55 protein-coding genes and 4 tRNA genes (1 of these 59 cut by a window edge) are annotated in these 55,598 nt (G+C 66.8%); 19 read left to right on the forward strand and 40 right to left on the reverse strand.

Annotated features, from left to right (window positions below):
- Positions 1–215, forward strand: the 3' end of a protein-coding gene (tadA, locus tag CKO31_RS04510) for a tRNA adenosine(34) deaminase TadA (protein ID WP_242475141.1). The gene continues 268 nt to the left of window position 1, outside the view; the window shows 215 of its 483 coding nt (coding positions 269–483); its start codon lies off the left edge, out of view; its stop codon occupies positions 213–215.
- Positions 216–473: 258 nt separating this feature from the next.
- On the opposite strand, the gene CKO31_RS04515 is transcribed toward tadA, so the two are convergent.
- From CKO31_RS04515 to CKO31_RS04535, 6 genes are all read right to left on the reverse strand, one after another.
- The gene (locus CKO31_RS04515; RefSeq protein ID WP_200234410.1) at positions 474–797 is read right to left on the reverse strand and encodes an STAS-like domain-containing protein; all 324 of its coding nucleotides are present in this window, start codon (positions 795–797) and stop codon (positions 474–476) included.
- Positions 798–1,032: 235 nt separating this feature from the next.
- Positions 1,033–1,155, reverse strand: coding sequence for a hypothetical protein (locus CKO31_RS27160; RefSeq protein ID WP_274607692.1), 123 nt, complete (start codon positions 1,153–1,155; stop codon positions 1,033–1,035).
- A 410-nt stretch (positions 1,156–1,565) separates the two neighbouring features.
- A tRNA-Lys gene (locus tag CKO31_RS04520) sits at positions 1,566–1,641 on the reverse strand.
- Positions 1,642–1,676: 35 nt separating this feature from the next.
- Positions 1,677–1,752 (reverse strand) — tRNA-His (locus tag CKO31_RS04525).
- Positions 1,753–1,824: 72 nt separating this feature from the next.
- Positions 1,825–1,901, reverse strand: a tRNA-Arg gene (locus CKO31_RS04530).
- A gap of 87 nt (positions 1,902–1,988) precedes the next feature.
- A tRNA-Pro gene (locus CKO31_RS04535) sits at positions 1,989–2,065 on the reverse strand.
- A 244-nt stretch (positions 2,066–2,309) separates the two neighbouring features.
- Here CKO31_RS04535 and folD point away from each other — a divergent pair.
- A complete protein-coding gene (folD, locus tag CKO31_RS04540; RefSeq protein WP_200234412.1) occupies positions 2,310–3,161 on the forward strand; it encodes a bifunctional methylenetetrahydrofolate dehydrogenase/methenyltetrahydrofolate cyclohydrolase FolD in 852 nt (283 codons plus the stop codon).
- Positions 3,162–3,495: 334 nt separating this feature from the next.
- On the opposite strand, the gene cysS is transcribed toward folD, so the two are convergent.
- Positions 3,496–4,881 carry a cysteine--tRNA ligase gene (gene cysS / locus CKO31_RS04545; RefSeq protein WP_200234415.1) on the reverse strand — a complete coding sequence of 462 codons (1,386 nt, stop codon included), beginning with the start codon at positions 4,879–4,881 and terminating at the stop codon, positions 3,496–3,498.
- A gap of 261 nt (positions 4,882–5,142) precedes the next feature.
- On the opposite strand from cysS, the gene CKO31_RS04550 reads away from it, so the two are divergent.
- Entirely contained in the window at positions 5,143–5,634 is a 492-nt protein-coding gene (locus CKO31_RS04550) for a peptidylprolyl isomerase (RefSeq protein ID WP_200234417.1), read from the forward strand.
- Positions 5,635–5,682: 48 nt separating this feature from the next.
- Positions 5,683–6,543: a UDP-2,3-diacylglucosamine diphosphatase gene (locus tag CKO31_RS04555; RefSeq protein WP_200234419.1), complete on the forward strand. Its 861-nt coding sequence runs from the start codon at positions 5,683–5,685 to the stop codon at positions 6,541–6,543.
- 13 nt (positions 6,544–6,556) lie between these two features.
- On the opposite strand, the gene CKO31_RS04560 is transcribed toward CKO31_RS04555, so the two are convergent.
- Positions 6,557–7,375 (reverse strand): ferritin-like domain-containing protein, encoded by an 819-nt coding sequence (locus CKO31_RS04560; RefSeq protein ID WP_200234421.1) that lies wholly within the window; start codon positions 7,373–7,375, stop codon positions 6,557–6,559.
- A gap of 112 nt (positions 7,376–7,487) precedes the next feature.
- Between CKO31_RS04560 and CKO31_RS04565 the strand changes: the two genes are divergently transcribed.
- A complete protein-coding gene (locus tag CKO31_RS04565) occupies positions 7,488–7,736 on the forward strand; it encodes a hypothetical protein (protein WP_200234423.1) in 249 nt (82 codons plus the stop codon).
- Between the two features lie 62 nt (positions 7,737–7,798).
- On the opposite strand, the gene tsaB is transcribed toward CKO31_RS04565, so the two are convergent.
- From tsaB to CKO31_RS04600, 7 genes are all read right to left on the reverse strand, one after another.
- The gene (gene tsaB, locus CKO31_RS04570; protein ID WP_200234425.1) at positions 7,799–8,497 is read right to left on the reverse strand and encodes a tRNA (adenosine(37)-N6)-threonylcarbamoyltransferase complex dimerization subunit type 1 TsaB; all 699 of its coding nucleotides are present in this window, start codon (positions 8,495–8,497) and stop codon (positions 7,799–7,801) included.
- Positions 8,498–8,552: 55 nt separating this feature from the next.
- Positions 8,553–10,499, reverse strand: coding sequence for a DNA repair helicase YoaA (gene yoaA, locus CKO31_RS04575; protein WP_200234427.1), 1,947 nt, complete (start codon positions 10,497–10,499; stop codon positions 8,553–8,555).
- A gap of 85 nt (positions 10,500–10,584) precedes the next feature.
- Positions 10,585–11,616 (reverse strand): tetratricopeptide repeat protein, encoded by a 1,032-nt coding sequence (locus CKO31_RS04580; protein ID WP_200234429.1) that lies wholly within the window; start codon positions 11,614–11,616, stop codon positions 10,585–10,587.
- Positions 11,617–11,619: 3 nt separating this feature from the next.
- Complete coding sequence (gene mrcB, locus CKO31_RS04585; protein ID WP_200234431.1) at positions 11,620–14,043, reverse strand: penicillin-binding protein 1B; 2,424 nt, start codon at positions 14,041–14,043, stop codon at positions 11,620–11,622.
- A gap of 262 nt (positions 14,044–14,305) precedes the next feature.
- A complete protein-coding gene (locus CKO31_RS04590) occupies positions 14,306–15,106 on the reverse strand; it encodes an ABC transporter permease (protein WP_200234432.1) in 801 nt (266 codons plus the stop codon).
- Positions 15,103–16,041 carry an ABC transporter ATP-binding protein gene (locus CKO31_RS04595; protein ID WP_200234433.1) on the reverse strand — a complete coding sequence of 313 codons (939 nt, stop codon included), beginning with the start codon at positions 16,039–16,041 and terminating at the stop codon, positions 15,103–15,105. The genes CKO31_RS04590 and CKO31_RS04595 overlap by 4 nt, the downstream gene beginning before the upstream one ends.
- Before the next feature lie 213 nt (positions 16,042–16,254).
- The gene (locus CKO31_RS04600; RefSeq protein ID WP_200234434.1) at positions 16,255–16,575 is read right to left on the reverse strand and encodes a hypothetical protein; all 321 of its coding nucleotides are present in this window, start codon (positions 16,573–16,575) and stop codon (positions 16,255–16,257) included.
- Between the two features lie 391 nt (positions 16,576–16,966).
- On the opposite strand from CKO31_RS04600, the gene CKO31_RS04605 reads away from it, so the two are divergent.
- From CKO31_RS04605 to CKO31_RS04620, 4 genes are all read left to right on the forward strand, one after another.
- On the forward strand, positions 16,967–17,443 hold the full coding sequence (locus tag CKO31_RS04605; RefSeq protein ID WP_200234435.1) for a hypothetical protein: 477 nt from the start codon (positions 16,967–16,969) through the stop codon (positions 17,441–17,443).
- A gap of 152 nt (positions 17,444–17,595) precedes the next feature.
- Positions 17,596–18,222 carry an Hsp20/alpha crystallin family protein gene (locus CKO31_RS04610; protein ID WP_200234436.1) on the forward strand — a complete coding sequence of 209 codons (627 nt, stop codon included), beginning with the start codon at positions 17,596–17,598 and terminating at the stop codon, positions 18,220–18,222.
- Positions 18,219–18,623, forward strand: a complete 405-nt coding sequence (locus CKO31_RS04615; protein ID WP_200234438.1) for a YybH family protein — start codon at positions 18,219–18,221, stop codon at positions 18,621–18,623. Before CKO31_RS04610 ends, CKO31_RS04615 begins: the two co-directional genes overlap by 4 nt.
- Before the next feature lie 25 nt (positions 18,624–18,648).
- Positions 18,649–20,013, forward strand: a complete 1,365-nt coding sequence (locus CKO31_RS04620; protein WP_200234440.1) for a MiaB/RimO family radical SAM methylthiotransferase — start codon at positions 18,649–18,651, stop codon at positions 20,011–20,013.
- Here the strand turns inward: CKO31_RS04620 and CKO31_RS04625 are convergent.
- Positions 20,007–20,609 carry a hypothetical protein gene (locus CKO31_RS04625; protein WP_242475142.1) on the reverse strand — a complete coding sequence of 201 codons (603 nt, stop codon included), beginning with the start codon at positions 20,607–20,609 and terminating at the stop codon, positions 20,007–20,009. The genes CKO31_RS04620 and CKO31_RS04625 overlap by 7 nt on opposite strands.
- Positions 20,610–20,840: 231 nt before the next feature.
- Between CKO31_RS04625 and CKO31_RS04630 the strand changes: the two genes are divergently transcribed.
- Positions 20,841–21,266, forward strand: coding sequence for an OsmC family protein (locus CKO31_RS04630; RefSeq protein ID WP_200234442.1), 426 nt, complete (start codon positions 20,841–20,843; stop codon positions 21,264–21,266).
- A 296-nt stretch (positions 21,267–21,562) separates the two neighbouring features.
- On the opposite strand, the gene CKO31_RS04635 is transcribed toward CKO31_RS04630, so the two are convergent.
- Both CKO31_RS04635 and CKO31_RS04640 read right to left on the reverse strand, forming a co-directional pair.
- Positions 21,563–22,213: a CDGSH iron-sulfur domain-containing protein gene (locus CKO31_RS04635; protein ID WP_200234449.1), complete on the reverse strand. Its 651-nt coding sequence runs from the start codon at positions 22,211–22,213 to the stop codon at positions 21,563–21,565.
- Positions 22,214–22,435: 222 nt separating this feature from the next.
- Entirely contained in the window at positions 22,436–22,981 is a 546-nt protein-coding gene (locus CKO31_RS04640; RefSeq protein ID WP_200234450.1) for a hypothetical protein, read from the reverse strand.
- Positions 22,982–23,171: 190 nt separating this feature from the next.
- Between CKO31_RS04640 and murU the strand changes: the two genes are divergently transcribed.
- From murU to CKO31_RS04655, 3 genes are all read left to right on the forward strand, one after another.
- Positions 23,172–23,876: an N-acetylmuramate alpha-1-phosphate uridylyltransferase MurU gene (murU, locus tag CKO31_RS04645; RefSeq protein ID WP_200234451.1), complete on the forward strand. Its 705-nt coding sequence runs from the start codon at positions 23,172–23,174 to the stop codon at positions 23,874–23,876.
- 28 nt (positions 23,877–23,904) lie between these two features.
- Positions 23,905–25,341 (forward strand): glutamate-cysteine ligase family protein, encoded by a 1,437-nt coding sequence (locus CKO31_RS04650; protein WP_200234452.1) that lies wholly within the window; start codon positions 23,905–23,907, stop codon positions 25,339–25,341.
- A 150-nt stretch (positions 25,342–25,491) separates the two neighbouring features.
- Positions 25,492–26,559: a M14 family metallopeptidase gene (locus CKO31_RS04655; RefSeq protein ID WP_322789092.1), complete on the forward strand. Its 1,068-nt coding sequence runs from the start codon at positions 25,492–25,494 to the stop codon at positions 26,557–26,559.
- A gap of 106 nt (positions 26,560–26,665) precedes the next feature.
- Here CKO31_RS04655 and CKO31_RS04660 read toward each other — a convergent pair whose 3' ends face one another.
- The 15 genes from CKO31_RS04660 to CKO31_RS04730 all read right to left on the reverse strand — a co-directional run bounded on the left by CKO31_RS04660 (position 26,666) and on the right by CKO31_RS04730 (position 42,429).
- On the reverse strand, positions 26,666–27,046 hold the full coding sequence (locus CKO31_RS04660) for a hypothetical protein (protein ID WP_200234454.1): 381 nt from the start codon (positions 27,044–27,046) through the stop codon (positions 26,666–26,668).
- A complete protein-coding gene (locus tag CKO31_RS04665) occupies positions 27,043–27,489 on the reverse strand; it encodes a YqaA family protein (protein ID WP_200234455.1) in 447 nt (148 codons plus the stop codon). Before CKO31_RS04665 ends, CKO31_RS04660 begins: the two co-directional genes overlap by 4 nt.
- 179 nt (positions 27,490–27,668) lie before the next feature.
- Positions 27,669–28,367 carry a gamma-glutamyl-gamma-aminobutyrate hydrolase family protein gene (locus CKO31_RS04670; protein WP_200234456.1) on the reverse strand — a complete coding sequence of 233 codons (699 nt, stop codon included), beginning with the start codon at positions 28,365–28,367 and terminating at the stop codon, positions 27,669–27,671.
- Positions 28,340–29,338, reverse strand: a complete 999-nt coding sequence (locus CKO31_RS04675; RefSeq protein ID WP_200234457.1) for an amidoligase family protein — start codon at positions 29,336–29,338, stop codon at positions 28,340–28,342. The genes CKO31_RS04670 and CKO31_RS04675 overlap by 28 nt, the downstream gene beginning before the upstream one ends.
- Before the next feature lie 88 nt (positions 29,339–29,426).
- Entirely contained in the window at positions 29,427–29,798 is a 372-nt protein-coding gene (locus CKO31_RS04680) for a DUF2237 family protein (protein ID WP_200234458.1), read from the reverse strand.
- 136 nt (positions 29,799–29,934) lie between these two features.
- On the reverse strand, positions 29,935–30,324 hold the full coding sequence (locus tag CKO31_RS04685; RefSeq protein ID WP_200234459.1) for a DUF302 domain-containing protein: 390 nt from the start codon (positions 30,322–30,324) through the stop codon (positions 29,935–29,937).
- A gap of 235 nt (positions 30,325–30,559) precedes the next feature.
- Positions 30,560–30,904, reverse strand: coding sequence for a hypothetical protein (locus tag CKO31_RS04690; RefSeq protein ID WP_200234460.1), 345 nt, complete (start codon positions 30,902–30,904; stop codon positions 30,560–30,562).
- Positions 30,905–31,019: 115 nt separating this feature from the next.
- Positions 31,020–32,750, reverse strand: coding sequence for a nickel-dependent hydrogenase large subunit (locus tag CKO31_RS04695; RefSeq protein ID WP_200234461.1), 1,731 nt, complete (start codon positions 32,748–32,750; stop codon positions 31,020–31,022).
- Positions 32,747–34,147, reverse strand: a complete 1,401-nt coding sequence (locus CKO31_RS04700; RefSeq protein WP_200234463.1) for a (Fe-S)-binding protein — start codon at positions 34,145–34,147, stop codon at positions 32,747–32,749. The genes CKO31_RS04695 and CKO31_RS04700 overlap by 4 nt, the downstream gene beginning before the upstream one ends.
- Positions 34,144–34,794, reverse strand: a complete 651-nt coding sequence (locus tag CKO31_RS04705; RefSeq protein WP_200234465.1) for a nitrate reductase — start codon at positions 34,792–34,794, stop codon at positions 34,144–34,146. The genes CKO31_RS04700 and CKO31_RS04705 overlap by 4 nt, the downstream gene beginning before the upstream one ends.
- A 224-nt stretch (positions 34,795–35,018) precedes the next feature.
- Positions 35,019–36,083: a hydrogenase small subunit gene (locus tag CKO31_RS04710; RefSeq protein ID WP_200234467.1), complete on the reverse strand. Its 1,065-nt coding sequence runs from the start codon at positions 36,081–36,083 to the stop codon at positions 35,019–35,021.
- A gap of 1,194 nt (positions 36,084–37,277) precedes the next feature.
- A complete protein-coding gene (locus CKO31_RS04715) occupies positions 37,278–38,078 on the reverse strand; it encodes an ABC transporter ATP-binding protein (protein ID WP_200234469.1) in 801 nt (266 codons plus the stop codon).
- Positions 38,075–39,997: a dipeptide/oligopeptide/nickel ABC transporter permease/ATP-binding protein gene (locus CKO31_RS04720; RefSeq protein ID WP_200234471.1), complete on the reverse strand. Its 1,923-nt coding sequence runs from the start codon at positions 39,995–39,997 to the stop codon at positions 38,075–38,077. Before CKO31_RS04720 ends, CKO31_RS04715 begins: the two co-directional genes overlap by 4 nt.
- The gene (locus tag CKO31_RS04725) at positions 39,994–40,959 is read right to left on the reverse strand and encodes an ABC transporter permease (protein WP_200234473.1); all 966 of its coding nucleotides are present in this window, start codon (positions 40,957–40,959) and stop codon (positions 39,994–39,996) included. Before CKO31_RS04725 ends, CKO31_RS04720 begins: the two co-directional genes overlap by 4 nt.
- Before the next feature lie 27 nt (positions 40,960–40,986).
- Positions 40,987–42,429, reverse strand: a complete 1,443-nt coding sequence (locus tag CKO31_RS04730; RefSeq protein WP_369075123.1) for an MFS transporter — start codon at positions 42,427–42,429, stop codon at positions 40,987–40,989.
- A 238-nt stretch (positions 42,430–42,667) separates the two neighbouring features.
- Between CKO31_RS04730 and CKO31_RS04735 the strand changes: the two genes are divergently transcribed.
- From CKO31_RS04735 to CKO31_RS04760, 5 genes are all read left to right on the forward strand, one after another.
- On the forward strand, positions 42,668–43,129 hold the full coding sequence (locus CKO31_RS04735) for a hypothetical protein (RefSeq protein ID WP_322789091.1): 462 nt from the start codon (positions 42,668–42,670) through the stop codon (positions 43,127–43,129).
- Positions 43,122–44,444, forward strand: coding sequence for a hypothetical protein (locus CKO31_RS04740; RefSeq protein WP_200234476.1), 1,323 nt, complete (start codon positions 43,122–43,124; stop codon positions 44,442–44,444). The genes CKO31_RS04735 and CKO31_RS04740 overlap by 8 nt, the downstream gene beginning before the upstream one ends.
- Before the next feature lie 218 nt (positions 44,445–44,662).
- The gene (locus CKO31_RS04745; RefSeq protein ID WP_200234478.1) at positions 44,663–44,866 is read left to right on the forward strand and encodes a hypothetical protein; all 204 of its coding nucleotides are present in this window, start codon (positions 44,663–44,665) and stop codon (positions 44,864–44,866) included.
- A gap of 100 nt (positions 44,867–44,966) precedes the next feature.
- Positions 44,967–46,031, forward strand: a complete 1,065-nt coding sequence (locus tag CKO31_RS26690) for a Druantia anti-phage system protein DruA (RefSeq protein ID WP_242475144.1) — start codon at positions 44,967–44,969, stop codon at positions 46,029–46,031.
- A complete protein-coding gene (locus tag CKO31_RS04760; protein WP_274607694.1) occupies positions 45,995–46,753 on the forward strand; it encodes an ISAs1 family transposase in 759 nt (252 codons plus the stop codon). The genes CKO31_RS26690 and CKO31_RS04760 overlap by 37 nt, the downstream gene beginning before the upstream one ends.
- Positions 46,754–46,945: 192 nt before the next feature.
- Here CKO31_RS04760 and tnpC read toward each other — a convergent pair whose 3' ends face one another.
- From tnpC to tnpA, 3 genes are all read right to left on the reverse strand, one after another.
- Positions 46,946–48,511, reverse strand: a complete 1,566-nt coding sequence (tnpC, locus tag CKO31_RS04765) for an IS66 family transposase (protein ID WP_306341707.1) — start codon at positions 48,509–48,511, stop codon at positions 46,946–46,948.
- 122 nt (positions 48,512–48,633) lie between these two features.
- Positions 48,634–48,987 (reverse strand): IS66 family insertion sequence element accessory protein TnpB, encoded by a 354-nt coding sequence (gene tnpB, locus CKO31_RS04770; RefSeq protein WP_200234484.1) that lies wholly within the window; start codon positions 48,985–48,987, stop codon positions 48,634–48,636.
- Positions 48,984–49,352 (reverse strand): IS66 family insertion sequence element accessory protein TnpA, encoded by a 369-nt coding sequence (tnpA, locus tag CKO31_RS04775; RefSeq protein WP_200234486.1) that lies wholly within the window; start codon positions 49,350–49,352, stop codon positions 48,984–48,986. Before tnpA ends, tnpB begins: the two co-directional genes overlap by 4 nt.
- Before the next feature lie 634 nt (positions 49,353–49,986).
- Between tnpA and CKO31_RS04780 the strand changes: the two genes are divergently transcribed.
- The gene (locus CKO31_RS04780) at positions 49,987–50,772 is read left to right on the forward strand and encodes a DNA-methyltransferase (RefSeq protein ID WP_242475155.1); all 786 of its coding nucleotides are present in this window, start codon (positions 49,987–49,989) and stop codon (positions 50,770–50,772) included.
- Here CKO31_RS04780 and CKO31_RS04785 read toward each other — a convergent pair.
- The 4 genes from CKO31_RS04785 to CKO31_RS04800 all read right to left on the reverse strand — a co-directional run bounded on the left by CKO31_RS04785 (position 50,761) and on the right by CKO31_RS04800 (position 55,113).
- Positions 50,761–51,189, reverse strand: a complete 429-nt coding sequence (locus tag CKO31_RS04785) for a hypothetical protein (protein WP_200234490.1) — start codon at positions 51,187–51,189, stop codon at positions 50,761–50,763. The genes CKO31_RS04780 and CKO31_RS04785 overlap by 12 nt on opposite strands.
- A complete protein-coding gene (locus CKO31_RS04790; protein ID WP_200234492.1) occupies positions 51,170–51,934 on the reverse strand; it encodes a hypothetical protein in 765 nt (254 codons plus the stop codon). Before CKO31_RS04790 ends, CKO31_RS04785 begins: the two co-directional genes overlap by 20 nt.
- 1 nt (position 51,935) lies before the next feature.
- The gene (gene dcd, locus CKO31_RS04795) at positions 51,936–53,933 is read right to left on the reverse strand and encodes a dCTP deaminase (protein WP_200234494.1); all 1,998 of its coding nucleotides are present in this window, start codon (positions 53,931–53,933) and stop codon (positions 51,936–51,938) included.
- Between the two features lie 622 nt (positions 53,934–54,555).
- Positions 54,556–55,113 (reverse strand): hypothetical protein, encoded by a 558-nt coding sequence (locus tag CKO31_RS04800; protein WP_200234496.1) that lies wholly within the window; start codon positions 55,111–55,113, stop codon positions 54,556–54,558.
- Positions 55,114–55,598 lie beyond the last annotated feature (485 nt).

Raw genomic sequence — 55,598 nt, forward strand, 5'->3', positions numbered from 1 at the left:
TGTGCGCCGGCGCCATCGTCCATGCGCGCATCGCGCGGGTGAACTATGGTGCCGCCGACCCTAAGGGCGGCGCCTGCGGCAGCGTCTTCGACCTACTGCCGTCCGACGCGCGCTTCAACCACCGCACCACCTGCGAGGGCGGCGTCCTCGCCGCGGCCTGCGGTGATCTCCTGCGCGGGTTCTTCGCTGCGCGACGGCGCGGACAAACGGCCTAGGGAGCAAGCGTGGGAGCCGCCTCCGGGCGGGACGACTTGCAGTGGGCCGGCGCGCTGATCTCGCGGCAAGGATGCCGCTCCCACAACGGATACGGATTGATTGGGGAGATGCCGATTGATTTGGACATCCGGCCCAAAACCGCACGGAGCCGGGCATCGAGCCGATTCAGCCGGTCCAACGCAGCCGCCGGCGTGCTGCGCCGATCGGTGGCGCTGCAGGGCTCCAGGTGGAGCGGCATCTTGAGTCAGCGCCACCGCTCAGTGAGTGCTCGTCTTTAGGTACTGATCCAGGCGATCGGCGGCCACGAAGCGCAGAATCGCACGCGTGTCGTCGGTGCAGTTCTTGAAGATGGGGCGCTGGAGCACGTCCGGCCCCTGCTCCAGGATCAGGCGGCCGATTAACTCATCGACGAAGGACTGCGTGACCGCGGCGCCGGCGAAGTCGACAACCACCTCGAAACCCTGCGCCAGGAAGCCCTCGATGCGCTCGCGTTCCGGCACGGCCGCGTGGCGCATGCCGAAGAAGCGTCCTTCGGCCGCGTGCTGGAGTGGGACGAGCTGTCGTGCTGCAACGTTACGCATGGCGGGTAGTGTCTGCCGATGTCCGGCAAATAGTAACGACCGATTACTCGAACCGCAGTTCCGGTGCTACCGCCTCGCCCAGGGGCAGCAGCACCGGGTTCCACGATCCGGAGGACAGTCGTCAGCCCGATCCCTTTCTTGACGGTATCCTCCCGCACGCCCAGGTTTCGGTTGCAGCTAACCCGCGGCTGAAAGGCGCGCAGTTGCGCAGCCGGGAGACAAAGGACAACAAAGCCTAGTAGTCGTCGGTGTTGTAATAGAGCCTGGAGCTTGCCAGGAGGTTGGCCGGCAAGTACCGTTCCAGCTCCTCCCGCATGGGCGCTGCCTGCTGCGCTGGGTATGTGGCTGTATCGGCCATTCCGATGGTCCACCGGTCGAGCGCAATAGGCGATCTCCCGCTCCAAGGTCGCCGGCTCGCGGCAGACATGGAACAGCCAGCGCCCGAGCTTGCCGCATCCGCATGGCTGCCCGCGCATCAACGATAGACTTCTCTGCGATGGCCGATCTTGACCACGTTGATCACGGGTCGGCTGTCGTGAACCTCAGAGCTTGCGGTAGTCGCCGACCCGGATGCGACACTGGATGTCGCTGCCGGCCAGCTTCCGCGCACCCGGCGGCCCGAGCTCTTCGGCCGGGGCATCGCGCAGATCCGCGAGGTCCTCTCCAGCAGTGCCTTGTACTCCGCCACGGGCAGCAGGACCGACACCCGGCCCGACGTGTCCCACGGGCAAAGAAAAAGGGGCTACGGTCTCCCGTAACCCCTTGACTTGGTGGGCCGTCTAGGATTCGAACCTAGGACCAATGGATTAAGAGTCCACTGCTCTACCAGCTGAGCTAACGGCCCTTTGTGGGGATGGCGCTTAGCAGGGCGCCAATGTTTGGGGCGAACGATGGGGCTCGAACCCACGACCACCTAGGCCACAACCAGGTGCTCTACCAACTGAGCTACGTCCGCCATTGACTTATCGAGCTGTCGCTGCGACGCCGGTCACGCGCTTGGGAGATGCCCACCCGCGGTCTGCGCATTTGGCGCCCCGAGGAGGACTCGAACCCCCGACCAAGAGCTTAGAAGGCTCCTGCTCTATCCGCCTGAGCTATCGGGGCGTAATCTGCTGCGCTGCGCACCACTGCCAACCACTGCACCGAGCCGAGGATGTACCAGCCGGCGCCAGCATGCAGCCGCATCCTTAATGGTCGGGGTAGAGGGATTCGAACCCCCGACATCCTGCTCCCAAAGCAGGCGCGCTACCAGACTGCGCTATACCCCGGCGTCGGCAAGGCTCGAACTCGCAGCGACCTTAAACCGTGCAGCCTATACCCTCTTGCCGTCATCGTCAATATTTTGTGCGCTCGCGTGCGCTCGCCATCTTGGCATTGGCGTCAGACACCTGATGCAGCGGCGCGGTTTCGCGGGCAGCGCACCTTGGCCAAGCTACGACTGCACGGTGCCGTGCTTGCAGAGCGAGCGCAAGCGCTGGATCATGCCCGCCTCACCACCGACGGAGGTATCGCATGGGCGCAAGCATCCTGGATGGGAAGGCCATCGGGGCGGAGATCCGCGCGCAGGTGAAGGCGCAGGTGGATGCCCGCCTCGCCGCCGGTCGGCGAGCACCAGGCCTCGCGGTGGTGCTGGTCGGGGAGCATTCGGCCTCGCAGGTGTATGTGCGCAACAAGCGTAAGGCCTGCGCGGAGGTGGGCTTTCACTCGGCGTTGCACGAGCTGCCGGCTGACACCTCACAGGCGCAGCTGCTGGCGCTGGTGGACCGGCTCAATGCCGATGACGCCATCGACGGCATCCTGGTCCAACTGCCGCTGCCCGAGCAGATCGACGCCGAGGCGGTCATCGAGCGCATCCTGCCCGCCAAGGACGTGGATGGCTTCCATCCGTACAACGTCGGCCGCCTGGTGCTGCGCATGCCGCGGCTGCGCCCGTGCACGCCCAAGGGCATCATGACCCTGTTGGCGCGCACCGGCCAGCGGCTCGAAGGGCTGGACGCGGTGGTGATCGGGCAGTCGAACATCGTCGGCCGGCCCATGGCCCTGGAGCTGCTGGCGGCACGCTGCACCATCACCGTCTGCCACAGCCGGACCAAGGACCTCGCCGACAAGGCCCGCGCCGCGGATGTGCTGGTGGTCGCCATGGGCCGCGCGCGCTATGTGCCGGGCGATTGGATCAAGCCCGGTGCGCTGGTGATCGACGTCGGCATGAACCGCGACGAGCAGGGCAAGCTCTGCGGCGACGTGGACTTCGCGGCGGCCGCCGAGCGAGCGGGCTGGATCACGCCCGTGCCGGGGGGCGTCGGCCCCATGACCATTGCGAGCCTGTTGGAGAACACGCTCCAGGCGGCGGGGCTGCGGGCATAGCGGGCGCCGGCTTTGATGATAACTCCGACCACCTGGGCTGCTGACTGCTTAGTCTGGCCATCCCGGCCTGACAGAATCAGGGCTGGAAGCCCTGAGTGGGCGCTGATCGTCAGCCTAACCAGCAGCACGAACCTGGCTCCTACGCGCCGGAGGTTCGGCAAGTATTCGCCGTAGGTCGGGCTGAGGCACGAAGCCCGACGCCGCGCTTGCCGTCACCGCCTGATTGCCGGGCCTCCCGACGTCGGCCTACGGGCGGCATCTTCTACCCACCCTCATCCACCATCAGACTTGCGTCGAGCCCCCGCGGACGGTCGCATCCGCGTCGCGATCGATATCAACTGCGCCGCCAGGTCGTCCCGCCGGCACCGTCCTCCAGCACGACGCCTGCGCCCTGGAGCTCGTCGCGGATGCGGTCCGCCTCGGCGAAGTCCTTGGTCTTGCGGGCAGCGGCCCGGCGGGCGATGAGATCCTCGATGGCGGCGTCCGTGAGGCCGTCCTCGCCGCTACCGGCCTTGAGGTAGGCATCCGGGTCCTGGCCGAGCAGGCCCAGGTCATCGCCCAACAAGCGCAGCTCCGCCGCCAAGCCCGCGGCGGCGGCTGTGTCCTCGGCGCGCAGGCGATTCATCTCGCGCGCCAGGTCGAAGAGCACCGCCAGGGCCTCCGGCGTGTTGAAATCGTCGTTCATGGCCGCGTCGAAGCGCTCCCGATAGGCCGCGCCGCCGGCCGGCTCGGCGTCTGCGGGCAGCCCGCGCATGGCGGTGTAGAGCCGGGTGAGTGCCGCGCGGGCGCCGTCGAGCTGGCTGTCGTCGTAGTTGAGCGGGCTGCGGTAGTGGCTGGCGAGGATGAAGTAGCGGACTTCCTCCGGCTGATAGCGCTCCAGGATGTCGCGCACGGTGAAGAAATTGCCCAGGGACTTGGACATTTTCTCGTCGTTAACGCGCACGAAGCCGTTGTGCATCCAGCACTGGACGAAGGGCTCGCCGGTGGCGCCTTCGCTCTGGGCGATCTCGTTCTCGTGGTGCGGGAACATCAGATCCGCACCGCCGCCGTGGATGTCGAAGTGGTTACCGAGGCAGCCGGTGGACATGGCGGAGCATTCGATGTGCCAGCCCGGGCGGCCCGGCCCCCAGGGCGACTCCCAGGACGGCTCGCCGGGCTTGGCGGCCTTCCACAAGGCGAAATCCAGGGGGTCCTGCTTGGCCTCCCCCACCTCGACACGGGCGCCGGCGCGCAGGTCCTGCGGGTCCTTGCCGGAGAGCCGTCCGTAGCCGGGGAAGCTCGCCACCGCGTAGTAGACATCGCCATTGTCGGCGACATAGGCATGTCCCTTGTCGAGCAGGCGCCGAATCATCGCGTGCATCTCGGCCATGTGGGCCGTCGCCCGCGGCTCCTGGTCCGGGCGCAGCACGCCCAGGCGGTCGGCGTCCTCGTGCATGGCGGCGATGAAACGCTCGGTGAGCGCGGCCATGGGCTCGCCGTTCTCGTCCGCGCGGCGGATGATCTTGTCGTCAACGTCCGTGATGTTGCGCACATAGGTCACGGCATAGCCGAGGCGCTTGAGGTGGCGGTAGACCACGTCGAAGACCACCAGCACCCGCGCATGCCCCAGGTGGCAGAGGTCGTAGACCGTCATGCCGCAGACGTACATGCGCACCTGTTCCGGTGTCAGCGGCTGAAAGGGCTCCTTGCGGCGCGTGAGGCTGTTGTGGATCTCGAGCATGGGCAGCAGTCCCCGCCTTTTGTGACCTGATGTGGCAGGCGCTCGGCGCCTCGCCCGGGCTCGGGAACGACCCGGATCGCCGCGAAATCTTAGCAAAGCCCATACCAGTCGAGAACCGGTCCAACGGGGTCGGGGTTTTGCCGAAGCGGCGAAACCCGTAGCATAAGAGACACCAAGCGGCCGCCGGGCCGCATCCACGCTGGCCGGCGCCATCGCCGAGCAGCCGTGCCAACAGCATTCTCATTAGAGCAGGAGCAGCCCATGATCAAGCTGACCACAAACCACGGCGATATCCTCATCGATCTGGATTACGACCACGCACCCGTCACCGCCGCCAACTTCGAGCAGTATGTCCGCGACGGCCACTACGACGGTACGCTCTTTCATCGCGTCATCGACGGCTTCATGATCCAGGGTGGCGGCATGAGCACGGATTTCGTGCAGAAGCCGACGCGCGCGCCCATCGAGAACGAGGCCCGCAACGGCCTCAAGAACGTCACCGGCAGCTTGGCCATGGCACGCACGAACGACCCGCATTCCGCCTCGGCCCAATTCTTCATCAACGTCTCCGACAACGCCTTTCTGGACTACCCGGGTCAGGATGGCTGGGGTTACTGCGTCTTTGGCAAGGTGGTCGAGGGCATGGATGTGGTCAACTCCATCAAGGGCGTCAAGACGGGCGCCCGCAACGGCCACCAGGACGTGCCGGAGCAAGACGTCGTGCTCGAGAAGGCGGAAGTCGTCGAAGGCTGAGCACGCTGCGACCGACCTCGCCCGACGCCACCGCAACACTACCGATCCATGCCGTCCGAGCCCTTGCGCCCATCAGGGGCCGCGCATTCCGTTTCGCATCCCGATGAGCGGCTGTTCATCGCCGATCTGCACCTGTCCCCGGAGCGCGAGCGACTCACTGCACTGTTTCTGGAGTGGCTCCAGGCGCGCGCCGCCGGCAGCGCCGCGCTCTACATCCTGGGTGACCTCTTCGATGCCTGGGTCGGCGACGACGACGATACCTACCACCAGGTGGAGTCCGCCCTCGCCGCCGTCGCCGCGGCAGGCACGCGCTGTCTGTTCATGCACGGCAACCGCGATTTCCTCGTCGGCCGGCGCTTCGCCCGCCGGACCGGCTGCCAGCGGCTGCGTGACCCCACGCGCATCGATCTCGGCGGGGAGCCCGTCCTGCTGATGCACGGCGATCTACTCTGCACCGATGACGTCGCCTACCAGCGCTTTCGCCGACGGGTGCGCAATCCCTTGGTGCAATGGCTGTTCCGGCGCCAGCCGCTGGCCAAGCGCAGGCGCATCGCCGCGGAGTACCGCCAGCGCAGCGCGGCGGCCATGGCGGAGAAGACCGATGCCATCATGGACGTCAACGCAGATGCGGTGCAGCGGCTCATGCAGGCGCACGGCGTCAGTCGGCTGATCCACGGCCACACCCACCGACCCGCCGACCATGAGCTGCGACTCGACGGTGCAGTGGCTTACAGACACGTGCTCGCTGACTGGTCCGCCGACGGTGGGGAAGTGCTGGTGGCCGCGAACGCCAGCCTGCGGCGGGAGGCCGTGTGCCCGCTGCGCCCGTCGGCGGGCAGCGGCGCCCCCTCGCCCATGCCGGCCCCCGACCGAGCACCGACGCCGCCCGGTGCGCGAGCGGCGCGGTAACGATTCCGCCCTGTCATCGGCACAGGGCTTCCAACTGTGCCAGCTCCGCCTCGTCGAAGCCCGCCGCGAGCCGCGCCTGCCGATTCAGCGGGCAGCGGATGCGCCCTTGCATGTGCTTGGCGAGCAGCCGGAAATAGGTCTCTCGGGGCGCCAGGCCGCGCTGCTCGCACAGCCAACGGAGCCAGTGGCTGCCGATGGCCACATGCGCCACTTCCTCGCGCAGAATGACCTCCAGACGCTCGGCGGTCGCCGTATCACCGGCGCGCTGGAGGCGCTCGATCATGCCCGGGGTCACGTCGAGTCCGCGCGCCTCCAGTACCCTTGGCACCAAGGCCATCCGCGCCAGCACGTCATGCGCGGTGGCCTCCGCCATCTGCCACAGACCGTCATGTGCCGGGAAGTCGCCGTACTCGTAGCCGAGCGCCTGCAGACGCGCCTGCAGCATGGCGAAGTGGCGTGCCTCGTCGTCCGCGACCCGCGCCCAGTCCAGCGCGAACGCCGCGGGCATCGCAGGAAAACGCTGCACCGCGTCCCAGGCAAGGTTGATGGCGTTGAGCTCGATGTGGGCCACCGCATGCACCAAGGCCGCCCGGCCCTCGGGCTGGTCGAGCCCGCGTCGCGGCAAGTCCCGGGGTGACACCAGTACCGGGCGCTGCGGCCGGCCGGGCGCCGCTTGGGGCGTGTGCGCAGCGCGCAGGTCCCGGCGCAGATCCCGGCGCAGCTCACCGGCGCGGATGCGGGCCGTGGTCTCCTGTGTCAGACGCACCTTGGCCGCCGGGTCCGGCTCGGCCAGACAGCGCGCCGCGGCCGCCAGGAGCTCGCAGCCGCTCATGCGCCGCGCTTCCGGCCAGACGGCCATCGCGTCGGGCTGCCCAATGCGTTACGCTTCATAGGTAGTCCATCGATAACTAAAAGGTCGCCTGTCGCGGCCGGAGGACAGCCCCATGAAGCTCTGCCCCAAGTGCGCGACGTCGCCGTTGCCGTTCGTGATGATCGCCGTCATCGCGAGCGTCATCGGGTTTCTGACCTGGTTGACCCTGGGCCTCTCGGACTGGGGCGCCTGGCCGCGCCTTGGCATTGCGGCCGCCAGCGTCGGCGCCGTTGCCGCAACGCTGTGGCACTATGTGATCAGCTGTATGCGCCGCCACTGTCGCCATCGGGACGGCTTCGGGGGCATGACCGCCTCTTCGTAGCAGATGGCCGGCGGTGTCCGCCGGGACTCGCCGGATGAGCGCGGACCAGGATAGGCTCGATCTCATTTCGCGGCGCTGCTGGTGACCCGATCGCGCAAGTACACCGGCAGCGCATCGGCAGGGTCCAGCAGCGCACCGGCGGCATAATCCGCGGCGGCGAGTACGGCGACATCCTGAGCCTCGCATGGGCGCTCTGCCTCCACGCTCGCCGGACCCGTGCCGCAGGCCGCTCGCACCGCAGCGGCCAGTACCTCCGGATAGGTCTGCCAGCCGCTACCCGCGGCCGCCCAGGGCCTGGGTCCGCCCGGCACCGTCACGGCCTCGGGGGCGCAGACCCGATCGTCAAGCAACGCCTCCATGAGGCCCTGCGCATTGGCCGCGTAGGCACCGGCATAGACCTCCCCCATCCGAGCATCCAGCGCACAGAGCACGCGCTGCGCACCGGCGTCGCGCCGGCAGCCCTGTGCCAGCGCCGCGAGCGTCGATACCCCCACCACGGGCTTGTCCGCGGCCAGCGCAGCGCCCTGCACCACCGCAGCAGCGATGCGCAGCCCCGTAAAGGAGCCCGGCCCGCGGGCGAAGGCGAAGGCGTCGAGCGCCGCAGCACGCAGCCCCGCCGCCTGCAATAGCTCATCCATCATGCCGACAATGAGCTCGCCGTGGCGGCGCTGCGCCGGCGCGAGCCGCTGGGTCAGGGTGCCGGCGTCATAGAGTGCCGCCGAGCAATGGGCGGCCGAGGTGTCGATGGCGAGCAGTCGCATGGCGCAGTCTTAGCGGTGTCAGCGGAAGTGGACAGCGCAGCCTCGGCGCTTTGGGTCAGGCGGCAGCGGCGTCGAAGAAGGCCGTCACTGCCGCCAGATCTCTGGTGCGCGCCATGGCAGGCAGGCTGGCGAGAAAGACCCGGCCGTAGCTTCGCGAGCGCAGGCGCGGATCGCACAGCACCAGCACACCGCGATCGCCGCCGTCACGAATCAAGCGCCCGGCGCCCTGTTTCAGGGCGATCACCGCCTTCGGCAGCTGCAGCTCCCGGAAAGGATTGCCGCCACTGCCGCGCAGGGCGTCGATTCGCCCCCGCAATAGCGGATCACCGGGCGAGGCGAACGGCAGCCGATCAATGATCACACAAGACAGGGCCTCGCCGCGAACATCCACGCCTTCCCAGAAGCTGGAGGTGCCGAGCAGCACGGCGTCGCCATGGCGACGGAAGCGCTGGATCAGCTCCGCCCGCGGCGCCTCACCCTGCACCAGTAATGGATAGGAGAGCCGCCCCGCGAGCGCGGCGGCCGCCGCGCGCAGCGCACGATGGCTGGTGAACAGACAAAACGCCCGACCGCGGCTGGCCTCGATGACCGCCAGCGCGATCTCGGCCACCTTTGCGTCATAGTCAGCCGCACCGGGCTCCGGCATACTCGGCGGCATGTAGAGCAGGGCCTGGCGCTGATAGTCGAAGGGGCTGTCCCAGCGGGCTGTCGCGGCCGCCTCTGCGCCCACCTGTGCCGCGAAGTGCGCGAATGACTCACCGACGGCGAGCGTCGCCGACGTATAGACCCAGGCGGCTTGCTGGCGGGCCTGATAGCCCTGGAACACCCCGGCGACATCCAGCGGGGTCTGATGCAGGCGAAAGCCCTGACCGCGCAGCTCGAACCAGCGCACCGAGCCATCCTCCTCGCTGTCCTGCAGGCCTTCCAGGCGCTGCAGCAAGCCCACCGCCCGCGTGCGGCATTGCTCCAGCTCTTTGGAGCCGCGCGCCAATGCCGCGAGGGCGGAGTCCATCTCTGCGAGTAGATCCGCCAGCGTCCGCAGGCCCTCGCACACGGCCTCCTCCGCGGCGAGCTCCTGCCAGGCACCGCGGCGGTCATCACCCCCGAGCGCGCGTCGCACCTGTGGCACCGATTCCCCAAGGGCGGCGGCGAGCTCGCGTAGCTGCGGCGCGTCCTCGGCCTCCCCGCGCTGGGCGGTGGCTAGGTCCCGGGCCAACTCCAAGACCTGCCTGCTGCTGATGGAGCTGCCGAAGAACTGGGCCGCGACGTCCGGCAGCTGATGGGCCTCATCGACGATGACGGCGTCCGCACCCGGCAGCACCTCGCCGAAGCCCTCCTCGCGCAGCACCATGTCGGCACAGAGCAAATGGTGGTTGATGACCACCAGATCTGCCTCCTGCGCCCGCCGCCGGGCGGCTATCAGGTGGCAATCGTGCCATTGCGGGCAGTCCTGGCCGAGGCAGTTGTCGGTGGTGGAGGTGACCGCGGGCCAGACCGCGGAGTCCTCGGCGAGGGCCACCTCGGCGACGTCGCCATTGCGGGTCACCGCGGCCCAGTCGCGGACGGCGCCGAGATCGCGCCGGGCCTCCGGGCGCAGCGCGCCGGGGTCCGCCACGGCGCGCTCTAGGCGGTGGCGGCAGAGATAATTGGCCCGGCCCTTCAGCAATGCCGCCTGCACCGGCATCCCCAGGGCGCGGCGCAGCGCGGGGATGTCGCGGTGGAAGAGCTGGTCCTGGAGGTTGCGGGTGCCGGTGGCGACGATGACCTTACGGGCGCTCAACAGCGCCGGCACCAGATACGCATAGGTCTTGCCGGTGCCGGTGCCGGCCTCGCAGATCAGCTGCTCGCCGGCATCGAGGGCGGCGGCCACACGCGCCCCCATGGCCTGCTGCTGCTCGCGCCAGGCAAAGCCCTCGAGGGCCCGGGACAGCAGGCCGTCCGGGCCCAGCACCGCAATAGCTTGCTCCGCTGTCGGCCCGGCGATGGATGCTGCTGGGGCCATGGGTGCTGGGGCCGTGGGTGCTCTGGGGGCATGAGTGCTCTGGGGGCATCGCCGCCGGCGCCATGGGTGCCGGCGCTGCCTGAGGTCAGCCGCCGGCGGCCTTGCGCTCGGCCTCGACGGCGCCCTCGACGTCCCCGCTCTGGCGCCGAATGGTGGCGATGATGTCCCAGTTGTTCTGTTTGAGCTCCGGCTGACTGCCGGCGAGGGCGTTGGAGCGTGCAGCGAGATTGCTGGCCTGCGTCCCCTGCCCCTGCTCCAGGCGCACACGCGCGAGCCGATTCCACAGGTAAGCCTGCTGGGGCTCGATGCGGAGCGCCCGCTCCAAGGTGGCCGCGGCGCCGCCGTAGTCGCCGGTTTGACGCTGCTGCTCGGCCCGCGCGGCCAGCGCCTCCACCGCGGGCGCCATGGCGCTCGGCGCCAATGGCGAGCGCTGCGGCACGCTGGCAACGGTCTCCGGCGCGGGCGGCGCTGCGGGCGTGGACGGTGCGGCCTGCCCCGCACCGGATGCGGACTGCGCCGGTGCTGCCGGCTGTGCGGGCGCTGCCGGCGTTTGGCCGCCCGTGTCGGCTTGGGTCGGCTCGGGCGCTGGCGACGGGCTTGCGGGCGCCGTCTGCTGGGCGGTTTTCGCAGCCGCCTCCTCCGGCTCTGCACTGGCCGCCGTGCGCGGTGCGGCTGCCTCGGGCGGGTCCACAGTGGAGGTGCGCGGCTGCGGCGGGCTCGCCGGCGCGGACCTCGGCTCGGGCCGTGCCGCCGCCTGATTGGGCGCTGCCTGATTGGGCGCCGCCGTGGCAGGTGCGGCCGCCCCGGCCCGCGGGGCCGACTCCGGCTGAGTGCCGGCCTGGGCCTCGGGTTGAGGCTCAGGTTGGGGCTGGGAGTCCGGCACCGACTCCGGCGGCGTATAGGCATAGACCCTGGTTGGCGCCGGCTTCTTCGGGGCGGCTTCGGGGGCTTCAGGGGCTTCGGCCGGAGCGGCGTCTTCGGTATCGCCCGCCGCGGCCCCGCGCTGGCTGGAATCGTACACCGGCGCCGGCGGCTCGGTGCGCTCCTGCATGGCGCATCCCGACAGCAGTATCAGAGGCAGGAGTGCGACGGCGGCAAACCGCTGGACTCTGGACATGGCTCAGTTTCCATAGAAATCGCTGAGGAAAGGGCTGACTTCCCGCTTGCGCGGCTCGTCTTTCGGCTCTGGGCGCCGTTTCGTCTCGGGCGCCCGCGGGGCTGGCTCCTGCGCCACTACCGGCTCCGCCGAGCTGGACGCCTTGGGGGTGCTGCCGCGGGAGGCCGTCCGAGCGCCGCCGCCGCCACAGGCGCTGCCGGCGTAGCCGTCGATGTACGGCAGGGAGCTGCCGCAGGCACCTGCGGTCACGACGCCCTCGGGCGGTGCGTCATCCAAGGGCTGGGTGTCCACGCTGGCCATGATATCGCCCCAGACGCGCAGCGCACCGGTGGAGCCACTGAGACCCATGGGCTCGTTATCGTCCCGGCCCACCCAGGCGACCGCGACCTTGTCGCCACTGAAGCCGGCAAACCAGCTGTCACGCATATCGTTGGTGGTCCCGGTCTTGCCGGCGACGGCGAGGTCCGACGGCAGGCGCCGCTTGAGCCAGGTGGCCGTGCCCTGGGTGACGACCCGGCGCATGGCCCACTGGGTCAGGTAGGCCGCTTCCGCCGACACCACGGACTCCACGGCTAGCGGATAGCGGTTCAGCGGGCGGCCAGAGGCGTCGAGCACCTCGCGGATGGCACGCAGCGGCGCCCGAAAGCCCCCGGCGGCGATGGTCTGGTAGGCCTGGGCCACTTCCACCGGCGGCAGGGAGACCGAGCCCAGCAACATCGCTGGTACGGCGTCGATGTCGCGCACAGCGCCGAGGTCTCTGAGCAGACCAGCCACCTGGTCGACGCCCAAGTCCAGGCCGAGATTCACCGTCGCGAGATTGTAGGATTTCACCAGGCCGCGGTAGAGCGGCACGGTTCCATGCACGCTGTGGTCGTAATTCTTCGGCCGCCACATCACGCCGGCCACGCGCAGGTTGACCGGCTTGTCTTGGATGGGGGTCACCAGGGAGTAGCGCTGCGGCTGCGACAAGGCCTTCAGGTAGATGACCGGCTTGATCAGCGAGCCGATGGGGCGCACCGCGTCCAGCGCGCGATTGAAGCCGGCGTAGCCCGGGTCCCGGCCGCCGACCACAGCGAGGACCTCGCCTTGGGCGACGGAGGTCACGACGGCCGCGGTCTCGAGCGTGCCTTCCGGCAGCCGGCGCGAGCGGTCGAGCTTCGGCAGGCGCGCCTTGACGGCCGCCTCGACATGGGCCTGGGTCAGGGGGTCCAGGGTGGTAAAGATGCGCAGGCCCTCGGAGCGGAGGTCCTCCTCGCGGTAGTCCCGACGCAGCTGTCGGCGCACCAGCTGAATGAAGCCCGGATACTCGCCGCTCGGTCGGGCGCCCCCTTCCACGACCCCGAGCGGCGCCTGCTTGGCCTGCTCCGCGTCGGCCTTGGAGATGATCTGATGATGGGCCATCAGGTCGATCACCAGGTTGCGACGCTCGCGGACGCGCTCGGGATTGCGCTGTGGGTTGAAGTCGGAGGGACCCTTGAGGATGGCCACGAGCATCGCGGTCTGCGGGATGTCCAGCTCGTCGATGTCGCGGTCGAAATAGAACCGGCTCGCGAGGCCGAAGCCGTGAATGGCACGGCTGCCGTCCTGCCCCAGATAGACCTCGTTGGCGTAGGCGGTCAGGATCTCGTCCTTGTCGTAGCGCCAGTCCAGCAGGACCGCCATGTAGGCCTCGTTCAGCTTGCGCTCGAGCGTGCGCTCCTGGGTGAGGTAGAAGTTCTTCACCAGCTGCTGGGTGAGGGTGCTGGCGCCCTGCACGGTACGCCCGGCGCGCAGGTTCTCGTAGGCCGCGCGCAGGATGCCCTTGGGGTCGACGCCGTGGTGCTGGTAGAACTGGCGGTCCTCCACCGCGAGCAGGGTCTTCACCAGGCGCGACGGCAGCTGCTCGCGCCGCAGCAGGACGCGGTCTTCGTTGTGGGTGGGGTAGATGCTCGCGATGAGCGCCGGGTCCAAGCGCACCAGCGCCAGCGGCGTCGCATCATTGCCGTCGGCAACGGCTTTCACCACGCCGCCGGCGAGGTCCACGCTCAGGTAGCGCTCGGGCTCGTAACCGTCCCAATAGCGAAAGGGGCGGGTGCGGATCGCCGCCTGCTCGCCGTCGATGTGATAACTGCCCGGGCGCGCGAGCTGCGCGTCTTCGCGATAGCCGAGGCGCCCCAGCTCCCCTTCGAGCTCTGCCACGGACAGCGAGCGCCCCGTGTAGATCTCCAGCGGGCGGGCATAGACCCGCGCCGGCAGCGCCCAGCGCTTACCTTCGAACTTGGCGCGCACCACCTTGTCCAGATGGACGCCGTAGAGCCCGACCGCGAGCCCCACACCCAGCGCCAACAGCACCAGCGCACGCACCGCAAAGCCGAAGAAGCCCATGCCTTCCTTCGGCTGACGGCGTCGGCGCGATGACCTCGGGTGGGGGCGGCGTTGCTTTGGCATGGCTTTGGGTGGTCGGTATTAGGCGCGTATGCGCGCTCTGAGTCGGTGCCTTATGGACAGGGGCGCATGACCAACGGGCGCGTCAACGGCTCTCACTTCAGTGGCTTGAGCCACCATCTGCACCGAAATTCTAACACGTCCGCGACGGCGGCCAACGCTGTGCCCGACAGTCCGTGCCCCCCGCGCCTCGGGCAGCTCGCTTGGCAAACGCCGATTGATTGGCGTTTCCCTCGGTCTTGGCGCCAGCCCTACCAGATCAGCGCTATTGCTTGATGCCGACCCCGCGCTCCAGCAAGCGCAGGCTCACCGCACCGAGCGCCACGATGAAGGCAGCGATGATCACGAAGGCCATCACCAGCGGGATGTCCGTGGTCCCGAGCAGCCCGTAGCGGAAGGCGTTGACCATGTAGAGCACTGGATTCAGCAGCGACACCCATTGCCAAAACTCGGGCAACAGCTCGATGGAGTAGAACACCCCGCCAAGGTAGGTCAGAGGCGCCAGCACGAAGATAGGCACGATGGAGATGTCATCGAAGCTGTTCGCGAACACGGCGTTGATGAAGCCGCCCAGGGCGAACAGCACCGCCGTCAGCACGAACACCGACAGGGTGACGAGCCAGCTGTGCGGCGCCACGTCGGTGAAGAACATTGCCACCAGCATGACCACGAGACCGACAATGACGCCGCGGACCACGCCGCCGGCCACATAGCCCGCCAGGATCACCCAGGGCGGTGCCGGCGAGACCAGCAGCTCCTCCACGTAACGCGAGAACTTGCTGGAATAGAAGGACGAGACGACGTTGCTGTAGGCGTTGGTAATGACCGACATCAAGGCCAAACCCGGCACGATGAAATCCATGTACGCGAAGCCGCCCATGCTGCCGATGCGGTCACCGATCAGCCGCCCGAAGATCACGAAATAGAGCATCGTCGTGATGGCCGACGGCAAGATGGTCTGCACCCAGATACGCGAGAAGCGCAGCACCTCCTTTTGCAGTAGCGTCGAGAAGGTGACCCAATAGCGATACCCGCGCCGCAGGTCCGTGCCCGAGTGTGCGCTCATGCGGCCTGCGCCGGGGCGATACCACGGCCGCGGTCGATCATCTCCAAAAACAGCTGCTCCAAGCGGTTTTGCTTGTTGCGCATGCTCGCCACCTCGACGCCGGCGGCGCGCAGCGCTGCGAAGAGGTCGTTCAGGGTCTGCCCGCGGTGCAGCTGCGCCTCCAACGTGGTGGCGTCCAGCCGTTTCACGTCGAGCCCGGCGAGGGCCGGTGCCGCGGCCAGCGGCGCCGTAAGGGTCAGCACGAAGGCCTCCGCGTCCAGCTCCGCGAGCAATGCCTGGGTCTCTGCCACCGCCGCGATTCGCCCGTCATCGATCATGGCGATGTTGCGGCAGAGGCTCTCGGCCTCTTCCAGATAATGCGTCGTCAGGATGATGGTGGTGCCCTCGGCATTCAGCTCGCGCAGGTAGGCCCACATGGCGCGGCGGATCTCGATGTCCACGCCCGCCGTCGGCTCGTCCAGGATCAGGAGCTTTGGGCGATGCACCAAGGCCCGGGCGATCATCAGCCGCCGCTTCATCCCGCCGGACAACAGCCGCATCTCCGAGCGCCGCCGCTCCCAGAGGTCCAGTTTCTTCAGATAGAATTCCGCCCGCCGCCGTGCCTCCCGCCTAGGGATGCCGAAGTATCCGGCCTGGTTGATGACCACCTCGGCCACGGGCAGGAAGAGATTGAAATTGAACTCCTGGGGCACGACGCCGAGGGAGGCCTTGACCGCCTCGGGCTCGGTGTCGAGGTCATGCCCGAACACGCAAACCCGGCCGGACGTCTTATTGACCAGGGAGGTGACGATGCCGATGAGGGTGGACTTGCCGGCCCCATTGGGCCCGAGCAGCGCGAAGAAGTCGCCCTCCTCCACCGTCAGATCCACGCCTTTCAGCGCTTCGAAGCCGGAGCGGTAGACCTTACGGAGCTGTTGGACGACGAGGGCGTGCATGCGGCGGAGACGGACTGCGGGGTGCGGCGCGGGATTCAGAGGCAGCGCTGACGAGCCGCCAGAGCCACGGCAGGTCGCGCGAGGGGCCGGTACGCTAGCCGCTGCGGGCAGGCTTTGCAAGCACACCGGGACGGCGCCCGGCAACGGCTCGATTGCCGGAACGGCGCTGACGCCGGGGCGCCGTCGCCCCCCGGCGGTGCCTGTGGCGGTCGCTCAGGCGCTGCCCGGGCGTTTGCGCTTCACAGCCGCTGCGAGCAGCCGATCACGGCCCGCCGTCAAGTAGGTCAGGACCAGCCCGCCGTAGAACAGCGCCGAGCCGACGAGCAGGCCGGACAGCCCCCACAGCCAGACCAAGGCGCCGGCAGAGAGTCCGAGGCCGGCGCCGTAGCCCGCAAGCGATGCGGCTGTCGCCGGCGCGCGCAGCCGTAACAGAACCAGGGCAGTCGCAGCGGCGAAGACCAGCGCTTTGATCCCCACCATGGCGTGCAGCAGGTTGGCGAGCGCTGCATCCGCACCGGCCGGCGCTTGCAGCATGAGCGCGGCCACCGCGCCAAGACCTGCTCCCAGCGCGACGGAAGCCGTCACCACGGCTCCACCCGCAACGCCCGGGAGCGCGCCAAGTGCCGATGGCGTACGGCCCCGGGGCGCGGCATGCAGCGGGACGGCCGCCGTGCCGCCCGGCACCGCCGGGGTTGCTTGCTCATCGGTGCCCTGTCTGGCCATGATGACCTCCGCTGCTGTGGGGAACGCTCTTGGGTCGATTCTGCGCTCGTTGATCGGGCAGCTCAACCGCAGGCGACGCCTGTCGCCATCGCCATGCACCCCACCCGCGCCCGGCCCTCGCAACACCAAGGACGCTGGCAGAGACTCTGGAATCCTTCACTGTTACCAACACACCGCTGGGCGTGAAACACCGGGATTCCCTATGCATCTGGCCCTGCCAAGACCAGACCTGGCCCTGACGCTGGAGCGGCTCGGTATCGCGCTGACCGAGGTCGAGCGCTTGGCTCCGATTCCCGGCAGCTATTGGGGACCGCCCGAGGCGGGCCTCATCGGCCATCGACTCTATGTCCGCGGCGACACGCCGCTACACTCGGCGCTGCACGAGGCCTGCCACTATGTCTGCATGCCCGAGGCACGCCGGCGCAGTCTGCACACGGACGCCGGTGGCGACGACGCCGAGGAGAGCGCGGTCTGCTACCTGCAGATCCGTATCGCCGACCAACTGCCGGGCGTGGGCGCCGAGCGCCTGTGCCGGGATATGGATGCCTGGGGCTACAGCTTTCGCCTGGGCTCCGCCTGGGACTGGTACCAACAGGACGCCGACGATGCCCGAGCGCTGCTGTTGCACTGGGGCATACTGGCGAGCGACGGTACTCCCACATGGCGCTGCCGACGCTGAGCGCTCCGCCCTATACTGTCCGGGCGGCTGCGCTGCCCGGGTCCTGCGGTCTGCATCCCGCGATCCGGTCCGCTTCGCCTGTGCCGGGCTGGCGCACTCGCGCGCTGCGGCCATTGCGCCATAATGACCTCAATCCACAGGAGACCTTTTTGATGAATCTGCGTTGGAGTGTGCTTGCCTTAGTATGTCTGTTGCTGCCGGCACTCGCGCAGGCCGACGACCATGCCCCGGCTGCGGTCCAGTCGTTTCCGCCGAGCATGCCGCCTAGCGGCGCACCGATGCAGCCGCCGGCACCGGTTCCCGCGCCGCGGTTCCCGCCGCCGGCCCAAACGGCGGCGTCGGAACAGGGCACGGGCGAGGCGCCGATGCCCCCCGAGTACGACGCCGACACGGGCCGCATCGCCTTCGATTTTGCGGGACTCAGGCTGACCCAGAGCCGCAGCGACGACGCCTACCTGCTGGACATCGACCTGCGCGGGCTGCCGCCCGAGCAGGTACAGATCCGACCCGCCGGGGGCGGCCTGCTGCTGGCGGTGCGCCGCACAGCAGAGACCAGCCGCGAAGAGACCCTCGAGGGCGGCCGCGGCTACCGGCGCAGCTGGGGCTTTTCCACCGGTCAGCGCGTCAAGCGCCTGCCGGCCCCGCCGGATGCAGACGTGCGCAACCTGCAGCGCACGGACGCCGACGGGTCCATCCGGGTTCGCATTCCGCGGCGGGCCGACCTGCCCGGATACGGGCCGCCAGCGCCCGAGACGGCACCGCAGGAGCCGCAGCAATGAGCGACGGCTTCGACACGCCCCAGGCCGCCGAAGACGCCTACTACGACGCGCTCGAGTCCCGCGATGCGGACCTCATGGCCCGCGTCTGGGACGACTCGCCCGACGTCGCCTGCATGCTGCCCATGCAGCCCATCGTCCACGGCGTGCAGGTGCGCAACATGATGCGCGATCTCCTGCGCAGCGACGTGCCCATCGACATCCGGGTCACCCACATCCGCTGGGTGGGGCTCGGCGACGTGGCCATCCACTACGCCCAGGAGCACAACAACGCCGCGCAGGCGCCGCCGGATGCCCCGGGCATCTTCGCCACCAATGTGTTCCGCCGCCGCGGGGACGCCGGCTGGACCATGATCCTGCACCAGAACTCGCCGCCGCCGCCGGACGGGCCACCGCGTCGCTGAGCGCCGACGCCAGCCAGAGCAACGCATGCCCGCCGACAACGCGCCCCGTGTGCACCTGGAGACCCTCGGCTGCCGCCTGAACGAAGCGGAGCTGGAGGGGTGGGCGCGGGACTTCCGGCGCCGCGGCTGCCGCATCGCCGCCGGCGACGAGCCGGCGGACCTGCTGGTGGTCAACACCTGCGCCGTCACCGCCGAGGCGGTGCGCAAATCCCGCAAGCTGCTGCGGCGCCTCAAGCGCGCCCATCCCGGGGCGCGACTGGTGGTGAGCGGCTGCGCCGCCTCGCTGACGGACGCCGACCTCGGCGACGCCCGCATCGACCTCGTCGTCGACAACGCCGACAAGGACCGGCTGGTGGAGATCGCCGCCGACACCCTCGCCCTGCCGCTTGGGACAGGCCCGGACCCGGACGCCGCCGACGCGCTCTTCGCCCGCGGGCGCCAGCGCGCCTTCGTCAAGGTGCAGGACGGCTGCCGCTACCAATGCACCTTCTGCATCACCACCATCGCTCGCGGCGCCGAGCGCAGCCGCCCACTGGCGGAGATCGTTGCGGAGACCAACGCCGTCGCAGCCGCCGGCGTGCAGGAGATCGTGCTCACCGGCGTCCAGCTCGGCGGTTACGGCCGGGATGCCGGGAGCACAGCAGCACCGAATCTTGCCGGCCTCATCGCCGCCGTGCTGCGCGACACGGACATCCCCCGCATCCGCCTCGGCTCCGTCGAGCCCTGGGATCTGCCCGAGGACTTCTGGCAGCTGTTCTCGGACCCGCGCCTGATGCCGCACCTGCACCTGCCGCTGCAGAGCGGTGCCGATACGGTGCTCCAGCGCATGGCACGGCGCTGCCGCACCGACGCCTTCGCACGCTTGGTGGCGGACGCCCGCAGCGCCATCCCGGATTTCCAGGTGAGCACAGACGTCATTGTCGGCTTTCCCGGTGAAACCCGGGGCGAGTGGCGGCAGACCATGGACTTCGTGGCGGCCACGGGCTTCAGCCACTTGCACATCTTTCCGTACTCGCCGCGTGCGGGCACCCGCGCCGCGGCCATGGCGGAGCAGGTGCCCGAGGCCGTCAAGCGCGAGCGCGCCCGGGCCCTGCACGAGGTGGGCGCGGTGCTCAAAACCGCGGCCCTCAGCGCGCTCGCGGGGCACACGCTGCCCGTGCTCCTCGAAGGCGACAATCTGGATGCCGCCGGCCCCTATGCGGCGGGCTTTACCCCCGGCTATCTACCGGTGCGCCTGCGCGGTGCGCCCGCGGACGCCGTCGGCCGCATCGTGCCGGCACGCCTGCTGCGCTGCACCGATGATGCGGCAGCCCTGGAGGCCCGGCTCGACACCGCCGCAAGCGCCACCATGCCGCCGGACCCCGGCGCAGCCACCCGGCCCGCTCAATAACCGCTTTCCATGGCCGCCGCCTGCTGCTCGTCCAAGGCGTCGGCGATGTAGGCGAGCGCGAGGCCGGTCTCGCGCGTCCAGCTGAGCTCCACGTGCCAGCCGGCACCGCCGTCCCAGACATGCACCGCCCGGCCCTCGCCGCGGCGGATGGCGATCTGCTTGCGCCCCGGCGTGACCGCATCCGCCGGGAAGCTGCTGCGATCCTCGCCCTCGCCGTACTTGCTGCGCAGGATCTGATACAGATCCTCGTAGTGGAGCTTCGAGGCGATGCGGTGATCCCGCAGGACCTTATAGATGGCCCCCCGCCAGGCGAGCACGTAAACCCGGTCCCGGCCTTCGTAGTAGATGAGCGCGACGCGCTCGCCCTGGTCCTGCCGCAGGGCGGGGGGCTGCTGCTGCGCCAGGGCATTGACGTCGCCGCCGAGGCAGTAGCGGTTGAACACCAGCTTGAGACAGGGCTGCGGCGCATTGGCGGCCGCTGCGGGCCCCGACAGCACCAGCGACGATACCGCGCCCATCGCTGCGGCCAGCGCCGCGCATAGAACCGCGAGCGCAAGCGGCCATCGCCGCGTGACGGGGTCGTGCTGTGGGCTCATGAGCGTCCCTGGAACTGCCGAAAGGGTCGAGAGGATACCGCATCGGCGCTGGGTTTTTGCGCCTGGTCGCAGCCTGCACGACGCCGGCGCACCGTCGCTGGCGCGGTGGCCGCGCGCTTGGATTAACGGCATCTCCGAGCCTTCCCGTGGCCCTTGACGCGAGCGCGGAGAACGGGCGGAATCTCGGCTCCGTCAAGCTCGGCTCAGTCAACTACCAACGGAGACACCGCCATGCCTTCAGTCAAGTCCCAGCACGCCGGCGACATGGTCTTCGAGACCTACGCGGGAGACTACAAAATCATGAACGACGTGCCGCCGACACCCGAGTGGGGCGGCAAGGGCCGGCATCCGACGCCGCCGGACTATTTCGTCGCGTCGCTGTCATCGTGCATCGCCGCTTTCGTGCAGCAGTACTGCAGCCAGCACGACATCGACGCCACCGGGATGTATGTCGAGATCCACTACGAAAAGGCCGTCGACCCCGCCCACCTGAAAGAGCTCATGGTGGACGTGCACCTGCCCAACGCCGACGTCGGCAAGCGCGCCGAGGCCCTCAAGCGCGTCTCCGGCCACTGCACGGTGCACGAGACCATTTGTAAGATGGAGGGCCTGCCCATCAACATTCACGACAGCACCGGGCAGGTGGCGGAGGCGTAGGGACCAGTACCGAGGGCCGAGGGCCGAGGGCCGAGGGCCGAGGGCCGAGGATGCACATCGGGCTGTCCCTCGGGCCCGGCGGCTCGGCGTCCGCTCTAATCTCGGGCAGGTGCTGGCACACCGCAGATCGGGCAAGTCTTTGCTGGCGCCCCTGGAAATCGGGTGGGCGCTAGGTCGGGTTAGCGCTAGCGTAACTCGACACACAACGGCTTACGCGAGCCACTTGCCGGGTGACGCTGCGCTTACCCGACCTAACCGGGATTCTCGCTCAGTCTCGCCGACCCCGGTCAGTGGGCTCAGCCGTCGGCGAAGCCGGCGTCTTTGTGCGAGCCGTCGCAGAAGGGCTTGTTCTTCGACGCACCGCAGCGGCACAGGAAGGCCTTCTCTCCTTCCCAGGCCACGCGCCCGCTGGCGGCGCGAATGCTGAGATTGCCTTCCATCATCAGCGGGCCGTTGGGGGTACGCTTGACCTTGAGGGGGCCGCCGCGGGCGCTCAGCCCCGGCCCGGTCTCGCCGACGGCACCGAAGTCTTCGAAGCCGCTCCCGAGATGGCTGTTGTCGCAGAAGGGCTTGTTGCCCGATGCCCCGCAGCGGCACAGCGCCGCCCGGAAGCGGGTGCCGGCCATGTCCACCGCGGCGTCATCGATGTCCAGCTCGCCGGTGAGGTACAGCGGGCCGTTGTAGACCACGCCGACGGTATTCTCGGCGGGCGCATGCTCGGGCTCGCCGGACTTGTCGGTGTAGCTCAAGGCGCCGCTCGGGCAGCGCTCGCAGACGTCGCGGACCTCGGCGCGGCTCACCTCGTCCGGCACGCACCAGGGCTTGCGATCGCCGACGAAGAGGCTGTTGGCGGCGCTGCCGCACTCGCCGATGTGGATGCACAGGCGCTCGTCCCAGTGCACATCGATGTCGCTGCCCGGAAAGTCGTGGATCGGCTTCTCGCTCATGCTGCTCTCCCAAGGGGGCTCGGGTTGGCTGATGGAAAAGGGCTGGCGGGCACGGTACCCGACAAGCGGTTGATAGACCACCCGCCGCGCAGGCGTCGAGTGCAACGCCCGCGTGCATCGAGTCGTCGCCCGCCGCGCCGGGCAACGACGCGCCAAGCAGCCATAGGCCCAGAGCGCACATGACTACCCGGCCCGGCGAGACACAGGGGAAACCGGTCGGGTCTACAAGAGCTTGCCGGCGGCGATCACGAGCGCCCCCACGGTCGTGATGAAACCGATGAGCCACAGGAAATGGCGGTCGTGACGGCGGATCATCTCATCGAAACGGGCGTCGATGCTCTTGAAACGCTCGTCCTGACGGTCGAGGCGGCGTTCCACCTGCTCGAAGTGCTTCTGTACTTGCTCGAAGCGCGCCAACATGTCCGCTCGTAGCTCTTGATGGCGCTGATCTGCCTGCTCGAAGCGCTTGTCCACCTGCTCGAAGCGCTTGTCCACCTGCTCGAAGCGCTTGTCCATCTGCTCGAAGCGCGCCAGCATATCCTCGCGCAGCTCCTGATGGCGCTGCTCCGCCTGCGCAAAGCGGGCATCCATGTGGGCAAAGCCTTCCCGCATCAGCTCCCGCTGGTGCTTGAGCTCCTCCTCCACCCGCACCATCCGCTCGCGCAGCTCGATCTCGTACACCGCCGCGGGCCGACCGGTGCTCTGCTCGATGAGCCAGTCGGCCATATTGGCCTTAATGAAATCGATGTCTTCCTGCGTGAGCGTCATGGATCTGCGTCCGAATCGAAGCCCCGGCGGCCCGAGTATAGCAGCGCTCCGACGAGCACAAGCGTGTGCACGGGCTGAGCTCAACGGCGCCTTACGAGCGCGGCGCGGCACTCGCCCATCCGACGCGGAGGTCCGCTTCTGGTATGTTCGCGAATCGACGCCAGCGACCAAAGCACACCCACCTCGACAGATGAAGGCCATGATCCTCGCCGCGGGCCGCGGCAACCGCATGCGTCCGCTGACGGACCACACCCCGAAGCCGCTGCTGGCGGCGGGCGGGCGCACGCTCATCGAGCATCAGATCCTGCGGCTGCGGGCGGCGGGCTTCACGGAGCTGGTCGTCAATCATGCGCATCTGGGCGCGCAGATCGAGGCCCACCTGGGCGATGGGTCCGCGCACGGTGTGTCCATCCGCTACTCGCCGGAAGGCCAGGCCCTCGGTCACAACGGGGCGCTCGAGACCGGCGGCGGCATCTTCAAGGCGCTGGCGCTGCTGACGGACGGCAGCACGCCCTTCCTGGTGACCAACGGCGATGTCTGGTGCGACTTCGACTACGGCCGGCTCGCCGATGCTCCTGCCTTGGCCGACGGCGACCTCGCGCGTCTCGTGCTGGTCGACAACCCGGCGCACAACGCCGGCGGCGACTTCGCGCTGACCGACGGACGCGTGTCCCGCGACAGGTCTGCCACGCTCACCTTTGCGGGCATCGGCGTCTATCATCCAGACCTGTTCGCCGGCTGCGCACCGGAGGCCTTTCCGCTGGCGCCGCTGCTGCGTCGCGCCGTCGCCGATAATCGCGTCGGCGGGCTCCACCATGCCGGGTACTGGCTGGACGTGGGCACACCCGCCCGCCTCGCCGAGCTGGACCGGATGCTGAGCGTGCCGGTCGACTAACGGCCGGCCGACCACCGAGGGGCACGCCATGGGCCAGGATATCACCGACACCCGCTTCACCCGTGCGGACTTCGCGGAGTTCGAGGCTAGGCTCAAGGCCGAGACGGACCTGCTCGCCAGCTGGTTCGATGACGACCGCTTCGCCGACACCCCGCGCGAGGGCGGCTTCGAGATGGAGGCCTGGCTGGTGGACCGCCGGCACACGGCGCCGGCGCCCGTCATCGAGGCGCTGCTGGCGGCCCTCGACGACCACCTCGTCGTCCCCGAGCTGGCGCAGTTCAATCTGGAGCTGAACGGCACGCCGGTGCGGCTCACCGGCGACGCCTTGAGCCGCCTCGCCACCGAGCTGACCCATACCCTCGCCAGGGTGCGCGCGGCCGCGGCCGAGCTGGGCGCCAATGTGGTGACCTGCGGCATCCTGCCGACGCTGCGCGCCGAGCACTTGGTCATGGCCCGCATGACCCCGCGCGAGCGCTACCGGGCGCTCAACGAGCAGATCCTGCGCCTGCGTGAGGGCACGCCCATCTGGCTGGAGATCCACGGCGAGCAGCCGCTCACCTTCGAGCAGCAGGACGTGATGCTGGAGGCGGCCGCGACCTCCTTCCAGATCCATCTCAAGATGAACGCCCGGGAGTCCGGGCGCATCTTCAACGCCTCCAAGATCCTGTCCGCGCCCATGGTGGCGCTGGCGGCGAACTCGCCCTTCCTGTTCGGCCGCGAGCTCTGGTGCGAGACGCGCATCCCGCTGTTCGAGCAATCCGTCTCCGTCGGCGGCAGCCCGCTGCGCGAGCGTGTCGGCTTTGGCATCAACTATGCGCAGCACTCGGTGCTGGACGCCTTTCGCGCCAATGTGCGCCGCTACCCGGTGCTGCTGCCGCACTTGATGGACACACCCATTGAAGCGCTGGCGCATCTGCGCCTGCACAATGGCACCATCTGGCGCTGGAACCGCCCGCTGATCGGCTTTGACGAGTGCCCCGGCCATGACCCGGTGCCGCACCTGCGCATGGAGCACCGCGTCGCCGCGGCGGGCCCGAGCGTGGCAGACAATGTCGCCAACGCCGCCTTCTATTTCGGCGCCGTGCACGCCATGGCCGCCGCCGAGGAGCCGCCGGAGCGGCGCATCTCCTTCCCGCAGGCGCGCACCAATTTCTATCTGGCAGCGGAGTACGGGCTGGACGCCGAGCTCCCCTGGGTCGAGGCGCAGCGCGTCAAGCTGCCGGAGATTATCCTGGAGCGCTTGCTGCCCCTGGCCCACGCCGGCCTCGCGGATCTGGGCATCGACGCCGCCGAGCGCGAGCACTGGCTCGGGATCATCGAGCAACGGGTGCGCACCAAGCGAACCGGCACGCTCTGGCAGCGGGCCTGGGTGGCGCGGCACGGGCGCGACTGGGAAGGCCTCACCGAGGCCTATCTCGCCCACCAGGCGACGGCGAAACCGGTGCATGAATGGACGCTGGATTGACGAAGGGCTGAGGGCTAGGGCTGAGGGTGATCATTCTCAGGGCCAGCCTCGATGGACCTCGGCGGGTATCCCCCGAAGCTGCCACGACGGCGCGCGTTGTCCGCCGGCAAGACAACCCAACTCCAGAAGCATGAGAGCCTAACCTTGTCCGTGAAAGCCGCAACCCTCGCCAACGACCACGCCGATCCGCTCGTGGAGCTCGACCATCTGCCGTCGGGTCTGCTGGACTGCGACGCCGCCGGGCTGGGCCGCTTTCTGGACGGCCCGACGCTGATCCAGCTAGCCGGCCAGCGCGAGCCGGCGCTCTTCGTCTCCGTGTTGATGCACGGCAACGAGACCGTCGGCTGGGAGGCTATGCGCCGACTGCTGCTGGACTTCGACGTTGGCGGCGGCCAACGCAGCCTGCCGCGCTCACTCGCGCTTTTCATCGGCAACCCCCGCGCCGCCGCCGCCGGCATGCGCCACCTGCCCGAGCAGCCGGACTTCAACCGCGTCTGGCCCGGCTCGGAGCTACCGGCGACACCGGCGCACGGCGTCATGCAGCAGGTGACTGCCCGCATGGCCGAGCGCGGACTCTTCGCCAGCGTCGACCTGCACAACAACACCGGCACCAACCCGCACTACGCCTGCGTCAATGTCATCGGCAATCGCTACCTGCGCTTGGCGACGCTGTTCTCCCGCACGGTGGTCTACTTTACCCGTCCCCGGGGCGTGCAGTCCCAGGCCATGGCCGAGCTCTGCCCGGCCATCACGGTAGAATGCGGCAAGGTCCGGGATCGGCTGGGCGTCGAGCATGCGCTGGAGCTCGTCGACGCCTGCTTGCACCTTGCGGAGATTCCGGATACGCCCATGCCGATGCACGACATCGACCTCTTCCACACCGTGGCGCAGATGAAGGTGCCCGAGGACATCGACTTCGCCTTCCCGCCGGCCAAGGCACCGCTGGTGCTCTCGCCGACGCTGGAGCATCTGAATTTTCGCGAGCTGCCGGCGGGCACCGCCTTCGCGCGCTGCGGCCAGGGGCAGCCGCCGCTAGACGTGCGCGACGAGTGGGGCCGCGACGTCACCCGCCGATATTTCACCTGCGAAGACGGCGAGCTGCGCCTCAAGCTGCCGGTGATGCCCTCCATGCTCACCTGCGATGCCGAGGTCATTCGCCAAGACTGCCTCGGCTATCTCCTGGAGCGCTACGACAAGCACCTGCCGCCGCGGGGCTGAGCGCGCGGCGGCGACCCGCGGGAGCGAGCCGGGCCCCTGCCCCGCTTGGCGGATAACCAGCTCGCAGTCAACATTCGAGCGTCGGGCCTCCTGGCGTCGGCCCGACCTACGAAGCATCCCTGCCCGGTCTCGCTTGCGTGACCGCCAAGCGCAGCCCATGCCAGAGGCCGACGCCGAGGGCATCGGCGGCGAAGTCGAGCGCGGATGCCTGGCGGTATACCAGCAGCCCCTGCACCAGCTCGATGCCGAGACCATAGCCCAACAGCAGACCAAGCCGCCACGGGAGGCTCGCGCGCCCGGGCCAGCCCGCCTCCGCCAGTGCGGCGAGCACCAGGAAGGCGGCGACGTGATTCAGCTTGCCCCAGCCGAGCCCGGGTGGATCCGGCTGGGGTGTCAGCGCCAGCCAGGTGATGGCCAGCATCGCTACGGCAAGCCCGAGCCGCGCGGCGGTGCGCATCGGATGAAGGACTTCGCGCCGAGCACTCACGCCGCCTGCTCCACCTGCGCAACACCCAATGCATAAAGCAGCAGCACCACGGCATAGCGCCCACCCTTGCCGGCCGCCGTCAGCACGAAGAACAGCCAGAAGGGCGCGCGCATGAGCCCGGCGATGAAGGTGAGCGCATCACCCCCCACGGGCAGCCAGGCCATCAGCAGCGACCAGATGCCCCAGCGCGCATACCAGCGCCGGGCGGGCCGCAGCTGTCGCTCCTTGACCGGGAACCAGCGGCGGTCTTGATAGTGCATCAGCCAGCGGCCGATGACGTAGTTGACGGCGGCGCCCAGGGTGTTGCCGGCGGTGGCCCAGAGCCACAGCAGCCACGCATCGTAGCCGGCGGCGAGCAGCCCCACCAGCGCCAGCTCCGAGTAAAACGGCAGCAAGGTCGCGGCGACGAAGGCCGCGGTGAAGAGCCCGAGGTAGCCTTCCATCCGCTCCGCCCGGCGCTTGAGTCAGCGCACCACCGCGTTTCCGCGGCAAAGCAGCTGCACGCAGCAGATGCTCGGGCGCATGATCCCGCGAGCTGCCACTACTGGCCGGCACCGTTGCAATCTGCACATGGGATTCGATACAGCTCGGATGCTTCGCGCCGGCCTTGGGCCGGCGAGCCTCACTCGGCGAGCGCCAAGCGCCGCTCCCGCGCCGCCGCCACCAAGGCCCGGAACAGGCGCAGCTGCGAGGGCTTGTAGAGCAGGAACTCCGGATGCCACTGGACGCCGAGCAGGAAGGGGTGCGTCGGCACCTCCACGGCCTGGACGATATCGTCCAGGTCCCGGCCCACCACCTGCAGGCCCTCCCCGAGGCGGTCGATGCCCTGGTTGTGGAGGCTGTTGATGCGGGTCTGCCCGGTACCGAGCAATTCCTCTAGCCTGCTGCCGGCGGCGACACACAGGGTCTTGAGGGGAAGGACCGTCCAGCGGTTGGACGTGCGCACCCGACGCGAGCGCAGCTCCTGATACAGCGAGCCCCCCAGGCGGACATTGAGCAGCTGCGCCCCGCGACAGATGCCGAGCAGTGGAATGCCGAGCGCCAGCGCCTGGTCGATGACCACGCTCTCCAGCCGGTCCCGCTCGCGGTCGTAGCGGGGCTGCACCTCCGGCGCGGCGGCATAGAGCACCGGGTCCACATCGTGACCGCCGGTGATGACCACGGCATCCGGATGCAGGTCCGCGCGGGGCTGCTTGGGCGTGACGCTGACGGCACGGGCGCCGGCGAGCCAGAGCGCCAGCGCCACCAGGCGCCGCGGCGCGTGGCCGCTGCGATCGCCGCCGGTGACGGCGATCAGCGGAGCTGATGTCGGCTCAGCCATGCATCCGCCGTCTGCGGCCAATCCCCCACCAAACGCTCCAGGGGTTGCGAGAGAAAGTCCGCATAGGCGGCACAGAGGGCGTCCAGCTGCCTCGGCGCCGCGGCGAGCCGCTCCACCACCAGCCAGTCGTCCCAGGCGGCGCTCAGGTCCCAGCCGGGGGTCTCGATCTCGCTGTTCGGCAGCCGATAGTGCAGCGTGGGCCGGGGCTTGACCCGCGGGTCCTCCACCACCGCCCGCACCCGGGCCGCGTCCAGATGCAGAAACAGCGGCAGCAGGTCCAGAGCGCGGTTACGGGTCGGGTTCGCGGTGAGGTAATCGTCGATGAGACCGTCCAGATTGGGCGTATAGTCCGCGGCGATCACTTGGCGCGCATACGCCTTCGGGAAGGGGTCGGCGAAGGCGGTGAGCCGCCGGGTCAGGTCAACGGTGGCGCGCTCGCGCAGCCAGTCCTCCAGACACAGGAAGGCCTGGAGGTGCTGACGGATGGTGTCCGCATCCGTGCCCGGCACCTCCGGGTTCAGCTGCAAGCCGAAGGCGTAGGCCCACTCCTCGCCGGTGCCGCGGGCGCCCGCCGCACGCAGCTCGAAGATCAGGTCGTTGACCATCGCGAGCCGCGCCAGCGGCAGCGGCGGGCTCACCACCTCCATGGGCACGATGCGCTCGGCGAACATCCGCAGCACGTCCTCGGCGAGGTCGCCGGCGGCGTCCATCAGCTCGGCGCCGTCGCGCTGGCGACGGCCGAGCTCTTTCAGCAGGCCGAAATCCACCTCCGCCTGCCAGGCGCCGGCGGGGTCGCCGTCGATGCTGCGCTCATAGCGCCCGGGCGCGCTCACCGTGCCGGCGACGGCGCCAGCCACCAGGGCCGCGGTCTCGTCCAAGTCCAGACCGGTGAATTCCAGCTCCACACCCACGCGGCGCTCGCCGCCGTCGGCACGGCGGGTCAAGGGCGGCATTTGGATCGACTTTGACATCAGGGATCCGGCAACGGTGACTCAGCCGTCAGCCTAGCACGGGCTGCGACGCTGCTTCGCGACGGCCGGGTCGATCCCGGCGCCGCCATCACGACAAATCCACGGCGTGGCGCTTCAGGTCCACCATGGCACAGACCTCCAACGCCCGCTCGTGGGTGGCGCGCAGGGCCACCCGCGGCGCACAGCCGGCCTCCAGGGCCTCCTGCCAACGGGCGGCGCACAGGCACCAGCGGTCGCCGGGCTTGAGGCCGGGGAATTCAAACTCCGGCACCGGGCTCGTGAGGTCGTTGCCCTTGGATTTGGAATACTCCAGGAACTCTTGGGTCACCCGCGCGCAGACGGTGTGGGAGCCTAGGTCCTGGGGGCCGGTCTCGCAGCTGCCGCTGCGGGTGAAGCCGGTCTTGGGTGACTCGGAACAGAGCTCGAGCGGCTCGCCGAGGACGTTCTTGGGGGTGGACATGCCTGACCCTCCTGCTGCGGTGTGGCCGATGTGCTGTGCGCCGAAGCGCGCCCGCCGGGAGATGGGGGCGGCGGACGCCGGCTTCAGCAGGCCAGTGGCGGGTCGAGCGTAGCCAGTCTTCGGAGGGCGCGCGGTATCAGGCGCTCGCGGCCGCCATCACCCGGTCCAATTTCTCACGCACATACTCGGCCAGGCCCGGCACCTTTGGGTTCTCAACCAGGTCCAGCACCGCCAGCGGGTTCATGAAAAGCACATGCACGTCGCCGTCGTCGTCCTCGCGGACGACGAAGTTGCAGGGCAGAAGCACGCCGATATCGGGCTCGGCGCTGATGGCCTTGTGGGCGAAGTCGGGGTTGCAGGCCCCGAGGATGCGGTAGGGCCGCTGCTCGATGCCGAGCTTGCTCTTCAGCGTCGCCGAGACATCGATGTCGCTCAGCACGCCGAATCCCTCGGACTTCAGGGCCTCGGTCACGCGGTCGATGGTTTCATCGAAGCCCGTGCTCACTTTCGTCGAAACGCCATACATTGTGGGTGGTCCTCTGATTTGAGACGCTCGGGGCAGCGGCCCTGCCCCGAGCGGCGACGATGGCTGCCGGGAACGCCCCCGGGGCGGAGCCCGTGCACCCGTCATCGCGAAAGGTTGAGCCCGGCGGAGCCGCGTAACGCACGTGGTGCAGTGGCGTCACAGCCGCTCGGCCTGTTGGGTCGGTCCGGCTCGCACTGGCCGCCGCTGCGGCCGGCTTCTCGCGAGCCTCAGACCATCACGCGAACTTCAGGCCGTCATCGCTGTGCAGCTCCCCATCGAAGGAGCGATGCAGCCGCGGCCTGCCGTGCGGCTTGGGCTTGGCGTCGGGCAGCTCGCAGCGCGGCGCGTGCTCCAACAGCTCGACCCAGCTCTCTTCGGCCTGGCCGACCGCGTCGAGCAGACACAGCGGTCCGGCGCAATTGATCGCAGACTGGCGCCAGTCGGCGATGGGCTTGCGTCTGCGCTTTTCGGGCTTGTCCGTACCCTGCTTACGATCCTTGGCGTTGATCTCGTCCTGGCGCTTCAGCCGCGACACGAACTCGCGCACGTGCAGCTCGGCCAATACGGAAAGTGATGTCATGGCGTTCAGTCCTCCTCTGGGCGGTCGTATCCGACCGGGGGGCACGGGCGTCGTGATACTTCTTTGCCCCGCAACCGCCCCGGCCCCGACTGTCAAGGGCGCAGGCGCGCGCCCGTCACTGGACTTTCAGCTCGAGCACCTCCTCGCCGCTCGGGTCGGTCAGATGCACGGCACAGGCGATGCAGGGGTCGAAGCTGTGCACCGTGCGCAATATCTCCAGCGGCTGGGCCGGGTCCTGTAGGGCGTGGCCGGCGAGCGCTGCCTCATAGGCCCCCTGCTGCTCTTGGGCGTCCCGCGGGCCGGCATTCCAGGTGGTGGGCACCACCGCCTGGTAGTTGGCCACCTTGCCGTCCTCGATGACGATCCAATGCCCGAGCGCACCCCGCGGGGCTTCCATACGCCCGACGCCCTGGGCCTTCTGCGGCCAGGTCTCCGGGTCCCAGAGCGCCTCGTTGAAGGTCTTGACGTCCCCGCCCTTGATGTTGGCCAGCAGGCTGTCGTACCAGCCCTGCACGGCGTCCACCATGATGGTGGTCTCCAGCGTGCGGGCGGCGGTGCGGCCCATGGTGGAGTACAGGGCGTCCAGCGGCAGGTCCAGCTGCTTCAGGGTCCCGTCCACCAGCGCCTTGGTGCGCTGGTCGCCGTTGGCATAGAGCATCAGCACCCGGGCCAGCGGGCCGACCTCCATGGGCTTGCCCTTCCATCGCGGCGTTTTGAGCCAGGAGTACTGGTTGTCCACGTCCAGCTGCTTGTACGGCGGCTCCGGGCCCGTGTAGGCGAGCTTGGTCTCGCCCTGGTAGGGATGGAGGCCTTTGTCCTTGCCGTCGCGGTAGTCGTACCAGGCGTGGGCGACGAACTCCTGGATCTCGGACTCGGCGTCCAGGTCCACGGGCTCGATGTGCGAGAGATCTCGGTTCAGGATGACGCCGGCGGGGACCATGTAGGACTCCCGGTCGCCGTAGCCCTTGGCCGGGAAGTCGCCGTAGGTCATGAAGTTGCCCAAGCCCTCGCCCTGCTTGAACCAATCCTTGTAGTAACCGGCGATGGCCATGGTGTCCGGCAGGTACACCTGGTGCACGAACTCGTGCATCTTCTCGAGGGTGTTGCGCACCCGCTCCAGCCCCACCACGTCCAGGGACGTACCGGCCTGCTTGCCGGACTCCAGGCTGATGGCACAGGGCATGCCGCCGACGCAGAGGTTGGGATGCGGGTTCTTGCCGCCGAACACCGCGTGCAGCTCGGCAACGTCCCGCTGCCAGGCCAAGGCGTCCAGGTAATGGGCGGTGGCCATCAGGTTCGCCTCCGGCGGCAGCTGATAGGCCGGATGGCCCCAGTAGCCGTTGGCGAAGATACCGAGCTGGCCGGTCTCGATGAAGGCCTTGAGCTTCTTCTGCACATCGGCGAAGTAGCCCGGCGAGGACTTGGCATAGCTGCTGATGGACTGCGCCAGCTCGGAGGTCGCCTTGGGGTCCGCCTTCAGCGCCGAGACCACGTCCACCCAATCCAGCGCGTGCAGGTGATAGAAGTGCATCACGTGGTCGTGCACGTACTGGGTCGCGATCATCAGATTGCGGATCAGCTCGGCATTCGGCGGGATGTCATAGTCCAGGGCGTCCTCCACCGCCCGCACGCCGGCGATGCCGTGCACCAGGGTGCAGACGCCGCAGATGCGCTGCACGAAGGCCCAGACGTCCCGCGGATCGCGGTCCAGCACGATGGTCTCCAGGCCGCGGACGCTGGTGCCCGAGGAGTACGCCTGCTCGATATTGCCGCCGTTCATCTTCGCCTCGATGCGAAGATGCCCCTCGATGCGGGTGACGGGGTCGACGATGACTCGTGCACTCATTGGGCGGCTCCTTGGGCGCTGGTTGCGGCAGCGGACTCGTCGTCATCGATCAGGTGGGCGGCGGTCAGCTCCACCAGGCTCTCGACGCGCTTGTCCCAGTGGTTCTTCTGGCGGCCGGACTCGAAGTTGAGCCGGCAGCTGGCGCAGCTCACCACCACGGACTCGGCACCCGTCTCGTTCACCTCGCGGATCTTGATCTTGAAGGACTCGTCGCGCAGCTCGGTGGCATCCTGGAGCAGGAAGATCCCCGCACCGCCGCCGCAGCACCAGTTGTATTCCTTGTTGTTGGGCATCTCCACCAGATCCGCGTCCATGGCCTTCAGCACCGCCCGCGGCTCGTCGAAGGCGCCGCCGCGCCGGCCCGTCTTGCAGGGGTCGTGGAAGGTGACCCTCTGCTCCAGCGGCTTCAGGCGCAGCTTGCCGGACTTGGCCTGTTTGCCCAGGAACTCCGACATGTACATCATCTCGAAGGGCAGCTCGCCGCTTCTGAGCATCGGGTTCCAGCGCAGCGCCGGGTAGGCGTGGCCGCATTCGGCGATGACGACGGTCTTGGCCTTGACGCGCTGGGCGGCGGCGACGATCGGGTCCGCCTGCTGCTTCCACAGGGTCATATCCCCGGAGAGCAGGCCGAAGTTGGCGCTCTCGAAGCCGTCCGAGCAGATGGTCCAGTCCACGCCCAGGTGGTTCATGATCTTGGCCGTCGCCAGCAGGCCGTTGCCGTTCGCCACCAGGTCCACGGCGGAGCTCAGCACCATGACCTCGGCGGAGGCCTTATCCAGCGGAATCTCCACGCCCGCCTGCTCGCGGATGGTGTCGATCATCTCTTTGAGCTTGTCGGGCGAGGAGCCGAACACCGTGCCCTGGTGCTTCTGCTCCATGCGCAGGGCGGCCAGCTCCGGCGGCACCAGCTCGGCGGCCACCATGGCGCTTCGCATGTGGTGCACCAGCGAGGCGGTGTCGATGCCCATGGGACAGACCATGGTGCAGCGTCCGCACTCGGTGCAGGAGTCGTAGATGAGCTCCTTGGCCTCTTCGAAGTCCGAGAGCTTGACGGGCTTGGATACCAGCCGATGCCACCAGCGCATGGGGCTGATCTCGCGCTGATAGACCCGGCGGTACAGATCCATCTTGCGCATGGGCGCGTATTTGGCGTCCTGCATGGACTGGAAGTAATGGCAGGCGGTGGTGCACTGCCCGCAGTGGATGCAGCTCTCCAGCCACACCGCCTCGTCGGCGTTGGTGTCTTCGATCAGCGTGTCGACGGCGCCCTTGAGGCGCTGCTCGTCGGACTTGGTCGGCTGCGGCGCCATCTCGCGCAGCATGCCGATCTGCCCCGCCAGGCCCTGGTAGACCTGGGCGAAGCTCGGGAAAACCTGTGTCGTGGCGGTGGCGCTCATATCCGGACCCCCTTGTGGGCGTAGGCCAGCCCGCTCTGGGCGCGGGAGAAGATGAACCAGAAGGCGTGCATCAGCTTGCTGAACGGCAGGTAGGCGAACAGCAGCGCCGAGCTCAGGATGTGCAGCGCCAGCATGGTCTCGTAGCGGAAGCCGACGTGGGCGAAGGCCATGAGACCAGTCACCAGTGGCAGCGCGACGATGATCCAGGTGACATAGTCGCCGACGGTGGAGTTGTAGATCGCCGGATTGCTCAGGCGCCGCATGATCAACGCGATGAGCGACACCAGCGCGATGGTCCCCAGCGCCACGCCGATGAAGTTCGGCAGTCCGGGCCAGGACAGGCCCGTCAGGCTGGTGATGAACTCGATGTGCGGAACGATGCCGACTACCACGATCAGCGTCGCGATGTGGAAAATGTAGGCCATGGCCGTCTGGTAGACGGTGGCGGCATTGAACTCACTGGCCGGCCAGGCCCGGCTGAATACTGTCCGATAGCCCTTGAAGTTGCCGAAGGCATCCCGCGGCCGGGACAGGTCGGCGCCGCGGGTCAGCACCAGCACGCCCACCAAGCGCAGCAGGATGCCGGCGACCAGGATGATCAGCGAGGCGTGTATCGCTGGTCCGCGGGCGAAGTCGAGGAGTGTCATTAGTCAGTTTCCTCCGGTGGATGGCCCAAATGGCTTTTGTGGGTTTGATGCAAGGGCCCTTTAGGTGGCTTGTCGTGTCGATCGGGCTCTTCTGACCCCTTGTGGTGAGCGTGCGGATTGCGCCGCGGCGGCGACCGGCAGGTGCGCGTCCCCAAGTGCGACCCAGTGCTGGGTGCGGCTGCGGGCGGGGCTCGGCCCTGTCGGTGCCGCCGGGCGATGGCGCTTTAGCTCTCCGCCGCGTCCTCCTCGTGTAATTGCGTCTTCTTGCGCCGAGCCAGCACGGCGGCCCCAGCCCCGAGCGCAGCACCGGCCACCGCCGCCACGCCGAGCTTGGCGCCATCGCCGAACTTGCCCGTAGCCACGGATTCGTAGACGCCGCCCATGTCCCAGAACCCGGGCTCGGAGCAGCCGATGCAGCCGTGGCCGGACTGGATCGGGAAGCTGACCCCGTTGTTCCACTTGACGTGGGCGCAGGCGTTGTAGGCCACCGGCGCCTTGCAGCCGAGCTTGTACAGGCACCAGCCCTTGCGTGCGCCTTCGTCGTCGAAGGTCTCGGCGAACTGGCCGCGGTCGTAGAAGGGCCGGCGGTAGCAGCGGTCGTGGATGTTCTCGCCGAAGAAGGCCACCGGACGCCCGAGGTGGTCCACCTCCGGCAGCTTGCCCATGGTCAGGTACTGCGCGATGACGCCGGTAATGGCGAGCGGCATGGGCGGGCAGCCCGGCACGTTGATAATGGGCTTGTCCTTGATGATGTCGCCCGTCGCAACGGCCTTGGTGGGGTTCGGCTTGGCCACCGGGATGCCGCCGTAGGCGGAGCAGGTGCCGATATTGATCACCGCGGCCGCGTCGGCACAGACGTGCTCCAAGGTCTCTTTGTTGCTGTGGCCCGCCACGGTGGAGCAGTACTCCAACAGCGGAATGGAGCCGTCCACCAGCACCAGATACTTGCCCTTGTTCGCGTGCTGGGCCTCTTCGAGTGCACGCTCCGCGGCGTCGCCGGCGGCCGCCTGCAAGGTGTGGTGATAGTCCAAAGAAATGAAATTGAACAGCAGATTCTCGATGGTGGGCGCATGCGAGCGCGTCAATGCCTCGGTGCAGCCCGTGCATTCCTGGAATGACAGCCAGATCACCGACGGCCGGCGCGCCGCCGCCAAGGCTTCCGCCATGGCCGAGGTCGTTCCTGCCGGCAGCGCCATCAGGGACGCCGTCGCGGAGCAGAACTGCAGAAAGGCTCGGCGGCTCACACCTTGGCTTCGCAGGACATCGCCCAAGGTCGGTTCATAGCCCATCGGAGATCCTCCTTTTAGCATCGTGTACGCTCGTGCCGAATACGCGGACGGTAAACAGACCGTCTTGCGTGTCTCGGCTCCGGACGCGCGGCACTGCGAAACGAGAACGGGCCGCGCTTGTGTTTTTTCTTCAAAAACAGCGCCGAGCGACGGGTCGAAGCCGTGCCCGCCCTGCTGTGGAGATAACTGTAATTGCAAACACGCGATTGCGTTTCCAGCCGCGGCACAGATCTTGACACACATCAAATCAATAAAAAAAACAGGGCCTCTGCCGCTGGCTCTTTTCGCATGTTCCATCGGTGTTTTCAACAATGACAACTGCCGGAAGCTCGGGCAATTGACAATTATCAATCGGGGTTTTTCATTAGTCTATTCAAAGACAAAATAATTAAGCAGCTAATTGGCTAATTAAGTAAATGGTGGAATACCTGTCAGCGCCCATCAGCACGCTCCCCGGCGAATGGGCAGCCGTTTCGGCACCCTGAATGAAGGGCGGCGTGTATAGCCAGAGAGGGTCTCAGCTGCACGGGCGCGTGCGGCGGCGTGAGTCACCTATGAGGTCTTCGTACAGCGAGTGCCGTGCGCAAGCGGGGCAAGCCCTAACGCAGCGCGCCGCCACCGGTTCACCCGGCGGCGGCGCGCACTTTGGGGCAGGCGCCCCGAATGCTCTGGATACCGTCGGCGCGGTAGCGCCGGCGGTGAGGACGGCCTTAGGTCACGATGCCGTAGACGATGCCCGCGGCCACGGCAACGAGCACGGCAAGCGAGATCAGCTCGCCGGCGTTCAGCTCTTTCAGGGCGGTCAGGTACTTCATGGCAAGCCTCCTGGGTCGTGGTGCGCCACAAGGGCGCCGCTGCTTGTTTGCCACCGCGCCGCCGTCGACTGCACACACCCGGCCGCACGGAGGTCCCCGGCGGCGGCAAGGCTGCGCTGCGCTGCGCTGCGCAAGCGAGTCCGTCACTCACCAGGTTGGCCAGTATTTTAGAATATGCCCATTTACCGAGCCATGAGATTTGTCACGCGTCTCCGTGAATTCGTGAGACGAGCCTGGGGTTTTCCACAACTCCCGAGCCCGGACTTCGGAGCACTGCGTTGAGGCTGCTTCGTTGTCGTTGTCGTTGTAAAAATCGCATCACGCACGACAAGGAGGACGACAAAGAGCGCAGCACAAGCCTAGCCAGGGCGCTGACCGCTCAGGTCTGCATCCGCGGCACCGCGTCCAGCAGCCGCCTGGTATAGCCCTCCCGCGGCTCGCCGAGCACCACCTCGCGCGCCCCGGCCTCGACGATGCGCCCCTGGTGCATGACGCAGATGTGCTCGCACAGCCGCTCGACGACGGCGAGATCATGGGAGATGAACAGGTAGGCGAGACCATGGCGGGCGCGCAGCTCCCCGAGCAGCTCGAGGATCTGCGCCTGCAAGGAGACATCCAGCGCCGACACGGGCTCGTCCAGGATCACCAACCGCGGCTCGCCGAGCAGCGCCCGGGCGATGGCCACCCGCTGCGCCTGCCCGCCGGAGAGCTGATGCGCAAAGCGCCCGAGCAGGGCGGTGTCCACACCGGTCTGGGCCGCGACGCGCCGGATGCGCTCGCGCCGCTGTGCGGGGTCAAGACTGGTCAGACCCCGCAGCGTATCGTCCAGGATCGCCGCCAGCCGCCGGCGCGGATTCAACGCCGTCTGCGGATTCTGAAACACGTATTGCACACCGCGCCGGTAGGCCGCGCGATCCGCGGCGTCCAGACCCCGGACATCCCGGCCATACCACTGCACCGAGCCGTCGCTTGCGCTCAAGAGCCCGGCGGCGATGCGCGCGAGCGTTGTCTTGCCGCTGCCGGACTCGCCCACCAGCCCGACGGCGTCGCCGGGCCGGATGTCGAGGTCCACGGCGGCCAGCGCCGTCGTCGCGGCGGCGCGCTGCCCGAGCGGCCACCAGCACCGAGCGCCTCCGTAGCGCTTGGCGACCCCTGCCAGGCGCAGCACCGGCGCGCTCATGCGCCGTCCTCCAGCGGAAAGCGGCAGCGCACGCGCCGACCGTCCCCGGTGCGGACCAGCTCCGGCTCGGCGCTGCGACAGACCGGCTGGACCCGCGGGCAGCGCGGTGCGAATCGGCAGCCCGACACCCGCGCCCCCGGCGCCGGCGGCTCCCCGGCGAGCACCGACAACGTCTTCTGCGGTTGGCCCAGCTCCGGCGTCGCCCCGAGCAGGGCCGCGGTGTAGGGATGCGCCGGCTGGCGCAGCAGGTCCGAGGCCGCCGCGTCCTCGACGATGCGCCCGGCGTACATCACCAGCACGCGCTCGCAGAGCGCCGCCACCAGCGCCAGGTCGTGGCTCACGAACAACAGCGCCCGGCCCTGCTCGTCGCAGAGCCGCCGCAGCAAGGCGAGGATCTCCCGCTGCACCGTCACGTCCAGCGCCGTGGTGGCCTCGTCGGCGATGAGCAAGTCCGGACCATGCGCCAGCGCCAGGGCGATGGCCACGCGCTGGCGCTGCCCGCCGGAGAGCTCGTGCGGGAAGCGCCGCAGCAGGTCCGGCACCGCGGACAGGCCCACCATCCGCACCAGCGCCGCTGTCGCGTAGGCACTCTCCGTCCCATGCGCGCGCCGCGTCTCGCCGATCTGAAAGCCGACGCGGAACAGCGGGTCCAGTGCCGTCAGCGGCTCCTGCGGCACATAGGCGAGGCGCCGCCCGCGCAGATGCCGCAGGGCGGTGTCGTCCAGGGCCATGAGCTCGGTGCCGTCGTGGCGTACCGAGCCGCGCTGGGCGGTGCCCGCCGGCAGCAGCCGCAGCAGCGCCAGGGCCGTGAGCGTCTTGCCGCAGCCGGACTCCCCCACCAAGGCCACCCGCTCGCCGCGGCGCAGATCGACATCCACACCGGCCACCGCCGACAGCGGGCCGGCGGGGCCTGTTACGTCGACATCGAGCCCGCGGACGCTGAGCAGCGGCAAGCCGTCCGGTTGCTCGGCATCGCCCGCGTCGCCGCCGACTGCAACGCGCCGTGCGTCGGCTTTGGCGCCTTGGCGCTGCGCGGACGAGCCAGCGGGCGACCAGCGCGGATCCAGCAGATCCCGCAGCCCGTCCCCCACCAGGTTGATGCCCACCACCAGCACCAGGATCACCAGCCCCGGCAGCACGGCGACCCGCGGATAGGTGGTCAGGAATTCCCGGCCTTCGCCGAGCATGCTGCCCAGGTCCGCCGCCGGCGGCTGGGCACCGAGACCGAGGAAGCTCAGGCCCGCCGTCTCCAGCACCATCCAGCCGAGGGTGGTGGTCATGAGCAGCAGCAGGGTCGGCGCCAGGTTGGGCAGCACCTCGCGGGCCAGGATGGCGGGCTCGCCGTGGCCCGCCAGCCGCGCCGCCGCGATGTAATCCTGATGGCGGATATCCAGCGCCGCCCCGCGCACCGCCCGGGCGAAGAAGGGCACATTGGCAACGGCGATGGCCAGCATGGCATTGGCGAGCCCCGGCCCCAGCGCCGCGACGATGGCCAGCGCCAGCAGCAGGTACGGAAAGGCCATGAGCACGTCCACCCCGCGCATCACCAGCCCGTCCACCAGACGGCCGAGCCAGGCCGCCGCGAGCCCGAGCACGGCCCCCGCCAGAGCCGCGATGAGCGTCGCCAGGGCCCCCACCGCAATGCTCGCCCGCGCGCCCCACACCAGCCGCGACAACAGATCACGGCCGAGGTGGTCCGTGCCGAGCACATGGCCCGCCGACAGCGGCGGCAGCATACGCTGCGCCGGCGCCGTCAGCGCCGGGTCCGGCAGCGCCAGCACGGGCGCGGCCACCGCCGGCACCAGCACCAGGGCCAGGAGCCCCAGCCCCGCCAGCGCGCCCGGATGCCGGCGCAGGCGCCCCAGCGGGCCCGCAAGCCTGCCCGAGCCGCCTGCCGCCGATGATCCGTCGGTGCTCATGCGGCGGCCGTGCGCCGGTCGAGGGCGTGCTGGGCCAGGTCCGTGGCCAGGTTCACCAGCACATAGGCCGCCGCCAGCACCAGCACCCCGCCCTGCACCAGCAGCAGATCCCGGGCGGCGATGGCGTCCACCAGCAGGCGCCCGAGGCCGGGCCATTGAAAGATGGTCTCGATGTAGACGGCGCCGCCGAGCACGAACCCCGCCTGCAGCCCGATGACGGGCATGACCCGCGCCAGCACGCCCTTCAGCGCATGCACCAGCAGGATGCGCCGCTGCGTGAGCCCGCGGGCGCGGCACAGCCGGATGTGGTCCGCCGCCAGCACCTCCAGTGCCGCACCGCGGCCAATGCGGCCGATGACGCCGGCGGCCACCAGCGCCAGGCTCAGGCTCGGCAGGAGCAGGTGACGCAGCACGTCGGCGGTGAGCAACGCCGCACCCGGCTCCGTGAGCCAGGGGGTGACCATGCCGCTCGCGGGCAGCCAGCCGAGCCAGACCGCAAACAGCAGGATCAGCAGCAGCCCGAGCCAGAACGGCGGCAGCGAGATGCCGAGCAGCACGCTGAGGGTCACCAGCCGGTCCGTCACCAGGTTGTGCCTGAACGCCGCGAGCAGCCCCGCCGCCAGCCCGAGCACCGCCCCCAACATGAGCGCCGCCGCCGCCAGCAGCAGCGTCGGCCCCAGGCGCTCCAGCACCGCATCCGCCACCGGCCGCTCCAGCGACACCGAACGGCCCATGTCCCCCTTAAGGACGCCGGCGAGCCAGCCGAGCCAGCGCCGCCACCAGGGCTGGTCCAGGGCCAGCTCCGCGCGCAGCTCGGCCAGGCGCTCCGGCGTTGCATAGGGGCCGAGGATGGCTAGCGCCGGGTCCCCCGGCACCAGCGCCATCACCGCGAACACCACCAGCGACACGCCGAGCAGCACGGGCACCAGCAGCAGCAGGCGCCTGACAACGTAGCCACCCATGCCGAGCCACCCGCCGCAGCGCCGAGCCTATGCCTGGTCCGCGAAGAGCGGACCCCGCGGCGGCGGCGGCACGGCGGCGGCATCCCGTCGGCCCCCCGCCACGTCCACCCGCCACAACAGTGCCGCGCCGAGCAGGAACAGCAGCAGAATGGGCAGCAGCGAGAAGCGCGGATCACCGGCGAAGGCCGCCGTGGTGCCCACCAGGAAGGGCCCAAGCACCGCCGCGAACTTGCCCACCATGTTGTAGAAGCCGAACAGCTCCGCCGTCTGCCCCGCCGGGATCAGCCCGGCGAAGAGCGCCCGGCTCAGCGCCTGGATGCCGCCCTGCACCAGCCCGATGGTGGCCGCAAGGGCATAGAAATGCTCCACCCGGGTCATCTGCGTAGCCGCCAGCACCACCAGCACATAGACACCGATGGCCACCAGGATGGCAGGCTTGGGCCCGAAGCGCGCCCCCAGCCGGCCGAACACCAGCGCCGCCGGAAAGCCCACGAACTGGGTGATCAGCAGCGCCACCATCAGGCTCGAGGACTCGAAGCCCAGATCCAGCCCGTACTTCACGGCCATGAACATGATGGTGTCCACGCCGTCGATGTAGAACCAATAGGCCAGCAGGAACAGGAAGGTGTTCGGCAGCCGGCGGATCTGCCGGAAGGTGCGCGCAAGCTCATGGAAGGCCCCGACGGCCGCCCCGCGCAGGGAGCGCCGCCCGAGGCCGCGGCTCTCCGGCACGACCAGCGCCAGCGGCAGCGCGAATACCGCCCACCAGAGCGCCACGCCGAGAAAGGCCGCCCGCACCGCCTCCCCCTCGTCGGCGAAGCCGAAGGTCCCCGGCGACAGCACCATGGCCACATTGACCGCGAACAGCACCCCGCCGCCCAGATAGCCCAGCGCATAGGCCAGCGACGAGGCCCGCTCGTACTGCGCAGGCGCCGCGACGTCCGTGATCAGCGCGTCGTTGAAGATGTTGCCGCCGAAGAAGCCGAGCAGCCCCGCAAGGTACAACAGCAGCGCCGCCTGCCAATGCCCGGCGCCGAGCCAATACAACGCCGCGGTGGCCAGCACCCCAAGCAGCGTGAAGCCCAGCAGGAAGCGCTTCTTGGCGCCGAGCTGGTCGGCCAGCGCCCCCAGCACGGGCGCCGTCAGCACCAAAATCAGGCTCGCCGCGCTGGAGGTGTACCCGAGCCACTGGGTGCTCTGTGCGTCCGGCAGGTCCTGCGCCCAGAACTGCGTGAAGAACACCGGGAAGAAGCCCGCGATGACCACGGTCGCAAAGGCCGAGTTGGCCCAGTCGTAGAGGGCCCAGGCGAGGGCTTTGGACGGGGGGCGAAACAAGACGGATGGCACGGGCGGCTTCGGTTGGAGAGTGAGGTTGGGCCGGGGCTGAGGGCTGAGGGCTGAGGGCTGAGGGAAGCATCGGTGCCGGCGGCCGGCGAAGCAAGCGCCCAGGCTGGGCCCTCGCCCCTCAATTCTCCACCCTCAGCCCTTCCTAAGCCGCGGCACGTGCGGGCCGGCAGCATTCTCGCTGCCCACCATCGCCCCCCGGCCCGACGCGCAGTATAACGGGCGGCGACCTAAACCCTCGCGCACGCGCGCGACGGCGATCAACCTCGCACCTGCCAAGCCCCACAACCGCAGCAGAATCAATGCGGCCAAGCCCCCAATGCGCGTAGACTCGGCGGCCTCGTGGAAATGAGTGCCGGCGCCCGTGCGGTGCGAGATGCGAGCCAGACGATCCTTCAACACCAAGCGCAAGCTCTGTCCGACGAGCGAACTGCCGGTTGATCTGTCCACGCTTGCCGCGCGCGTCGGCTACGGCGGCAATCCGGAGCACAAGCGCAATCCAGGCGATTTTGGCTTGACGCCGCCGGCAGCGGCGCGGGCGGACAAGTCCCTGTGCGACGCTGTCCAGGTGTCGCAGCGCGCGCAGGCTGTGGACCTGCTGCGCGCTGGGATTCGCCGTGGAATGATCAGCAGCAGGGGGAGCGGCTCGGGCTTCCCGCAAAACGTCTGGTCGCTCACGGCCGACGGCGCACCGCTGGAAGCCCAGCTCGAGAACACGGTGAGGGGCACCTACCACGGCTATCCCCTGCCGAAGGATGACCCGATGTATGAAACCATCGTGCGCGAGTGGCATCGACGCGGCGATTTGGGGGGCAAGGATGTCTGACCTCTTCCGCATCGAGGTCGAGCAATGGCTGCACGGCGCCGCAGGTGCCGAGCACGACCGCCGGACCTTGGCAGCAATCCGAATACAGGTCGGCGGCCTGTGCGTCACCCGCGTCGAGGATCTGGCGGCCAAGACGGTCCGCGGGAGCGTGCATCTGTCTGCTTACCGACTCGGCTACTGGCTCGCGGAGCACTGGTGGCGCCTGCGTTGGGAGCCGGACATCGGTGGCCGGGATACGGATTGGCTGATGAGCCACGACCTCGCCGCAGCCGGCCAGGGCTTCATCTGGCCCCCGCTGACCTTCGCGAGCGACGGCGAAACCGTTCTGCTGACGATGCGCGCACGCCCGCACGGCGACACCAGCAGCCCGATTCGGTATCTGGAGACCCTCGATGCCACCGTACCCGCCACGGCTTTCGAGCGGGGGGTGGACACCTTCATCGCGTCGTTGATCGGCCGCCTGCGGAATTTGGGGCTTGAGGGCACCGACCTTGAGCGCCTTTGGGCGGAAGTCACCCGGGAGCGGAGCGAGACTGAGCTGGGTCAAGCGCGCCGACTGGAGGCCCTGCTCGGCATCGATGCCGGCGAAGCCGAGGAGGGTCTGTTGGATCGTCTTGCCGATTACAGTCAGAACCTCGGGAGTGAGGCCGTGGCAGAGATCGCAGCCGCTGCGAGGGACGATTTCCTGCAAGCGCTCGGCGCTGCCGAAGCCAAACGCGACCGGGCGACGACCTTGGTGGATCTGGCGGATCGAGACGCCTTGTCCAGCCTGTCTCTGTTGCACGGCGCGCATACGCCGCCACCATGGCAGCTGGGCGAGGCCCTTGCCGAGCGCGCAAGACACCTATGGCACATCGGTGAAGGGCCGCTCACCAGCCGGCGCCTGGCGGAGATCGCCGCCGTTCCCGTCGACTTTCTGACGCAGGACCCCGGCGAGACTATCGACACCTGCATGGACGGCATCGGCTACCGCAAGCCGCGCGACGGCACGGGATTCCGCGCAATGATCCGCAGTCCGCATCCAAGCAACCGCCGCTTTCACTTCGCGCGGCTGTTGGCAGATGACATCCTCGCCGGCAGCGACGAGTCCCTGCTGCCCGTCACCCGCGCGAAAACCGCAAGGCAGAAGCTGCAACGGGCCTTTGCTGCAGAGCTGCTCTGCCCCTTTGCGGCATTGCAGGAAATGTTGCCGCCCGCTCCCGACGATGACGACGTAGAAACCGCCGCTCGGCACTTCGACGTGTCACCGCTGCTGGTGCGCACCTTACTGGTGAATAAAGGCGTGTTGCCCCGGGAGCGCATATCCGAGGGCTGAGGGCTGAGGGCTGAGGGCTGAGGGCTGAGGAAAGCATCAATGCCACAAGCAGACGGAGCAAGCGCCCAGCCCGGTCAATTGCCCCCTAGCCCTTCGCGCGCTGCGCTCCGGCTCCCACGCTCCAGCGTTGCAGCAACGGCCGACGCTCCAGCCTCGCGTCCTTGAACGCTACCTCGCTCCACGCGCCAAGCGCGCTGCGCAACCCGGGCAATAGATCCATGCAAGCCATCGAACTCGAAACCGACATCGACCAGAACTACGAGATCCACCTCAAACTGCCTGACCACGTAACCCCCGGCAAGGCCAAGGTGCTGGTGCTCTACGACCCGCCTGGCGCGCACACCGACGCGCTATCCTGGCTGGGCCTCGATCACAACTCCGACCACTCGGGCAGGCGCAGGGCCAGGGCGGAGCCGTTCTAGCCGCAGATCCACCGCCGGGGCCGCATGTTGCGCACGGATCTGGACATCCCGCCCCACGCGGGCTATGTTGCAGGCCAGTTTAGCGTTATGAGCGGGATCGTTGGACCTGCACGAGATCGCGCTGCGGCCGGTGGCGCGCGAAGAAGAGGCGCGCTTCAAAGACCTGCTCGATGCCCATCACTACCTGGGTGCAGTGGCCAAGATTGGCCACACGCTCTGGTACGTGGCCACCTGGCAGGGGCAGTGGTTGGCGTTACTGGTGGTCAGCGCGGCAGCGTGGAAGTGCGCGGCGCGCGACCGCTGGATCGGCTGGGATCGGCGCTATCAGTTTGATCGGCTTCATCTGATCGCCAACAACGCCCGCTTTCTTATCCTGCCCGGGGCGCATGTTCCCAATCTTGCCTCGCGTGTGCTCGCGCTGCTGGAGCGGCGGGTCCGTGCCGATTGGCCGGTTTGCTTCGGCCATCCGCTGTGGTTGTTGGAGACCTTCGTTGATCCGCGCTTCCACGGCACCTGCTACCGCGCGGCCAATTGGCTGGCGGTGGGCGAGAGCCGTGGCTTTCGTCGCACCCGTGCCGGCTACGGCAACCGCGCCGAGCGTCCGAAACGGGTGTTCGTGCGGGCGTTGATCGGCAACGCGCGCACACGTCTGTGCGCGCCCTTCCTCGACCCCCGTGACCGCCATGGAGCCCCAAAGATGCTGTTGACTGCCGATCAAATGCGCGCGCTGCCGGAGTTTTTCGCCGACATTCCCGATCCGCGCCGCGGCCAGGGACGGCGTCATCCCCTGCCCGCGGCCCTGGGCATCGCCGCCGCTGCGGTGCTGTGCGGGGCGCGCGGCTACAAGGCCATCGCCGCCTGGGCCGCGGACCTCAGTCAGCAGGCGCGGGCACGCTTTCGCTGCCGCTACCGCAACGGGCGCTACGAGGTGCCCAGCCGCACCCGCTTCCGCGATCTGCTCATCAGCATCCCACCCGAGCACCTCGATCGCGCCCTGCAAGGGTGGAACGCGCAGATGGCCGGCGCCGATGAAGGCCTGGCCCTCGATGGCAAGACCCTGTGCAACGCCATCGATGAGCAGGGGCGCCAAAACCATATCCTCGGTGCGGTCGGACACCAGAGCCAAGTCTGCTACACCCAAAAAAAGTCACCGCCCTCCCCGTAGACGCCACCGATGAGGTCAAGCAGACCAATGAGATCGGCATGGCCATCCCGCTGCTCGAAGCGCTCGATATCGCCGGCAAGACCATCACCGCCGATGCCCTACTCACCCAGCGCAAGATCGCCGAGCATGTGGTGGCCCGCGGCGCCCACTATCTGTTTATCGCCAAGGACAATCAGCCCACCCTGGCCGCCGACATCCGCCTACACTTCGCCAACCGCGGCGAACCGGACTTCCGCGAACCGCTGAGCTTGGCGCACGGGCGCCTGGAAGCGCGCGCCATCTGGACATCCACCGCACTGAACGACTACCTCGACTTCCCCCACGTCGGCCAGGTCTTCGTCATCGAGCGCCAACGGATCGACAAGACAACGGGTAAGGCCTCCACCGAGGTCGTCTACGGCCTGACCGACCATTCCCCCGAAAGCGCCAGCCCCAAGCGCCTGCTGGCCTTCAATCGCGACCATTGGGGCATCGAGGCCCATCACTACATCCTGGACTGGAACTGGGACGAGGACCGTTGCCGCGTGCGCACCGGTCACGGCCCGGAGAATATGACCCGCCTGCGACGCTTCGCTGTCGGCCTCATCAAGGCCAAGAGCAACGACTCCGTCGCCGCCACCATCGACAAGCTCGCCCGGCGTGTGCGCCGGGTCTTCGACTACCTCCTCATGACCGACAATGCCAAGCCACGCGCCAGCCGCTCAGCCGCGGCGGTGGGCTAGAACGGTTTTGCCCTGCGACCAACGTAAGCGTCCGGCGAACTACAGGATTGCCCCCTTCGGCGTGATGTCTTCCATTTTCAGTTTGTGCGGCAGCAGCGCCGCGATGGCTTCAGGGGTCATCTTTGGATGTCGGCAGGGGGTCAGTTTTTCATGTCGCCTGACAGCTCACAATAGTCGTAAGCGTCCGGCGAACTACAGGATTGTCCCCGTTGGCCTGATGTCGTCCAATTTCAAATTGTGCGGCAGGAGTGCCGCGACGGCCTCGGGGGTTTTGGCGGCGGGCAGGTGCTCGAAGAGGTAGCTGAGGTAGGCGTGGGGCTCCAGGCCGTTGGCCTTGGCGGTCTCGACCAGGCTGTAGAGCAGCGCGCTGGTCTCGGCACCGTCGGGGCTGCCGGCGAACAGCCAGCCCTTGCGGCCGACCACGAAGGGGCGGATGGCGTTCTCGGTGCGGTTGTTGTCGATCTCCAAGTGGCCATCGTCGAGGAAGGTGATCAGGGTCGGCCACTGGTTGAGGGTATAGCCGATCGCCTGGCCGAGCAGACTCTTGGGCAGCACGCGCGCGGCGGCTGTGTCGAGCCACTGGCGGATGCGCGTGAGGATCGGCCCACTGCGCGCGGTGCGGGTGCGTTGGCGAGTGGCGGGGTCCTCGTCGCGGACGTCGCGCTCGACGGCATAGAGCTCGCCGATGAGGGCCACCATCTGCTGCGCGGCGGCGCCATTGCGCCCGGCGGCGGCTTCGACGAACTTGCGCCGTACATGCGCCCAGCAGCCGGCGTGGTCGATCACCTCGGGGGCCTCGGCCAGGACGTGGTAGGCGCTGTAGCCGTCGGATTGCAGATAGAGGCGCCGCGGCGGATCGGTGCCTGGCGGAGCGCGCGTCTCGGCGGGGAACAGCACCCGCTGCGGGACCTCAGCGGCACGGCTTGGGGCGTATTCGAACCAGCGTACCGGTGCCTGCGGCGGACCGCCGCAGAACACCCACATGAAGGACGGTTGGGTATTCTCGCGCCCCGGCTCGTCCAAGACCTGGAGACGGGTCTCGTCGATCTGCACCACCGCTCCTTGGCCGAGCAGTGCGTTGAGTGCCGCGGCGACGGGCTTCAGCGGGGTCTTGAGCTGCATCAACAGCCCGGCCATGGTCTGGCGGCTGAGCGCGATGCCCTCGCGCGCGAACATCTTCTCCTGCCGATACAGCGGCAGGCCGTCGACGAATTTGCCGGTGACGATGGCGGCGAGCAGCGAGCTGTGGGCGATGGACTTGGGGATGATCTGCGCCGCCCGCGGGGCGACTCTCACACCCACCTCGGCACCGGGCACCGCCTCGTTGGCGGGCACGTACTTGGCGCGCTTGGTGACGACCACGTAGCACTGGCGCGGGATGACGGCCAACTGCTCGGCACTGTCGTAGCCGATGAACGTCCAGTCCGTGCCCATGGCCGCCTTCTCGGCGTCGGGCAGATCGATGACGCGCTCCACGCGCGGCAGGTGTTCGGGCAAGGGACGGCGCACCGGCTTGCGCTTGGCCGCCCCGGCGCCGGGTGAGGCGGCGGGCGCCGGCGTCTCGCTCGGCGCCGGCAGCGCCGCCTCAAGCGCGCCGATCAGCGCTTCGAGCTCGGCCTCGTCGAACAGCGCCAATTGGCCCTCGGGCATGCGATCGGCGCTCGGAGCGAAGCGCTTGCGCCGCAACAGCTCAATGGCTTCGAGCAATTGCTCGATGCGCGTCGTCTGTGCCGCCCGCTCGCGCTCCGATTCGGCCAATTGCGCACTCAATTGGGCGATGATCCGGTGCAATTCGACCGGGTCTTGCGGCAATGATTGGGCACTGTCGAGCATGGTCGGCAGTATACCTTAATCAAGGCCGTCGCGCGCGATGGAGATGATTACAAAAGCCCGAATTCGGCGCGCTGATGACCTTGTACGCGCTTTGGATCAAGCCCTTCCAATAGCCAGCTCAATTCCCGCACCGAGAGCACGACCGGCTCGCGCTCATGGCCATTCGGCCACCAGAAGCGTTCCCGCTCCAGGCGGCGATACCAGAGCCAAAAGCCGTTGTTGTGCCAATAGAGGATCTTGAGCTTGTCGCGCCCGCGATTGCAGAATACGAACAGGTGGCTGGAGAACGGATCGGCCGCGAGCACATCGACCACCAGGGCCGCGAGCCTGTCGATCTGCTTGCGCATGTCGGTGGCACCGGCGACCAAGTACACCTGGGTCTGCGCGCCGAATCCGATCATGACGCCGTTGCATCGCGCAACACCCCGACCACCCGCTGCAGGGTTGCGTCATCGAACCCGGGAGCGATCTCCAGCCGCACCCCGTCGGCGAACACCAAGCTCAGCGCATGACCTGCGGATCGGGCAGGCTGAACAAGCTCGCCCAGCAGCTCGACCGGCAACACGCGTACCGCTGCGCCCGCCCGCCCTGCTGCTGGCGCCGGGCGGCTCTCACTAGGGGACCGGCGCAGGATCTGCCGCCAACGATACAAACTCGCTACGGAGATGTTGTGGTGCTCACAGTACTGCGCTTGCGTCAGGCCGCTCTGGGGCCAGCCCTCGACGAGCTGGCGCCATTGCTCGCGGGTGCGCCGTCGCTGTGCCATGCTGGTATTCCTCGCTGGGTGGAACATGGCGCCATGTTCCACCGCCGGCACGGCGGGGGATAGATGTAGTTGGCCGGACGCTTACCGACCAGCTACCACCTCGAAGCGCTGCGTTTTGGCTAACACGCGGGCGACACGATCGAGGTCCGCGTTGTCTACGGCAAGAGCGAGCTGGCGCCACACCAGATGGACTAGCTGCGCTCCCTCACCTTAATCCGTACCCGCTCCTGTCAGCATCTGCATGCCAAGTGCTTCGTCAACGAGCGCGCCGAACCACCATCAAGACCGCACTGCCGTCATCGGAACATCTCGCCCCCGGTCTGTGTGCGCGCCGCTGTTGGGGCTACAATCCTACAACGCGGAGGCGACGACTACTCCGACACTGCAGGGGTTCAGGCGCCACACCACATAACGCCGACCGGACTTGCTTCTCGCCTTTGAGAAAAGCCGGCCACTGGTCCTATGCCACGCTCATCTATTCATCAGCAACATTCTCGCGTACACTATCGCAAAATAAATCTTCCCAAGCACTTAAACTCCGCCTAGATGAATGGACATACCAAGCCCCATTCCGCAGCACTATTGTCCTGGTGCATCGACCGTACTCTCCGGAGACTGTGTGAAATGCCTACAGATGCTTCCAAGAAACTTCTTCCAAACGATCGTAACCTCGCCTCCTTATTGGGGCTTCCGGGATTATGGCGACCCTGGTCAAATTGGAGCAGAGTTAACACCGGAAAACTACATCGAACGATTGGTGGATGTGTTTGCTAAAGCCAGACAAACCCTTCGGCCCGACGGCACGCTATGGGTTAACCTCGGCGACGGTTATACTAGCGGCAATAGGAAATATCGAACCCCAGACAATCGCTATCCTACTCGGGCATCACATACTCGACCACGAACGCCTACCGGATTGAAGCCGAAGGATTTGCTCGGCCTACCCTGGCGCCTAGCATTGGCTCTTCAGGACGATGGTTGGTATCTCCGGGCTGATGTGGTTTGGGATAAACCTAATGCTTTGCCAGAAAGCGTAAAGGATCGTCCAAGCCGGACACATGAGTACGTGTTTCTCCTGTCCAGAGCAGAAAGGTATAAATACAATTCCATGGCTGCGCGGCAATCGGGGTCTCGCGTTGCTACACGAAATCTTAGGTCTGTTTGGACCATCCCAACCCGACCTATAGATGCGACCCATCACGCTACCTTTCCCGTCGATCTCGCTAGTCGCTGCATTCTGGCATCTACCGACGTTAACGACTTCGTGCTCGACCCTTTCTTCGGAATCGGCACCACCGGATCTGCCGCCCACGCGCATACCCGGAAGTTCCTCGGAATAGAACTCAATCCAAAGTACGTTGCTTCATTTGCAGCGCGAGTTAGAGACGCAATTCCGGGCATTCAATACTCAACGCTTTAGCTCTCGGTCAAAAGACTCTCCGACTGATATGGCGCTACGAAGCAGCCGCTGATCGTTTAGAGCTTTTGCTGACTGAAGCAGCGAAACGACTGCACGCTCGAAACCCTTGCCGACGGAATCATTTGCAAGCTGCTCGCGTGTGATTTCCTTCAGCAGCACCTTAAGCGCCTCCGATACCTCAAGTGCTCGCTCACCCGGTGCGAGCTCTTGCGCGGTCAGTCTGGCGGTTGCTCGGTCCAATGCATCGCGCGTTCCCTGTGAGACTTTCGCGGCCTCCAGACTCTTTTGCAACTGTTTCGCGTCATTGTAAAGTGGGTAGAGCTTTGCCTCTCCCGCAACCGGGACGTTACCGACGCGATAACTGTTCAGAAAACCTGCGAAGCTCAGCACCTCTGGATCACTCTTCTCGATCGGCATGATCTGTCCTCTCTGTTATTTCCCGAATCAACTCATCAGCTCGGGCCTGTAGATTTGCTACCTCGTCTGATTCACTGGGTTCTGGCTGCCCCGCAGGCGAAATGCGAATCTTGTCGCCAAGCATATCGATGGCTTGCCGAAGAACCTCCAGCCCCGTGTACTTGGCCAAGGTCAGTCCTAACAGAATAGCTTCTGTCTTAGGCGTTTGAAACGCGCTAGCCCCGTCAGATATCAACTTAACTTCGTCTTTAAGCGTGCCCTGACTGGAGAGCGGGAGGTTTTGCATCAACGCCAGGCAAATTGGCGGCAGGTCTGCCTTCGCCTTTCGAAAATCAATGTTCTCCATGATCTCCGCAACTTGCGGCCCATGGCTCGATGCTCTCTCCTGATCAAACGCACGGTCAGCTCGCTGCAAAAAGACGTCAGCAACAATCCCCGGACCAACGTTGTAATCCTGTTCATTTGCTCTCACGGTCATAACAGCTCCGCGCAAAACTACCATTGAAGAAAACCCTGCGACAAATATCTTTGCGCCGTCGGTCTCAAGATCTAGCCCGAAAGAAAAATTGAAGTAGTCCATAAGGAACAATCCGGCGAAACTTGCAAAACCATTAAGCGCAATGTAGATAGGAGCGCTTACGGTTTTGGCGATTTCCAGTGGCGGATAGGAATACCGCTGTAAAAGTTCCGCCGTACCCACGAACACTCCGATCGCAGCGCACGCTGTATAGTCAAGGAAATCCACGCTAGCGCTCCTCCTTGGAAAAGACAGTTTGCCGGCGGTGGATGGCCTCCCGCAACACCTCAATCTCGTAATCCCGACTGTAACGACTTGGGTTCTGAGCTAGCAATCCCTTATACTTGCTGTTGTGTCTACGCGAGTACGATTTCTCTGGCGCGGACACGCGTGCGAAGCGTAGCTGCGCAATTCGGAGACCAGGGTACAGAATTATTGGCATTGCTCCTGAATTGTGTATCTCCAATGTAATCGCGCCGGAGAATCCCGGATCAATAAACCCTGCTGTCATGTGGACCTCCACCCCCAAGCGTGCAAAGCTCGACCGCCCTTCGATCTCAGCGGCAATATTATCGCTCAACTCGATATACTCCATCGTGTGCGCAAGAACGAATTGCCCCGGTGTGAGTGAAATCGAATCAAGAATATCCAAGTCAACAATCTCTGACTCGCTGGCAGCTTGCTCGCGATTCTTTGGATCAACGAAGTCAATTATTCCATACTTGTTGCGATGATAAATTTCGAAAGACGTTCCTAAGCGAACATCCAGTGAAGCGGAACCCAACTGCTCATCCAAACACATTATAGGCACAACCAGGATCTCTTTGTCCCCAAGGGCCTTCTTGATTTGATGATCAACTAGAACGGAATTGCCCAATAAGTTGTTAGAGAACGTCCCAGTCGCGGACGCGCCTCTGTTTGTGGGAGCGAGCGCCGCACGCGCAGCAGGATTGGGAGCAGACCTCAGAAGCGTGAACCATTCGGAGACTTGAATGGATCTAAGAACCGCGCTATCGAACCGTGAAAATTCGCTGTTTGCAAGCTCCAGCGAGGTATGGTCTTTTAATGAGCTGGCAGGCGAACCTTCGGCCGCATCGCCACTATTCGCCGTTGCGCACAGCCGCTGGAACAGTTCGGTGTTCCGTACAACCCAGGCGGCGAGAAGAATCTCTGGGAGATTCGCGGGCTCCTCGATGACATCGTCAGCATCGCCTTTTGGGACGCCGGGTATTGGGATCCCTCGGCTCAGGCGAGAGATGAGTCCATCCAATTCTTTTTCGGAAGTTGGTTTAACTTGCTTTAGTAATGCTTCCACATCATCGGCGAGGCTTTCCGCAATATCAACATCATCGGCTTTCTTAAATACCTCTTCCACAAAGAATGTCCCAAGCAAATTCGCGGCGTCTATAATACTCCGATCACTAAGCAACTGTGGGTCATCACGGCCCGCTGCTATAAATTCTATCACGGAATACTGTTCCGCTATTAAGTCTTCTACCGATTTGAGGCGCATGAGCGCCGGATGTCGGTGTCGCAGCAGCCTCTCAATTAGGTAGAGCCGCAATATTGCCGGGGGATAACCGTCCATGAATTCCCGCTGCGTGACAGGATACTCGGCGTCAGTAAAAAGGAAAGCGGACCATTGAGAAAACCAGAACGCGGGACCGAGCGCGAGAGCGGCGAAAAGGTCACACCACAACTCTTCTAGCCATCTCTCCACTTGATCACATTTTGCGCTTTCAAGAAGCAAAACTACGCGATCCCCGCCAATGGTCTCGCGGTATTTCTCGAATTTACGTATCAACTCGTCAAACGGCAGGTGGTGGGCCATTTCATGTACGATGGTAGGCCAGCGGCACGGATTCCCGGTGTCTATCCGCGGAACTGTAATATGGGCTTCGTGACCTACCTTTTTTTGGTATTCATTAGCGGGAAGTTCACTGATCTTCTCGGGATTGTACCTAGCGAAGAAGCTCTTGAGGTCTTCTCGTGTGCGCTTCAGGTATTCTTCTTCGTACTGTTGTAGTACCTGGCTTGAGAAGGTCGTCTCGCCAAGTTCCTCCGTCGGGAGGATATCGATGGCGTCAAATCCCTGAAGATGCTTACTGTCAATAACACGCGTGAATCGCTTCAGCTCTACCGGTTCAGAAGGGCGCGGCAAATAATGAAGAAAGCCTGAATGTAGATGGCCGATGTCACGCAAAACGTTCGTGATTTGCGTCTCCAAAGCACCCGCGTTCTCCTCCGTGCAGGGCGTCCGTAACAGCAGCACAGTAATGTCCCAAAGTTCCCTCAAGAAGCCTTGGTAGTGTGCGATTAGTTGCACTTTGTCGTTAGCTGTTATGCGAGATCCTTTGAAGAATTGCGTACTTATGTCTTCGAGGTGGCGATTGAACCGTGTCATTCGCTCTAAGACTTCAAAGATATAGAGGTCTTTGGGGTGGGGGTTGCTAGTCAAAGCTCAATCCTTCTTTTCTCGATATTATCGAAATCCAAGATAATGACCGAAACGTGCTTAGGCCGACCTGTCGACAAACTACCAAACGTCTCGAGAAACTCATCGTAGGCGGTACCGAGAGGCCACCAAGACCCACCCTTTAACAGCAAGTTTAGTAGTAGTTGATCCGGGAAATCCTGGTCAGTTTTGATGGAGAGGTGCTGTAGGCGTGGCGGAGCGCGTCCGGTTAACACTTCCACGATCTGCGCAGTTTCGGGATAGTCGATGAGGCAGCCGCAGAAATCAAGTACCAGTTGGGAGTCTTCCGCTATTCGAGGATGCTCTTCGCAGGTTGACAGCGCAATCGATCTGTTTAGGTGTGGACCAAGCAGTTCTCTTAATCGTATCGTAGTCATAAATTGACAGCTCCGTGGTATGCAAACCCCATATTCGTGGATAGGTGAAAAAAATTCTTCCGTATTTCGGAGTGAGTTGTTTCTCGAAGGTTGGTAAGGAGTCCGCGGCTATCCGCATCGAACACCGATAGGTCGACTCCTAGGCTAATGCAGCCTTGCATGATCAACGACATCCCTAGCCCAAGGTTTACCCCGTTTCCGGATTTAGTAGAAAATCCTTCTTTCAAGGCCATGCGATAGGACTCGGCGACGCCCTGATGACGAAGGCGCTTGATCTTTGCTTCCTCCCCCCATTGACTCCATAGGCTTTGATGAATCCCAGGTCCGGTGTCGCTGTAGGAAAATTTGAGCACTTCTGTGCCGGTGGGTTGCAGCCGCCGTTCAAGCCCGAGGGCTGCTATCCCGGAAGTGTGGTCTGCTGTGTTCTTTGCCATCTCTCGGAGAATAATGACGAGTTGGTTGAGGTTCTTGGTGCGGGGGAGGCTATCAAAGATTCCCACCAACCATTCCTCTAAGCCCTTGACAGCGAGCCGCCGGTCGGCAGATGTGGCCATATTTAAGAACTGTAATGGATACATCACTCCGAGCCGTGGATCGTTTCCAATGGCGACACAACGCGGATCAGGGCAAGTTGGAGTCTCGAATAAGTCAGGCTGTGTTGCTTTTTGAGAAATTGCTGCATTGTGTTTTGCAATTACTTGCTGAAAGTTGAGATCGCAAAGGTAGTCGTCAAGGGGTTTCCGGCCGGGTGGTTCAATTAGGATAGGCGTTTGATCGTCTGATAGTTGTATAATGCGAAGTATCCTGATAAGGAGTATAGCTAGAGCCGGCGCGTCGATTTCCTTACACCTCGAAAAGTCGATCAGAAAACTATTTTTTCGACTGGCTCTTGCGGGTAATCGGAATAATAGCGGATGATACGAGGTCAGCTCGGGCCATACTTTTATCCTAATGGGTTTGCCGTGACTCATGCTTGAGGGTTACTCAGTTGTGGGCGCGCTTCTCGTCTGGCTGCGAGAAAAGAGTAACTGACTGCGAA

It is taken from the genome of Thiohalocapsa halophila (assembly GCF_016583825.1).
Classification (GTDB): Bacteria; Pseudomonadota; Gammaproteobacteria; order Chromatiales; family Chromatiaceae; genus Thiohalocapsa; species Thiohalocapsa halophila.

Bases quoted from the DNA above. Each gene is read 5' to 3' on its own strand.
- CKO31_RS27160 (WP_274607692.1), bottom strand. From the start codon at position 1,155: ATGGCCGATACAGCCACATACCCAGCGCAGCAGGCAGCGCCCATGCGG.
- CKO31_RS04630 (WP_200234442.1), top strand. From the start codon at position 20,841: ATGCCTTCAGTCAAGTCCCAGCACGCCGGCGACATGGTCTTCGAGACC.
- CKO31_RS04640 (WP_200234450.1), bottom strand. From the start codon at position 22,981: ATGACGCTCACGCAGGAAGACATCGATTTCATTAAGGCCAATATGGCC.
- CKO31_RS04670 (WP_200234456.1), bottom strand. From the start codon at position 28,367: ATGGCTGAGCCGACATCAGCTCCGCTGATCGCCGTCACCGGCGGCGAT.
- tsaB (WP_200234425.1), bottom strand. From the start codon at position 8,497: ATGCGACTGCTCGCCATCGACACCTCGGCCGCCCATTGCTCGGCGGCA.
- CKO31_RS04780 (WP_242475155.1), top strand. From the start codon at position 49,987: ATGCTTCCAAGAAACTTCTTCCAAACGATCGTAACCTCGCCTCCTTAT.
- murU (WP_200234451.1), top strand. From the start codon at position 23,172: ATGAAGGCCATGATCCTCGCCGCGGGCCGCGGCAACCGCATGCGTCCG.
- tnpB (WP_200234484.1), bottom strand. From the start codon at position 48,987: ATGATCGGATTCGGCGCGCAGACCCAGGTGTACTTGGTCGCCGGTGCC.
- CKO31_RS04600 (WP_200234434.1), bottom strand. From the start codon at position 16,575: ATGCTGCAAGCGCCGGCCGGTGCGGATGCAGCGCTCGCCAACCTGCTG.
- CKO31_RS04680 (WP_200234458.1), bottom strand. From the start codon at position 29,798: ATGTCCACCCCCAAGAACGTCCTCGGCGAGCCGCTCGAGCTCTGTTCC.
- CKO31_RS04610 (WP_200234436.1), top strand. From the start codon at position 17,596: ATGAATCTGCGTTGGAGTGTGCTTGCCTTAGTATGTCTGTTGCTGCCG.
- CKO31_RS04740 (WP_200234476.1), top strand. From the start codon at position 43,122: ATGTCTGACCTCTTCCGCATCGAGGTCGAGCAATGGCTGCACGGCGCC.
- CKO31_RS04580 (WP_200234429.1), bottom strand. From the start codon at position 11,616: ATGTCCAGAGTCCAGCGGTTTGCCGCCGTCGCACTCCTGCCTCTGATA.
- CKO31_RS04725 (WP_200234473.1), bottom strand. From the start codon at position 40,959: ATGGGTGGCTACGTTGTCAGGCGCCTGCTGCTGCTGGTGCCCGTGCTG.
- cysS (WP_200234415.1), bottom strand. From the start codon at position 4,881: ATGCTCGAGATCCACAACAGCCTCACGCGCCGCAAGGAGCCCTTTCAG.
- CKO31_RS04625 (WP_242475142.1), bottom strand. From the start codon at position 20,609: ATGAGCCCACAGCACGACCCCGTCACGCGGCGATGGCCGCTTGCGCTC.
- CKO31_RS04710 (WP_200234467.1), bottom strand. From the start codon at position 36,083: ATGGGCTATGAACCGACCTTGGGCGATGTCCTGCGAAGCCAAGGTGTG.
- CKO31_RS04650 (WP_200234452.1), top strand. From the start codon at position 23,905: ATGGGCCAGGATATCACCGACACCCGCTTCACCCGTGCGGACTTCGCG.
- CKO31_RS04605 (WP_200234435.1), top strand. From the start codon at position 16,967: ATGCATCTGGCCCTGCCAAGACCAGACCTGGCCCTGACGCTGGAGCGG.
- CKO31_RS04620 (WP_200234440.1), top strand. From the start codon at position 18,649: ATGCCCGCCGACAACGCGCCCCGTGTGCACCTGGAGACCCTCGGCTGC.
- CKO31_RS04690 (WP_200234460.1), bottom strand. From the start codon at position 30,904: ATGACATCACTTTCCGTATTGGCCGAGCTGCACGTGCGCGAGTTCGTG.
- CKO31_RS04595 (WP_200234433.1), bottom strand. From the start codon at position 16,041: ATGCACGCCCTCGTCGTCCAACAGCTCCGTAAGGTCTACCGCTCCGGC.
- CKO31_RS04685 (WP_200234459.1), bottom strand. From the start codon at position 30,324: ATGTATGGCGTTTCGACGAAAGTGAGCACGGGCTTCGATGAAACCATC.
- CKO31_RS04785 (WP_200234490.1), bottom strand. From the start codon at position 51,189: ATGCCGATCGAGAAGAGTGATCCAGAGGTGCTGAGCTTCGCAGGTTTT.
- mrcB (WP_200234431.1), bottom strand. From the start codon at position 14,043: ATGCCAAAGCAACGCCGCCCCCACCCGAGGTCATCGCGCCGACGCCGT.
- folD (WP_200234412.1), top strand. From the start codon at position 2,310: ATGGGCGCAAGCATCCTGGATGGGAAGGCCATCGGGGCGGAGATCCGC.
- CKO31_RS04705 (WP_200234465.1), bottom strand. From the start codon at position 34,794: ATGACACTCCTCGACTTCGCCCGCGGACCAGCGATACACGCCTCGCTG.
- CKO31_RS04560 (WP_200234421.1), bottom strand. From the start codon at position 7,375: ATGAGCGGCTGCGAGCTCCTGGCGGCCGCGGCGCGCTGTCTGGCCGAG.
- CKO31_RS04715 (WP_200234469.1), bottom strand. From the start codon at position 38,078: ATGAGCGCGCCGGTGCTGCGCCTGGCAGGGGTCGCCAAGCGCTACGGA.
- CKO31_RS04515 (WP_200234410.1), bottom strand. From the start codon at position 797: ATGCGTAACGTTGCAGCACGACAGCTCGTCCCACTCCAGCACGCGGCC.
- CKO31_RS04550 (WP_200234417.1), top strand. From the start codon at position 5,143: ATGATCAAGCTGACCACAAACCACGGCGATATCCTCATCGATCTGGAT.
- CKO31_RS04700 (WP_200234463.1), bottom strand. From the start codon at position 34,147: ATGAGCGCCACCGCCACGACACAGGTTTTCCCGAGCTTCGCCCAGGTC.
- CKO31_RS04555 (WP_200234419.1), top strand. From the start codon at position 5,683: ATGCCGTCCGAGCCCTTGCGCCCATCAGGGGCCGCGCATTCCGTTTCG.
- CKO31_RS04665 (WP_200234455.1), bottom strand. From the start codon at position 27,489: ATGGAAGGCTACCTCGGGCTCTTCACCGCGGCCTTCGTCGCCGCGACC.
- CKO31_RS04615 (WP_200234438.1), top strand. From the start codon at position 18,219: ATGAGCGACGGCTTCGACACGCCCCAGGCCGCCGAAGACGCCTACTAC.
- CKO31_RS04565 (WP_200234423.1), top strand. From the start codon at position 7,488: ATGAAGCTCTGCCCCAAGTGCGCGACGTCGCCGTTGCCGTTCGTGATG.
- CKO31_RS04695 (WP_200234461.1), bottom strand. From the start codon at position 32,750: ATGAGTGCACGAGTCATCGTCGACCCCGTCACCCGCATCGAGGGGCAT.
- CKO31_RS04635 (WP_200234449.1), bottom strand. From the start codon at position 22,213: ATGAGCGAGAAGCCGATCCACGACTTTCCGGGCAGCGACATCGATGTG.
- tnpA (WP_200234486.1), bottom strand. From the start codon at position 49,352: ATGGCACAGCGACGGCGCACCCGCGAGCAATGGCGCCAGCTCGTCGAG.
- CKO31_RS04745 (WP_200234478.1), top strand. From the start codon at position 44,663: ATGCAAGCCATCGAACTCGAAACCGACATCGACCAGAACTACGAGATC.
- CKO31_RS04800 (WP_200234496.1), bottom strand. From the start codon at position 55,113: ATGGCCACATCTGCCGACCGGCGGCTCGCTGTCAAGGGCTTAGAGGAA.
- CKO31_RS04590 (WP_200234432.1), bottom strand. From the start codon at position 15,106: ATGAGCGCACACTCGGGCACGGACCTGCGGCGCGGGTATCGCTATTGG.
- yoaA (WP_200234427.1), bottom strand. From the start codon at position 10,499: ATGGCCCCAGCAGCATCCATCGCCGGGCCGACAGCGGAGCAAGCTATT.
- CKO31_RS04675 (WP_200234457.1), bottom strand. From the start codon at position 29,338: ATGTCAAAGTCGATCCAAATGCCGCCCTTGACCCGCCGTGCCGACGGC.
- CKO31_RS04720 (WP_200234471.1), bottom strand. From the start codon at position 39,997: ATGAGCACCGACGGATCATCGGCGGCAGGCGGCTCGGGCAGGCTTGCG.